Below are 52,450 nucleotides of genomic sequence, written 5' to 3' on the forward strand. Positions count from 1 at the left end.
TCCCCGGCCTGACCTGGCCCACCACCACGTTCAGCGACCGCATGACCATCTACCTCGGCAACCGGCGCGTCGACATCATGACGCTCGGGCGCGCCCACACCGCGGGCGACGCGGTGGTGTGGGTGCCCGACGACGAGGTGATGTTCACCGGCGACATCGTGGAATACCACTCGGCCTGCTATTGCGGCGACGGCCATTTCGAGGACTGGCCCGAGACGCTGGCCAATATCGCGGCGTTCGAGCCGCGCGCCATCGCGCCGGGGCGCGGCGACGCGCTGGTGGGCGAGAAGAGGGTGGGCGAGGCCATCGCCAACACCGCCGATTTCGTCCGCTCCACCTACAAGCCGGCCGAGCGCGTCGCCGCCAAGGGCGGCACGCTGAAGGAGGCGTGGGACGCGGTGCGCGCCGAGTGCGACCCGAAGTTCTCCGACTACGCGATCTACGAGCACTGCCTGCCCTTCAACGTGGCCCGCGCCTACGACGAGGCGCGCGGCATCGACACCCCCCGCATCTGGACCGCCGAGCGCGACCGCCGGATGTGGGAGGCGCTGCAGGGCTGAGACGCGGCCGGGAGAGAGACATGAACAAGGTCTTCGAGGTTCCGCTCTACGCCTACACCCGCTCGCCCGACCAGGAGGCGGCGGTGCCGGTGCGGCATGCGGCGATCGTGGTGGGCGCGGGGCCGGTGGGGCTGGCCGCCGCGATTGACCTTGCGCAACAGGGCGTCGAGGTCGTCGTGCTCGACGACAACGACAAGGTGTCCTCCGGCTCGCGGGCGATCTGCTTCGCCAAGCGCCCGCTCGAGATCCTCGACCGGCTGGGCTGCGGCCGCGAGACGGTCGAGAAGGGCGTGCAGTGGAACCTCGGCAAGGTGTTCTTCGACGCCCGCAAGGTGTTCGAGTTCGACCTGCTGCCCGAGGGCGGCCACGAGTTCCCCGCCTTCGTGAACCTCCAGCAATACCACCTCGAGGACTACCTCGTGCGCCGCGTCCGCCAGTTGCAGGCCGAAGGCGCCGAGATCGAGATCCGCGGCGGCAACCGGGTGACGGCGGTCGAGGAGAGGGGCGACCGCGTGGCCCTGACCGTCGACACGCCAGGGGGGCCGTATGCCGTCGAGGCCGACTGGCTGATCGCCTGCGACGGGGCGGGCTCGCCGATCCGCTCGATGATGGGGCTCGATTTCGTCGGCCGCGTGTTCGAGGACAACTTCCTGATCGCCGACGTGGTGATGGAGGCCGATTTCCCGACCGAGCGGTGGTTCTGGTTCGACCCGCCGTTCAACCGCGGCCAGTCGGCGCTGCTGCACAAGCAGCCCGACGGCGTGTGGCGGATCGACCTGCAGCTGGGCCGGGACATCGACAAGGACGAGGAGAAGAAGCCCGAGAACGTGATCCCGCGGCTCAACGCGATGCTGGGCGAGGACGTGGCGTTCGAGCTGGAATGGGTGTCGATCTACACCTTCCAGTGCCGGCGGATGGAGCGGTTCCGCCACGGGCGCGTGATCTTCGCGGGCGATGCGGCTCACCAGGTCAGCCCGTTCGGGGCGCGCGGGGCCAACGGCGGGTTGCAGGATGCCGACAACCTCGCCTGGAAGCTCGCGCTGGTGATGAAGGGGCAGGCGCCCGACACCCTGCTCGACAGCTACGACGACGAGCGCATCTTTGGCGCCGACGAGAACATTCTCAACTCCACGCGCTCGACCGACTTCATCACGCCGAAATCCGAGACGAGCCGCCTCTTCCGCGACGCGGTGCTCGATCTGGCCGAGCGCCACCCCTTCGCCCGGCCGCTGGTGAACTCGGGCCGGCTGTCGGTGCCCTGCACCTACGACGGCTCGCCCCTGAACGGCCCCGACGGGCTGCCCGGCGGGCCGGCTCGCACGCGGCCCGGGTCGCCCTGCCCAGACGCGCCCCTTGCTGGCGGCTATCTGCTGCGGCGGCTCGGAGACGGGTTCACCCTGCTGACCGTCAACGCCGAGGCCCCCGAGACGCTGGAGGAAGACGGGATCGTGGCGACGCGGCTGGCGCTGGCGGCGGCCGACGATCCCGAGGGCTATCTGCGCGAACGGTATCTGGGGGAGGCGGCGAGCGCCGTCTACCTGATCCGGCCCGACCAGCACGTGGCCGCGCGGTTCGAGACATTCGACGAGGCCGCGCTGCGGCGTGCCCTGCGCCGCGCCACCGGCAGGGAGGCCGCATGAGCCCGCTCACGCTGGAGCCGAACATCGACCGGCCCGACGATTTCTACGCCGATCTGCTGGCTGCCCACGAGGGGCTGGGCAAGGCGCAGTCGGACGCGCTGAATGCGCGGCTCGTGCTGATCCTCGCCAACCATGTCGGCGACAGAGAGGTGCTGCGGCAGGCGCTCGCCGCCGCGGCCGAGACCCATCCCAGGGAGGAGGACCCGAAATGACCCGACCCGTGACCACGCTGACAAGGCTGATGGCGACCGCCGCCATTGCCGCCGGCACGCTTGCCGGCACCGCGGCCCAGGCCGACGTGACCCTGGTCATGTCGTCGTGGCTGCCGCCGCGCCACCCCATCGTCGTCAACGCCATGAAGCCCTGGGCGCGCGAGATCGCCGACGTGACCGAGGGCCGCGTCGCCGTGCGCGTGCTGGCCAAGCCGCTGGGCGCCCCGCCCGCCCATTACGACATGGCGCGCGACGGGGTGGCCGACATCACCTACGGCCTGCATTCGTTCACCACCGACGACCGGTTCGAGCGCTCGCGCATCGGCCAGTTCTCGTTCATCGGCGACGACGCGGTGTCGGGCTCGACGGCATTCTGGAACGTCTACACAGGCATGCTCGACGCCGAGGCCGAGCACGAGGGCACGCAGCTTCTGGGCCTGTTCGTCCACGGCCCCGGCGTGTTGCACAACAACGTCCGCAAGATCGAGAGCGTCGAGGATATCGAGGGCCTCAAGATCCGCACGCCGGGCGGCTACATCGCCGACCTGATGGAAGACCTGGGCGCCACGACCCTCTTCATGTCGTCGGGCGAGGTGTATGAAAAGCTCTCGCGCGGGGTGATCGACGGCGTCACCTTCACCTACGAGGCGCTGACCGCCTTCAACCTGACCGACGACCTGCAATACACGATGCGGGTGCCGGGCGGCCTCTACAATACCACCTGGTTTCTCGTGATGAACGGCGACAAGTGGGCCGAGATCTCCGAAGTGGACCAGGAAGCGATCATGTCGATCTCCGGCGAGGCCTTCGCGACGCGCGTCGGCGAGGCGTGGAACGCCGCCGACGAGGCCGCGCTGGAAGAGATCCGCGAGGCCGGCATCGAGATCCACGACGCCCCGGCCCCACTCCTCGACCAGATCAGGAGCCGCGCGGCCACCTACGAGCAGCAATGGGCCGACATGATCGCCGAAGACGGCTTCGACGGCACCGCCGCGCTCGAGGCGATGCGCGGGCAGACGGGCGTGGCGTTCTGATCCATGGCCGACAGGCGTGACACCGGGGCCTCCCCTGCCAAGGGGGAGGCCTTTCTCGACATCCGCCCGCTCCTCGAGCGGTCGCTGGGCCTTGGCGCGGCGCTGATCCTGTTCGCGCTGGTGCTGATCACCTGCGTCGACGTGGTGGGGCGCTACTTCCTCGACGCGCCGCTCTCGGGCGCGTTCGAGCTGACCGAGGTGCTTCTGGCCGCGCTCGTCTTCGCCGCGCTGCCGCTGACGACAGAGCGGCGCGAGCATGTCGAGGTCGACCTCGTGACCGGCTTTCTCGGGCCGCGCGCGCGGCAGCTGCTGGCGGCCTTCGCCGGGTTGTTCTCGGCGGCGCTGCTGGCCACCTTCGCGTGGCGGCTTGCCACCCACGCAATGCGCTCGATGCAGGACGGGGCGGTGACCAACGCGCTCGAGATCCCGCTGGCGCCCTTCGGCTTTCTCGCCGCCTTCTCCTGCCTCGTCAGCGCCTTCATCGCCTTCCTGCGGGGCATCCAGCCGCCCGCGCCCTCGGACCATCATGGCGAGGAGGGCGCGCTTTGACAGAGTCGCTGATCGGCTTCGGCGTGCTGCTCGCGCTGATCCTCGCCCGCGTGCCCATCGCCTTCGCCATGGCCGCGGTGGGCGGGATCGGCTTCGCGCTCCTGCGCGGGTGGGAGCCGGCCTGGGCGATGACGGGGCAGGTGGCCTTCGACACCGCGCTCTCCTACTCGCTGTCGGTCATCCCGCTGTTCATCTTCATGGGGAACGTGCTGGCCGCCTCGGGCGTGGCGCACGGCCTGTTCGCGGGCGCCAACCGGCTGTTCGGGCGCACCAGGGGCGGGCTGGCGATGGCGTCGGTCTTTTCCTGCGGGGGGTTCTCGGCCGTCTGCGGCTCGTCGCTGGCCACGGCGGCGACGATGTCGAAGGTCGCCATGCCCTCGATGCGGCGCTTCGGCTACGACGACCGGATCGCCACCGGCTCGATCGCCGCCGGCGGCACGCTCGGCATCCTGATCCCGCCCTCGGTGATCCTGATCATCTACGGCCTGCTGACCGAGACGAACATCGCCAAGCTGTTCATCGCCGGGATCATCCCCGGCATCATCGGCGTGATCCTCTACCTCGTGGCGGTGAAGGTGGCGGTGGCGCTGAACCCCGGCCTCGCCCCCGACACCGAGGCGCAGGAGCCCATGACGCGGGCCGACCTGATCGGCGTGCTCTGCGTGCTGGGGCTGTTCGTCTTCATCATGGCGGGCATTTACGGCGGATTCTTCACCCCCACCGAGGCCGCCGGCATGGGCGCGGGCGCGGCGGTTCTGATCGCCGTCGCGCTGCGCACCATGACCTTGCGCGACTTCTTCGTCGCCACCTACGACTCGATCCGGGCAACGGCGATGATCTTCGCCGTCATCATCGGGGCGGAGCTGTTCACCAACTTCGTCAACTTCGCCGGGCTTCCCGATGCGCTGGCGGTGACTGTGGCGGAGTATCAGCTGCCCGTCTGGGCGGTGATGGCCTTCATCGTGGTGGTCTACCTGATCCTCGGCTGCGTGCTGGAGAGCCTGTCGATGATCCTGCTGACCGTGCCCGTCTTCTACCCGCTGATGTTCGAGCTGCCCTTCGCCAACGAGCTGCTGCTCGATCCCGAGAACGCGCTGATCTGGTTCGCCATCGTCGTCGTCGTGGCGACCGAGATCAGCCTCATCACGCCGCCCGTGGGCATGAACGTGTTCGTCCTCAAGGGCGTGCTGCGCGACGTCTCGCTCGGCACGATCTTTCGCGGCGTCCTGCCGTTCTGGATGGCCGACATCGTGCGGCTGACGCTCCTGATCCTTGTGCCGGGCCTGTCCCTCTGGCTGGTCGGGGCCATGTAAGGGGGGCAGGGGATGGTCACGGGCGCCGCGCGAGTGGCGCCCGCACAACCCCGCGGGCCGGGGCACTGGAACGCGCGTGGAGGGCACGCAAGCCACGCGCAGATCAGGAGGTTTCCGATGGGACCCTTCCCGCACGACGCACCCAAGGCGCGGATCGACGCGCGTAACGTGGCCGGTACCGACGGCTTCGAGTTCGTCGAGTTCGCGCATCCCGAGCCGGGCGTGCTCGACGACCTGTTCCGCAAGATGGGCTTCGCCGAGGTCGCCCGGCACAGGAGCAAGGACATCTCGCTCTACCGGCAGGGGCGGATCAACTACCTCGTCAACCGCGAGCCGGGCAGCCACGCCGCCGGGTTCGTGGCCGAGCACGGCCCCTGCGCGCCCGCTATGGCGTGGCGGACGGTCGATGCCGCCCACGCTCTGAAATGCGCGCTCGACTACGGCGCCGAGGAATACACCGGCCCCGGAAAGTCGATCGACGCGCCCGCCGTGATCGGGATCGGCGGCTCGCTGCTCTACTTCGTCGAGGACTACGACGCCGGCCGCACGCCCTACGACGGCGCGTTCGAGTGGCTGGGGGAGCGCGACCCCGAGCCAGAGGGCGCGGGCTTCTACTACATCGATCACCTCACCCACAACGTGATGCGCGGCAACATGGACACCTGGTATCGTTTCTATTCCGAGGCGTTCGGGTTCCGCGAGATCCGCTTCTTCGACATCCACGGCAAGATGACCGGGCTGACCAGCCGCGCGCTCACCTCGCCCTGCGGCAAGATCCGCATCCCGATCAACGAGAGCGCCGACGAGAACAGCCAGATCGAGGAATACCTCAAGGAATATGGCGGCGAGGGCATCCAGCACATCGCCGTGGGCACCGAGGACATCTACGCCGCGACCGACCGCATCGCCGAGGCCGGCATCGCCTTCATGCCGCCGCCGCCCGATACCTATTACGAGAAAAGCCACGAGCGGGTGCAGGGCCACGAGGAGCCGGTGGAGCGGATGAAGAGGCACGGCATCCTGATCGACGGCGAAGGCGTGGTCGGCGGCGGCGAGACCCGCATCCTGCTGCAGGTCTTCTCGAAGACGGTGATCGGGCCGATCTTCTTCGAGTTCATCCAGCGCAAGGGCGACGACGGCTTCGGCGAGGGCAATTTCCGCGCCCTGTTCGAGTCGATCGAGGAGGATCAGATTCGCCGTGGCGTGCTCAAGCCAGACCCGGCCGGGGCCTGATCGTGCGCTCCGGGGCCGGGCCGGGGCGGCCCCGGAGCGGCGCAGCCCGCGCAGGTGCGGGTCAGGTCACCGTCACCGTCAGGGGCGCGAGGCCGGCGATTGTCAGGTCCATCACGTCGCCGCGTGCCACCGGCCCGACGCCCGCCGGCGTGCCCGACAGGATGACGTCGCCTGCGGCAAGCTCGAAATACTCCGACAGATACGCGATCATCTCGGGCACCTTCCAGATCATCTGGGCCAGATCGCCCTGCTGCCGCATCTCGCCGTTCACCCTGAGCGCGATCTCGCCCTCGGAGGGGTGGCCGATGGCAGATACCGGGTGGACCGGGCCGACCGGGGCCGAGTGCTCGAACGCCTTGCCGATCTCCCACGGCCGGCCCGCACGCTTCATCTCGCCCTGCAGGTCGCGCCGCGTCATGTCGAGTGCGGCGGCGTAGCCGAAGACATGGTCGAGCGCCCGCTCCACCGGGATGTCGGTGCCGCCGGAGCGGAGAAACACCGCCAGTTCGGCCTCGTGGTGAACGTCCGCGCTGCGCGGCGGATAGGGGAAGCGGCCCGAGGCGTCGAGGTTCGAGGGGTTCTTCTGGAAGAAGAAGGGCGGCTCGCGGGTCGGGTCGTGGCCCATCTCGACGGCATGCGCGGCATAGTTGCGCCCGATGCAGTAGACGCGCCGCACCGGAAAGGCGCCGCCCCCGGATACGGGCACGGCCGGGGCGGGGTGCGGGTCGATCACGAATTCCGTCATGGATGGCTCCTCGGTGACACTCCTCCCCCTGCTAGACCGTCTTGCCGCCAGGATCGACGGTGCCTGTGGCGACACAGGCGCCAGCGCCGCGCGCCTTCCCCCTTGCGGCGCGGCGCGACTTCGCCATGATCAGATCGTTGCATGCGAAACGACAGGAGGTGCATGCCCCATGTCCGCCGCCGACCGCACCGGCCTCGACTCGTTCTTTCCCTACCGGCTCGCCGTCGCGGCCGAAGCGTTTTCGCGCAACCTCGCGGAAGTCTACGGCCGCGCCTACGGCCTCTCGCGAGAGGAATGGCGGCTCCTGTTCCTGCTCGCGGGCACGCCGAGCATGACCTCGGTCGAGATCGCCCGGCGCACCACGCTCGACAAGGTCCAGGTGAGCCGCGCCGCCCAGAGGCTGGAGGACAAGGGGCTGATCAGCCGCGCCATCTCGCCGGCCGACCGGCGCCTGCGGATCTATGCCTGCACCGAGGCGGGGCGCGCGGTCTTCTCCCGCGCGTTGCCCGAGGTCGAGACGCGCGCCAACGAGATGCTCGGCGCGATGGCGCCCGAGGATCGCGCGGCGCTCGCCCGCGGGCTCGACGCTCTGCTCGCCGCGATCGCGCCGGCCGGGTCGGGCGCGGGGCAGGGCATGCAGGACGGCCCCGCCCTGCCGCCTGACAACGCGGCGGGCGGGGGTGCCCCGTCGGCCCGTGCGGCGCAGCGCTGAGGCGGCGCCGTCCTCGAAACCGGCATGACGCAACTGCTTTAGGCTTAAAATTTCATACTTGAAGGACCCCCGCGCCTGTTCTAGCGTCAGACCATCGGGGCGCGCGACCCTCCGCCGCAGAGCCGGATTGACGGCGGCACGCTCCCCGGAACAGGCTCGTGCCAGGCCCGCCGGACAAGAAGCGGGGCGGCCGGGTCGGGGCTCCGAATGGGGCGAAGCACGGCGCGAGAGGGCGCCAACGGGGAGAGAGAAAATGACGAAGAAGGCACTCTTGACGGCGGCGAGCCTGCTCGCGCTCGGCCAGGCGGCGGCGGCCGAGGTGAAGGTCGGGATGCTGGTGACCCTGTCGGGTCCGCCGGCGGCGCTGGGCCAGCAGGCGGTCGACGGCTTCCAGCTGGCGCTCGACGAGCTGGGCGGCACGCTCGGCGGCGAGCCGGCCGAGCTGATCGTCGAGGACGACGAGCTCAAGCCCGACGTGGCGCTCACCAAGGCCAACGGACTGATCGAGGGCGAGAACGTCGACTTCGTCGTCGGCACGATCTTCTCCAACATGCTGCAGGCGATCTTCCGGCCGGTCACGGAGTCGGAGACCTTCCTGATCAGTCCCAATGCCGGGCCGTCGACCTTCGCCGGGCGCAACTGCAACCCCTATTTCTTCGTCACCTCCTACCAGAACAACCAGAACGCCGAGGTGATGGGCGCCTACGCCCAGCAGGCGGGTCTGTCGAACGTCTTCCTGATCGCGCCCAACTACCAGGCGGGCCGCGACAATCTCGAAGGCTTCCGCATGCACTACGAGGGCGAGATCGCCGGCGAGGTCTACGTGCCGCTCGACCACCAGGACTTTTCGGCCGAGATCGCGCGCATTGCCACGTCCGACGCCGATGCGGTCTTCGCCTTCACGCCGGGCGGTCTCGGCGTGCGCTTCGTGCGTCAGTTCGACGACGCCGGCCTGTCGGACCGCATCCAGTTCATGTCGGTCTTCACCACCGACGAGACGACTCTGCCCGCCCAGCAGGACGCGGCCGAGGGCTTTATCGCCGCCGGCAACTGGGCGCCCGACATGGAAAACGAGGCGAGCCAGGCCTTCGTGGCAGCTTTCGAGGAGCAATTCGGCTACGTGCCCGGCGGCTACGCGATGCAGGCCTACGACGCGGCCATGCTGATCGACAGCGCGGTGGCCGCGGTCGGTGGCGACCTGTCGGACAAGGACGCGCTGCGCGCGGCGCTCGAGGCGGCCGATTTCCAGTCGCTTCGGGGCGATTTCTCGTTCAACGCCAACCACTACCCGGTGCAGGACTTCTACCAGCTCTCGGTCGCGCAGCGCGACGACGGGGCATGGGTGACGTCGATGGGCGAGCTTGTGTTCGACGACTACGCCGACAGCTTCGCCGAAGAGTGCAGCATGTGATCCCGGCGGCGGGGCCGGCGCCGCGGCGCCCGGGCCCCGCCCCCCTGGCGCGACAGAGCGGGGCCCACGGCCGATGTCGACGACCCTCATCCTGATCCAGGTTCTCAACGGGCTGCAGCTCGGGGTGATCCTGTTCCTGATCGCCGCCGGCCTGACGCTCGTCTTCGGGGTGATGGGCTTCATCAACCTCGCCCACGGGGTGCAGTACATGCTGGGCGCCTATCTGGCGGTCTGGCTCTACGGCGCGACCGGCAGCTTCATCGCCGCCTTCCTGCTGGCGCTGCCTCTGGCGCTGCTGCTGGGGCTGGTGCTCGAATTCCTCGTCTTCCGACATCTCTACGCGCGCGACCATCTCAGCCAGGTGCTGGCGACCTTCGGGGTGATCCTGTTCCTCAACCAGGCGGTGAAGGTCATCTTCGGCCCCGCCGCGCTGACGGTCGAGGTGCCGCAGTTCCTCGACTGGTCGTTCGAGCTGGTGCCGGGGCTGCTCTACCCCGCCTACCGCGTCGCGCTGATCGTGGCGGGCCTGCTCGTGGCGGCGGCGCTGTGGTACGTCATCACCCGCACCCGCGTGGGCATGCTGATCCGCGCCGGCGCGACCAACCCCGAGATGGTCTCGGCGCTGGGCGTGAACGTGCGGCAGCTGTTCCTCGTCGTGTTCGGCTTCGGCGCGATGCTCGCGGGCCTTGCGGGCGTGCTCGCCGCCCCGGTCTTTTCGGTCGAGCCGGGCATGGGCGACGACCTGCTGATCGTGGCCTTCGTCGTCATCATCATCGGCGGCGCCGGCTCGATCCGGGGCGCCTTCGTCGCGGCGCTGCTCGTCGGCCTCGTCGACACGCTGGGGCGGACGCTGGTGACCGACGGGCTGCGGCTGGCGATGGATGCCTCGGCGGCCAACCAGATCGGCCCGGCCATCGCCTCGATGCTGATCTACGTGTTGATGGCGCTGGTGCTGTTCTGGCGACCCGAGGGCCTGTTCGCCGCGAAGGTGACACGATGAGCGACGAGGCCCTGACCGTCGCCCCGGCGCGCCCGCGCCTTCCCTTCGGACTGATCGTGGCGGTGGCGATCTTCGCCGCGCTCGCGCTCGTCCCGCTCGTCTCGGGCGTCTGGGGCGGGGGATGGCTGACCTCGCTCGCCATCCGGGCGATGATCTTCGCCATCGTGGCGATCTCGCTCGACCTCCTGCTGGGGCACGGGGGGCTCGTCAGCTTCGGCCACAGCGCGTTCGTGGCCATCGGCGCCTACGCAACGGGCATCATGATCACCGAGGGCGTCTACGAGATGGCGCTGATCCTGCCCGTCGCGATCGGCGCGGCCGCCCTCTTCGCCGTGGCGAGCGGGGCCATCGCGATGCGCACCTCGGGCGTGTCGTTCATCATGATCACGCTCGCCTTCGGGCAGATGGTCTATTTCGCGCTCGGCTCGCTGGCGCAGTATGGCGCCGACGACGGGCTGACGCTGTGGTCGGCGCCCGACTTCCTCGGCACCGGCTGGCTCGCCTCGGACACGGGCGTCTACATCACCGTGCTCGGCGTGCTCGTGGCAAGCTGGGCGCTGGTGCATGCCATCGTCGGCTCGCGCTTCGGCCGGGTGCTGCGGGCGGCCCGGCAGAACCCGACCCGCGTCGCCTCGATGGGCTATTCGGTGTTCCGCTACCGTCTCGTCGCCTACGTGATCGCGGGCGTCATCGCCGCGCTCGCGGGCGTGCTGTGGGCGGTGCATGCCGAGTTCGTCAGCCCCTCGCTCGGTGCGTGGCAGCGGTCGGGCGACCTGATCGTGATGGTGGTGCTGGGCGGCATGGCCACGCGCAACGGCGCCCTGATCGGCGCGCTGTTCTTCGTGCTGATCGAGGAGGCGCTGTCGTCGCTCACCCACGACTGGCGGCTGATCTTCGGCCCGATGCTGGTGCTGATCGCGCTGTTCGCACGCGGCGGCCTCGCCGGTCTGCTCGACCGGGTGCAGGGGCCGCGATGAGCGCGGTCGTCCTCCGGCTCGAGGGGCTGCGCAAGGCGTTCGGCGCGCTCGTCGTCACCGACGGGGTCGACCTCGACCTGCGCCGGGGAGAGTGCCACGCCCTGATCGGGCCGAACGGCGCGGGCAAGTCGACGCTGATCCACCAGATCTCGGGCGTGCTGCGCCCGGACGCGGGCCGCATCGCCTTCGAGGGGCGCGACGTGACGCATCTGAGCCAGGCCGAGCGCGCGGTGGCGGGGCTGGGCCGGTCGTTCCAGATCACCTCGATCCTGCCCGAGTTCACCGTGCTTGAGAACGTCGCCCTCGCCGCGCAGATGCGCGACGGCTCGAGCTTTCGCTTCTTCCGGCCGGCGGCACGGGAGGAGCGGCTGAACGCCCGCGCGATGGAGGCGCTCGGCGTGGTCGGCCTCGGCCCGCGCGCCGGCCTCGTCGCCAGCCACCTGTCGCATGGCGAGAAGCGGCTGCTCGAACTCGCCATCGCCATCGCCGGCGAGCCCCATGTGCTGCTGCTCGACGAGCCCATGGCGGGCATGGGCCGGGCCGAGAGCGCGACGCTGACCGAGACGCTGCGCGCGCTGAAGGCGACCTATCCGATCCTGCTGATCGAGCACGACATGGAGGCGGTATTCAGCCTCGCCGACCGGGTGTCGGTGCTCGTGTCGGGCGCCATCGTCGCCTCGGGCACGCCCGACGAGGTGCGCGTCGATGCCAACGCCCGCGCTGCCTATCTGGGCGAAGACCACGTGGGGGCGCCATGAGCCTGCTCTCGCTCCGCGGTGTGACGGCGGGCTACGGCTCGGCCCAGGTGCTGCACGGCATAGACCTCGACATCGGCGAGGGCGAGGTGGTGACGCTGCTCGGCCGCAACGGCATGGGCAAGACGACGACGGTCCGCGCGATCATGGGAATGATCCGGCCCTGGGGCGGCGCGGTGCGTATCGACGGCCGCGACATGACCGGCCGCCCCTCCTACGAGGTGGGGCGCGCGGGCGTGGGGCTGGTGCCCGAGGGGCGGCAGGTGTTCCCCACGCTGACGGTCGAGGAAAACCTGCTCGCCGCCGCCAAGACGCCCGAAGGGCGCAACCGCTGGACGCTGCCCGAGGTCTTCGCCTTCTTTCCCCGGCTCGAGGAGCGGCGGAGGAACCTCGGCGCGCAGTTGTCGGGGGGAGAGCAGCAGATGGTGGCCATCGGGCGGGCGCTGATGACCAACCCGCGCCTGATGATCCTCGACGAGGCGACCGAGGGCCTCGCGCCGCTGATCCGCGACGAGATCTGGGCGCGGCTCGAGGTGCTCAAGTCCGAGGGCGAGGCGATCCTGCTGATCGACAAGAACGTGGGGGCGCTCGCGGCCCTGGCCGACCGCCACTACGTCATCGAGAAGGGCGAGATCGTGGACACCGTGGCGGGCGAGGCGGGGTCGCCGGTGCCGGCGGCCGAGCTCGAGCGATACCTGCACCTCTAGTCACAGCAAGGGAGAACCGGGGACATGCAACTCGAAAAAGGGGTGACCAAGGCGGCCGACGCCTTCGGCGGCAAGGCGTGGAACGTGGTGGGGCACACCTACACGCCCAAGCTCCATTCCGACGACGCCTTCCTCTGGCACGCGGTCATCCCGGCCGACACCTTCGTGCCGCCGCACATCCACCCGTTCCAGGACGAGTGGATCTACATGCTCGAGGGCACCCTCGAGGTGGAATTCGGAGAGGAAAAGCACGGCGCGGGCCCCGGTGACCTGATCCGCATGCCCAAGGGGCTGGCGCACGGCATCTTCAACCGTTCGGGCGCGACGGCCACCTGCACCTTCGGCGTGGCGCCCTCGGGCAAGCTGTTCGACCTGTTCGGCCGGCTCGACGGGCTGACCGACCCGGCCGAACTGGTGCGCATCTCGGCCGAGCACGACGTCAACTTCCTGCCCCCGCCCGAGTGAGCCGGATCGCCTGAGCGCCGTGGCCGCGCGCCGCCCTCAGGCGCGCGCGCGGCCAAAGCCCGCCAGCGCCTCGTAGTCGCCCACGATGGCGCGCAACTCGTCCGCCGTCGCCACGTCGTGCACGTCGGCAAAGCCGCCCTCGGGCGCGCGCTCTTCCACGAAGTCGATCACCCGCTCCGGCCCGCCCGAGCGGTTGGCCTCGACGATGGCGGCGGTCGCCGGGCGGCGCGCGGCGTCGTAGGCCGCGAGCGCCACGACCGGGTCGCCCCCCTCGGCCAGCCGGTCGGCGACGTCGCGCGCGTCGAGGATCGCCTGGCTCGCCCCGTTCGACCCCACCGGGTACATCGGATGCGCCGCGTCGCCCATCAGCGTCACCCGACCGTGCGACCAGCGCGGCAGCCCGTCGCGGTCGCACATCGGGTAGACGAAGATCTCGTCCGTCGCCCGGATCAGCGCGAAGATGTCGGTCTCGGGGACGCCGAGGTGCCCCTCTGCCATTGCCAGCGCCTCGTCCGCCGGGGCCCGGCGCGACCAGTCCTCCCGCGCGGGTATGGGCGTTGAGGCGTCTCCAACCTTCGCACAGACCACCCAGTTGGTCAGCGCCTCTCCGGGCCGGGCGGGGTCGTGCGCGATGGGGTAGAGCACCAGCTTGCGGGCCATGCCGCCCGCCACGATCATGCTCTGACCGTCGAGGAAACGCGGCCACCACGCCGCGCCCCGCCACATCAGCACGCCCTGCCACGAGGGCGGTCCCTGGTCGGGGTAGAAGTGGCTGCGGATGGTCGAGTGGATGCCGTCGGCCCCGACCAGCACGTCGCCGCGCGCCTCGTGCCGTGCGCCCTCGCGGCTCTCGAATGTAGCCGTCACGCCGTCGCCCGCGTCCTCGAAGGCGACGAGCCGGCGGTCGGTCTGCACCGCGTCCGGGCCGAGCCTCTCCAGCACTGCGTCGTGGATGACCCGCTGCAGCCGGCCCCGATGGATCGAGAATTGCGGCGTGGCGAAGCCCGCCCACGTTCCGCGGGGCTGGGCCACGATGTCGTCGCCCCGGCCGGTCTTGTAGATCAGCCGCCGGGTGCGGAGCGCCACAAGGTCGAGCGCGGGCAGCAGGCCGAGGCCCTCGAGCTCGGCGATGGCGTGGGGCAGGGTGTTGATGCCCACGCCCAGCTCGCCCACCGAGCGTGCCTGCTCGAACACCTGCGCCGCGATTCCGCGCTCGTGCAGCATCAGCGCGAGCGTCAGCCCGCCGATACCGCCGCCTGCGATCAGCACCTTCATTGCGCGCGCTCCTCCCCGCTTGCTCTCGCTGTGCAGTCCCGGCCCGGCAGGATCTGCCCCCTTCCCCGGGTCAAAGCCGGCGTCCGGCCGCTGCGCTCCGCCCCGTCACCCATCGGGGAGACATCTGCGGCGCCGCGGAAGACCCGTGCGGGTCGTGCCTGTCGCCGTGAGCCGGAACGCCGTGGCTGCCGCGAGGCGGCTGAGGCCACCCCCGGTGATGGCCACCTTCCTGCGTCGTGCCATGTCGGCTCTCCCTCTCCCTGGCCACGGCACCCGCCGGTTCCTTCCGGCGGCCGTGGGGCGGTTCCGGCAGCCTCTTGCGGGGGCGGCCCGGCCCGTCGTGCACGGAAGGCTAGAAGCCTCCCCGACATGCTTCAAGCGTGAAGTTTCAACCTTGAAGCACCTGTGTCGCCCGTTCGTCTGACGCCCGCGTCCTTACCCGTCGCGCAGGCGGAAGCGCTGGATCTTGCCGGTCTGCGTCTTGGGCAGGGCTGCGGCGAATTTTACCGAACGCGGATACTTGTAGGGCGCGATCGTCTCCTTGACGAAGGTCTGGAGCGTCAGCGCCATCGCCTCGCCGGGCCGGTGCCCGTCGGCGAGCACGACATGCGCCTCGACGATGGCGCCGCGCTCGCCGTCGGGCACGCCGATTACGGCGCATTCGGCAACCGCCTCGTGCGCGAGCAGGGCCGCCTCCACCTCGGGCCCCGCGATGTTGTAGCCCGAGGAGACGATCATGTCGTCCGATCGCGCGGCGAAATGGAAGCGCCCGTCCTCGTCCTGCCAGAAGCTGTCGCCGGTCAGGTTCCAGCCGCCGCGCACGTAGTCCTTCTGGCGCGGGTCGGCCATGTAGCGGCACCCTGTCGGCCCGCGCACGGCGAGCCGGCCGACCTCGCCGCGCGGCACCTCGGCCATGTCTTCGCCCACGATGCGGGCCTCGTAGCCGGTCACGGGCCGGCCGGTGCTGGCGGGACGATGGTCGTCGAAGCGGTTGGAGATGAAGATGTGCAGCATCTCGGTCGCGCCGATCCCGTCGAGCATCGGCTTGCCGGTCTTGGCGATCCACTCGTCATAGACCGGCGCGGGCAGCGTCTCGCCCGCCGAGACGGCGGCGCGCAGGCTCGTCAGGTCCGCCCCCTCGTCCATCGCGCGCAGCATCGCGCGGTAGGCGGTGGGCGCGGTGAAACAGACGGTCGCGCCGTAACGCTCTATGATCTCGATGAGGTTCGGCGGCGAGGCGTTCTCGAGCAGCACCGCCGAGGCGCCGAAGCGCAGCGGGAACACGGCGAGGCCGCCGAGGCCGAAGGTGAAGGCCAGGGGCGGCGAGCCCACGAAGATATCCTCGGGCCGGACGCCCAGCACCTCGCGCGCGTAGCCGTCGGCGATGATGAGGATGTCGCGGTGAAAGTGCATCGTGGCCTTGGGCGTGCCCGTGGTGCCGCTCGTGAAGCCCAGAAGCGCCACGTCGTCGCGCCCGGTGCGGACGGCATCGAATACCACCGGCTTGTTCAGCGCGGCGCGGTCGAGCTCGGCGTCGTGGTTGGCGGTGCCGTCGAAGCCCACGACCGTCTTGAGGGTGCGGCTGTCCTTGGCGCAGGTCACCAGCTCGTCCATCAGCCGCGTGTCGCAGAGCGCGAGAGAGACCTGGGCCTTGTCGACGATCTTGGCCAGCTCCCCCGCCCGCAACATCGGCATGGTGTTGACCACGACCGCCCCGGCCTTGGTGGCCGCGAGCCAGCAGGCGACCATGGCGGGGTTGTTGGCCGAGCGGATCAGCACGCGGTGGCCGGGGCGCACGCCGTACTCGTCGACGAGCGCGGCGGCCAGCCGGTTCGTCCAGTCGGCAAGCTCCTTGTAGGTGCGCCGCCGTCCGTTGCCGATCAGCGCCGTGTAGTCGCCGAAGCCGCGCTCGACCATCCGGTCGGTCAGTTCGACGCCCGCGTTGAGCCAGTCCGGGTAGTCGAAGCCGTCGAGGGCGATCTCGGGCCAGTCGGCGAAATGCGGGAGGTTGTCCCGCGCGAACGTGTCGGAATGTCCCGTCGGCCCCAGCATCTTGTCGCCTCCCTTCACCCGCCCATCGCGGCGCGGGCGATGACAACCTTCTGCACGTCGCTCGCGCCCTCGTAGATCCTGAGCGCCCGGATCTCGCGGTAGAGCTGCTCGGTGATGTGCCCGGCCCGCACCCCGTCGCCGCCATGCAGCTGCACCGCCGCGTCGATCACCGTCTGCGCGGTCTCTGTGGCGTGCAGCTTGGCCATCGCGGCCTCGCGGCTGACGCGCCCGGCGCCCGTGTCCTTCGCCCAGGCGGCGCGGTAGACGAGCAGGGCCGACGCATCGACGCCGAGCGCCATGTCGGCCACGTGCCCCTGCACCATCTGCAAGTCGCCCATCGGGGCGCCGAACAGGTGCCGCGCGCGCACCCGTCCCAGCGTCTCGTCGAGCGCCCGGCGGGCGAAGCCGAGGGCGGCGGCGCCCACGGTGGAGCGGAACACGTCGAGCACCGACATCGCGATGCGGAAGCCCTTGCCCGCCTCGCCGATCAGCGCGTCGGCAGGCAGGCGAAGGCCGTCGAAGCGGAGGCGCGCGAGCGGGTGCGGCGCGGTCACCTCCAGCCGCTCGATCACCTCCAGCCCCGGCGTGTCGGCGGGGACGAGAAAGCACGACAGGCCCTTCGCGCCCGGCCCCTCTCCGCTGCGGGCGAAGACGGTGTAGACGTCGGCGATGCCGCCGTTCGAGATCCACGTCTTCTCGCCGTTCAGCACCCAGCCGTCGCCGTCAGCCCGCGCCTGCATGGCGATGTTCGCCACGTCGGAGCCGGAGGCCGGCTCGGTCAGCGCGAAGGCCGAGATGGCTGCGCCGCTGCGCGTCTTCTCCAGCCAGGCACGCTGCTCGGCCGTGCCGAACAGCGTGACCGGCCCCATCCCGAGGCCCTGCATGGCGAAGGCGAAATCGGCCAGCCCGTCGTGGCGGGCCAGCGTCTCGCGGATCAGGCACAGGGTGCGGACGTCCGGCGCGGTGCCGTCGCCGGTCGCGGTGTGGCGCAGGAAACGGGCCTCGCCCAGCTTCGCCACCAACCCGCGGCAGGCCGCGTCGACATCCCCATGGTCGGCGGGCAGGTTTGCGGCGCACCACGCCTCCAGCTCCTCGGCCAGCGCGCGGTGGCTGTCGTCGAAGAACGGCCAGTCGAGGAACGAGCGGTCGGACATGTCAGCGGCCCTCGAAAACGGGCTTTTCCTTCGCCACGAAGGCGCGATAGGCGGTCTCGAAGTCCTTGGTCTGCATGCAGATCGCCTGCGCCTGCGCCTCGGCCTCGATCGCCTGGTCGAGCCCCATGTTCCATTCCTGGTTGATCTGCGTCTTGGTGATGCCGTGGGCGAAGGTCGGACCTGCCACGATCCGCCCCGCGAGCTTCGCCGCCTCGGCGTCGAGCCGGTCGGCCGGATGCACCGCGTTCCAGAAGCCCCAGGCGTGGCCCTCGTCGGCGCCGAAGGAGCGCCCCGTGTAGAGCAGCTCCGCCGCGCGGCCCTGCCCGATGATGCGGGGCAGCATGGCGCAGGCGCCCATGTCGGCCCCCGCCAGCCCGACGCGGGTGAACAGGAATGCGCACTTCGCCTCGGGGCTGGCCAGCCGAAGGTCGGAGGCCATGGCCAGGATCGCGCCCGCGCCCACGCAGATGCCGTCGACCGCGGCGATCACCGGCTTCTGGCAATGCAGGATCGCCTTGACCAGATCGCCCGTCATCCGGGTGAAGGTGAGCAGGTCCTTCATGTCCATCGCCACGAGCGGGCCGATGATGTCGTGAACGTCGCCGCCCGAGCAGAAATTGCCGCCGTTCGAGGCGAGGATCACCGCGTCGACATCGCCCGCATAGGGCAGGGCGCGGAAGGTGTCGCGCAGCTCGGCGTAGCTGTCGAAGGTGAGCGGGTTCTTCCGCTCGGCCCCATGCAGGCGGATCGTGGCGACCCGCCCCTCCACCTGCCAGTCGAAGTGCCGCGGCGCGTGGCCGGTCATGTCGCTCATTGCTGACCCTCCTGTCCGATGCGCCCCAGCAGCCCGATCATCGTGTCGAGCTCGGCCTCGTCGAGATCGGCAAAGATCGAGTCGATCCACGCCTCGTGCTCGGCGGCCATGCGTGCGAAGCGCGCGCGCCCTGTCTCGGTCAGCCGCACCCGATGCGCGCGGCGGTCGCCCTCGACGCTCGCGCGCTCGGCCAGACCCTCTGCCACCAGCCGCTCGACGATGCCGGTGACGTTGCCGTTCGACACCTTCAGGTGCGTCGACAGTTCCGACATGCGCAGCCCGCCGGGATAGCGGTTGAGCGTGGCGAGCACGTCGAAGCGGGGCAGGGTGCTGTCGTGCCCTTTGCGCAGGCGCTCGCGCAGCTCGGCCTCGGTGGTGCGCGTGGCCCGCAGGAGGCGCAGCCAAAGCCGCAGCCGCTGCTTCGACAGCGGCGAGGGGGACGGCGCGGCGGGCTTCACCTCGCTCATGCCTCGCCCCCCGCGATGGCGATGGCCTGCCCCGTGATCCCCTCGGAACCCGGCCCGCAGAGCCAGAGCGCGGCGGCGGTGACTTCGGCGGGGCGGATCAGGCGCCGCTGGGGGCTCATCGCCTCGAGGCCGGCGCGCGCGTCCTCGGCGCTCATGCCGGTCTTTTCGGCGATGTTGGCGACGCTCCGTTCCGTCATCTCGGTATCGAGGAAGCCGGGGCAGAGCGCGTTCGCCGTGGCGCCGGTGCGGGCGAGTTCCAGCGCGGTGGAGCGGACGAGGCCGACCACGCCGTGCTTGGCGGCCGAATAGGCCGAAACGTAGGGGTAGCCCTTGAGCCCGGCGGTGGAGGCCACCGCGATCAGTCGCCCCCAGCCGGGCGTCTTGCCCAGCCGGCGCACGGCCTCGCGGAAGGTCAGGAACACGCCGGTGAGGTTGACCGACAGCATCCGCTCCCACGCTTCGAGGCCGGTGCGGGCAAGCGGCGCGCTCTCCGAGGCGCCGGCATTGGCGATCACGATCTCCGCTGCGCCGACCCGGTCGAACATGGCGGCCACGCTCGCCTCGTCGGTGACGTCGGCCACCACCGGGTGAATGCGCGGGGCGCTTTCGGCCACCTCCGAAAGCCGCGCCTCGGTGCGCCCGGCGATCCACACCTCGGCGCCCGCCGCGGCAAGGCCGCGGGCGAGATCGGCCCCGAGCCCCGTGCCGCCGCCGGTGACGAGCGCGCTCCTGCCCGCAAGCGCGCTCATACGCGGATCCCGATGCCCTCGCCCCGCTGCGCGAGGCGGCGGATCTGGTCTCGGCCGGGCAGGTAGGGGTCGGGCCATGCGGTGTCTTCGTCGCCGAGGGCGGCGGCGGCGTGCAGCGTCCAGTAAGGGTCGGCCAGGTGCGGGCGAGCGAGGCAGACGAGGTCGGCCCGCCCCGCCATCAGGATCGAGTTGACGTGGTCGGGCTCGTAGATGTTGCCCACCGCCATCGTCGGGATGCCCCGCTCGTTGCGGATGCGGTCGGAGAAGGGCGTCTGGAACATCCGCCCGTAGACGGGTCGCGCCTCGACGGAGGTCTGGCCCGCCGAGACGTCGACGATATCGACGCCTGCGTCGCGGAACATCTGGGCGATCTCGACGGCCTCCTCGCCGTCGATGCCGCGGTCGCCGGCCCAGTCGGTCGCCGAGATGCGCACGCTCATCGGCTTGTCCCCGGGCCAGGCCGCCCGCATCGCGGCGAACACCTCGAGCGGGTAGCGCATCCGGTTCTCGAGCGAGCCGCCGTAGTCGTCCTCGCGGATGTTCGACAACGGCGAGATGAACGACGAGATGAGGTAGCCGTGGGCGGCGTGCAGCTCGATCATGTCGAAGCCGGCGCGCTCTGCCATCTCGGTGGCGGCAACGAACTGGCCCTTCACCATGTCCATGTCTGCCCGGTCCATCGCCTTCGGCACCTGGTTGCGGCCCGACCAGGGGATGGCCGAGGCCGACAGAAGCGGCCAGTTCCCCGACTCCAGCGGCGCGTCCATCTCGTGCCAGCCGAGCTGGGTGGAGCCCTTGCGGCCCGCATGGCCGATCTGCATGCAGAGTTTCGCGTCGGTCTCGGCATGGACGAAATCGACGAGCCGCGCCCACGCCGCCTCGTGCGAAGGGTCATAGAGGCCGGGGCAGCCCGGCGTGATCCGGCCCTCGGGGCTGACGCACGTCATCTCGACATAGACCAGCCCCGCGCCACCCTTGGCGCGCTCGGCGTAGTGGGCGAAGTGCCAGTCGGTCGGGCAGCCGTCCACCGCCTTGTACTGCGCCATGGGCGAGACGACGACGCGGTTCTTCAGCCGCATGTCGCGCAAGGTGAAGGGGGCGAACATCGGCGCGCGGTGCACCCCGTTCGCGCCCGCCTGCGCCTGGAACCATTCCTCGGCCTCGCGCAGCCACGCCGCGTCGCGCAGGCGCAGGTTCTCGTGGCTGATCCGCTGCGAGCGGGTGAGCAGCGAATAGGTGAACTGCACCGGGTCGAGGTGGAGATACCGCTCCACGTCCTCGAACCACTCGGTGGAGTTGCGGGCGGCCGATTGCAGACGCAGCACGTCGAGGCGCCGATCCTCCTGGTATTTCCTGAAGGCACCTTCCAGGTTCGGCTCGGCGTTGACGAAATCCGCGAGCGCGATCGCGCTTTCGAGCGCGAGTTTCGTGCCCGACCCTATCGAGAAATGCGCGGTGGCCGAGGCGTCGCCCAGCAGCACGACGTTCTCGTGGTGCCACTTCTCGCAGAGCACCCGGTTGAAGTTGAGCCAGGCCGAGCCGCGCAGGTGCTTGGCGTTCGACATCATCGGGTGCCCGCCGAGATGGCGCGCGAAGATGCGCTCGCAGGCGGCAATGCTCTCGTCCTGCGTCATCTCGCCGAAGCCCCAGCGGCGCCAGGTGTCTTCCGAGCATTCCACGATGAACGTCGCGGTGTCGTCGTCGAACTGGTAGGCATGCGCCCAGACCCAGCCGTGCTCGGTCTCTTCGAAGACGAAGGTGAAGGCGTCGTCGAACTTGGCGTGGGTGCCCAGCCAGACGAACTTGCACGCGCGGCGGTCGATCTCGGGGCGGAAGCTCTCCTCGAAGCGGTGGCGCGTCCTCGAGTTGATGCCGTCGGCCGCCACGACGAGATCGTTCTCGGCCATCAGGTGCTCGATATCGTCGACTTCGGTCTCGAAGCGCAGGTCGACGCCCAGCTCTCGCGCCCGCTCCTGCAACAGCTCCAGGAGCTTCCGGCGCCCGATTCCGCAGAAGCCGTGCCCGGTCGAGACAGTGCGCACGCCCTTGTGGTGCACCGCGACATCGTCCCAGTAGGCGAAATGGGCGTGGATCATCTCGGCCGAGCGCGGATCGTTCCTGCCGAGGTTCTGCAGCGTCTCGTCCGACAGCACGACCCCCCAGCCGAACGTGTCGTCGGGGCGGTTGCGCTCGAGCACCGTCACCTCGTGGCCGGGGTCGCGGAGCTTCATCGAGATGGCGAAGTAGAGGCCGGCAGGCCCGCCGCCGAGACAGACGACTTTCATCGCGGTTCTCTCCCCGTGTGAGCGCCCGGATCGTCGGTCAGACTGGCAGCGGGCGCGATTCATTTCAAGCTTAAAACTTTATGCTTGAAATTTATGCCCCGAGCGGGACAATCAAGGGTGATGAGCGAGCACCTGATTTCCGAGCGTCGCGGCGCCGTCCTGCACCTGCGGCTCAACCGGCCCGACCGGCGCAACGCGCTCAACACCGCGCTGCTGGCCGACCTCGCGGCGGCGCTGGGCACGGCGGCCGAGGACGGCGGCGTGCGCGTCGCGTGCCTCGTGGGCGAGGGCGGGCACTTCGCCGCCGGCGCCGATATCGACGAGATCGCGGCCAAGGGCTCGGCCGAGGGCGCCGCCGATCCGCGCAAGGCGGCGTGGGCGTCGATCCGGTCGTTCCCCAAGCCGGTCGTGGCGGGGGTCGAGGGCTCCTGCCTCGGCGGCGGCTGCGAACTGATGCTGATGGCCGATCTCGTGGTCGCGGGGCAGGGCGCCACCTTCGGCCTGCCCGAGACGTCGCTGGGTCTGATCCCCGGCGCGGGCGGCACCCAGCGGTTGACCGCGCTGGTGGGTCGCGCCCGCGCGATGCGGATGATCCTGACCGGAGAACGGATCGACGCGCCGACCGCGCTCGACTGGGGTCTCGTGGCGTGGCTCGCCGAGAGCGGGGCCGACGAGGCGGCGGCGCTGGCCGAGCGGCTGGCGGGGCGCGCGCCGCTGGCGCTGGCGGCCGCCAAGCGCGCGGTGATCGACGCCGCCGAGGGGCCGCTGGCCGAGGGGCTCGTGGCCGAGCGGCTGGCCTTCGAGGCGCTGCTCGACAGCGCCGACAAGGCGGAGGGGATCGCCGCGTTCCGCGAAAAGCGCGCGCCCGTCTTCGAGGGGCATTGAGGTGGCGATGGAGCGCATCGGGGTCGTCGGCGCAGGCGCGATGGGGCGCGGCATCGCCCAGGTCGCCGCGCAGGCGGGCTGCGCCGTGACGCTGACCGACGTGTCGGAGCCCGCGCTGGAGGCGGCGCGCGACGCCATCGGCGCCAGCCTGTCGCGCGCCGTCCGAAAGGGCAAGCTGCCCGGGGAAGATGCCGCCGCGGCGCTGGGCCGGATCGTGACCGGCACCGAGCTCGCCTGCCATGCCGGGGCCGAGCTGGTGATCGAAGCGGCGGTGGAGCGGCTCGATGTCAAGGCCGCGATCTTCCGCGAACTCGCCCGGGCCGCGCCGGGGGCGGTGCGCGCCTCGAACACCTCGTCGCTGGCGATCCGCGAGATCGCCGGCGCGGCCGGCACACCGCTGATCGGCCTGCACTTTTTCAACCCGGCGCACGCGATGAAGCTGGTCGAGGTGATCCTGCCCGATGGGGCGGAGGGGCTGGCGCCCATGCTCGAGCAGACGTTGCGCGCCTGGGGCAAGACGCCCGTGCGCGCGCCCGACAGCCCCGGCTTCATCGTCAATCGCTGCGCACGGCCCTTCTACGGCGAGGCGCTGGCGATGCTCGAAGAGGGGGCCAAGCCCGCCGCCATCGACGCGGCGATGGTTGCCGCCGGCTACCGGATGGGCCCGTTCGCGCTCATCGACCTCGTGGGCGCCGACGTGAACCTCGCCGCTTCGGAGAGTGTGGCACGGGCCATGGGCGGGCACCCCCGCTACCACGTCTTCGACGCGCTGAGGCGGCAGGTCGTGGCGGGCCGGCTGGGCCGCAAGTCGGGCGAGGGTTTCGTGACGCCCGACCCCGGCGCGGCGGGGCCGGCGCCCGGCGCGGCCGAGCGGATCGAGGCGGCGCTGGTCAACGAGGCGGCGAGCCTGCTGGCCGAGGGTGTCGCGGAAGACGACATCGACACCGCCATGCGGCTCGGTCTCAACTTTCCTCGCGGCCCCTTCGAGATCGCCCGCGCGGCCGGGCCGGCTGCCATCGTGGCCCGGCTGGAGGCGCTCGAGGCCGCCGCGCCCGCGCATCTGAAGGGCCGCTATGCCCCCGCTGCCGCCCTGCGCGCGATGGAGTCCGCCTGATGCGCCCGGCCATCATCGCCCAGGGCCGCCGCACGCCCATCGGCCGCTACGGCGGCGCGCTCGCCCCCGTGAGGCCCGACGACATGGCGGCCCACGTCATCGACGCGCTGCTCGACACCGCTCCGGGGCTGGTGCCGTGCGAGGTGGCGATGGGCTGCGCCAACCAGGCTGGCGAGGACAACCGCAACGTCGCCCGCATGGCGGTGCTGCTCTCGCGCCTGCCGGAGACGGTGCCGGCGCTGACGCTCAACCGCCTCTGCGCCTCCGGCATGGACGCGGTGATCCACGGCGCGCGGGCGGTGGCGACGGGTGAGGCGGAAGTGGTGTTGGCGGGCGGCGTCGAGTCGATGTCGCGCGCCCCCTTCGTGATGCCCAAGGCCGACAGCGCCTTTTCCCGCGCGGCCGAGATCCACGACACGACGATCGGCTGGCGCTTCGTGCACAAGCGGATCGCGGCGGAGTTCGGCATCCACTCGATGCCCGAGACGGCGGAAAACCTCGCCGCCGAGCGCGGGATCGCCCGCGCCGACCAGGACGCCTGCGCCCTGCGCTCCCAGCAGCGCACCGCCGCCCATGCCGCCCGCCGGGCCGAGGACATCGCGCCGGTGACGATCCCGCAGCGCCGGGGAGAGCCGGTGGTCGTGGCCGACGACGAGCACCCGCGCGAGACGACGCTGGAAAAGCTGGGCCGCCTGCCCACCCCCTTCGCCGACCCCGGCACCGTCACCCCCGGCAACGCCTCGGGGGTCAACGACGGGGCGGCAGCGCTGATCGTCGCCTCGGAAGAGGCGGTCGCGCGCCACGGCCTGACGCCGCTCGCCCGCGTCACCGCCGCCGCCTCGGCCGGGGTGGCGCCGCGCATCATGGGGATCGGCCCGGTCGCCGCGATGGAGCGGCTGACCGAGCGCACCGGCCTGACCATCGCCGATTTCGACCGGATCGAGCTCAACGAGGCGTTCGCCGCGCAGGTGCTTGCCTGCACCCGCGCCTGGGGCCTGCCCGACGACGCGGCCCACCTCAACCCCGAGGGTGGCGCCATCGCGCTCGGCCACCCGCTCGGCATGTCGGGCGCCCGCATCGCCCATCTGGCCGCCGGCGCCGTCGGCCGGGGCGAGGTGCGCCGGGCGCTTGCCACGCTATGCGTCGGCGTCGGGCAGGGCGTGGCGCTGGCCCTCGAAGCCCTGCCGCGAGAGGTCTGACCATGACGACCGGCATCACCGCCGATGGGAGCACGCGCCGATGACGTTCCACTGGCAGCGCAAGGTGCGGTTCCGCGATTGCGACCCGGCGGGGATCGTCTTCTACCCGCGCTATTTCGAGATGATGAACGACCTCGTGGAGAGCTTCTTCGACGATGCGATCGGCTGGTCGTTCGGCGCGATGCATGTCGAGGATGGCGTCGGCGTGCCGATGGGACAGATCGAGGCGCGCTTCACCGCGCCCTCGCGGCTGGGCGACGTGCTCGACTGGCGGCTCACCCTCTCGCGGCTCGGCGGTGCGACGGCCGACCTCGTCATGGTGGCCGAGGGGGCGGGCGTGCGGCGGCTGCGGGCCACCGGCACCCTCGTCTGCGTCGACATCGCGGCGATGAAGTCGCGCCCCTGGCCCGACCGCATCCGCCCGCGCCTGACCGAATACCTTGAGGAGTCCGCGTCGTGAGCACCATCACCGTCCATCCCGAGGGTTGGAAGCCGGCCCGGGGCTATGCCAACGGCATGATCGCCGAGGGAAGGATGCTGTTCGTCGGCGGCCAGATCGGCTGGACCGCGGAGCAGGTCTTCGAGGCGCACGACTTCATCGGCCAGATGAGCCAGGCGCTGCGCAATATCCTCGCCGTGGTCGAGGCCGCGGGGGGGCGGGCCGAGCACATCGTACGGCTGACCTGGTACGTCACCGACAAGGCCGAGTATCTCGCCCACCAGAAGGAGGTCGGCCGCGCCTACCGCGAGATTATGGGCTACCACTTCCCCGCAATGACGATGGTCGTCGTCTCGGCGCTGGTCGAGGACGCGGCGAAGGTCGAGATCGAGGCGACCGCCGTTCTGCCGCCTGCCTGCTGAAGCGCTGGCGCCGCCCTGCCGCTTCAGGAGCGGAGGGTGAGCAAGAGCCGGTCGACCTCCGCCGCGCGCTCCTCCCGCGGCACAGCGAGCAGCCTCCGCACCCGCGCCGCGGCAGGGCGGCCCGCGCCGCGGCAGGGCGGCCCGCGTCCGACCATCCGCGAACCCGGAGCGCGCGCCACCGATGCGGCCCGCCTGCGCACCCGGTTCCTGGCCGTGAGGGGAGCCCGTGTCTACCTGCGCCGGCTGGCGGCCGGGCTTCGTCGGCCCGGCTTCCGGGCCCCTCAGTCGCGTCCGCGATAGGGCTCGACGTATTGCAGCGCCATGTCCCAGGGAAAGAAGATCCAGGTGTCCTGGCTGACCTCGGTGATGAAGGTGTCGACCATGCCGCGCCCCTTGGGCTTGGCGTAGATCGTGGCGAAATGCGCCCTCGGATAGAGCTCGCGCACCAGTTCCAGCGTCTTGCCCGTATCCACGAGGTCGTCGACGATCAGGATGCCCGTGCCGTCGCCCATCAGGTCGGCGTCCGGCGATTTCAGCACCTTCGCGGCGGTCTGGGTCTGGTGATCGTAGGATTTCACACTGATCGTGTCGACCGTGCGGATGTCGAGCTCGCGGCTGACGATCATCGCCGGCGCCATGCCACCCCGCGTGATCGCCACCACGCCGCGCCAGCCGCCCTCCGGCCCCGCGCTTTCCAGCCGCCAGGCGAGGGCGCGGGCGTCGCGGTGGAGCTGGTCCCAGCTGACGTGAAAGCCCTTCTCGTGGGGCAAACGGTCGGTCATGTCTCTCTCCCGGCTAGCGGTCGTCGCTGCGCACTTCCCGGTCCGCCGCTCAGGGCGCCCCCTCGGGCGAGCCGATGTCGGGCGCGTCGACCGCCTTCATGCCGACCGCGTGGTAGCCCGCGTCGACATGGTGCACCTCGCCCGTGACCGCCGCCCCGAGATCGGACAGCAGATAGAGCGCCGAGTTGCCCACGTCCTGCAGTGTCACCGTGCGCCGCAGCGGGGCGTTCAGCTCGTTCCATCTGAGGATATAGCGGAAGTCGCCGATGCCCGAGGCGGCGAGCGTCTTGATAGGGCCGGCGCTGATCGCGTTGACGCGCACCCCGTCCTTGCCGAGATCCTCGGCCATGTAGCGAACGGACGCCTCGAGCGCGGCCTTCGCCACGCCCATGACGTTGTAATGCGGCATGACCTTCTCGGCGCCGTAATAGGTCAGTGTCAGGCAGGCGCCGCCCTGCGGCATCATCGCCGCGGCCCGGCGCACGCATGACGTGAAGGAATAGACGGAGATGTCCATCGACATCAGGAAGTTGTCGCGGCTGGTGTCGACGTAGCGGCCGCGCAACTCCGACTTGTCGGAAAACCCGATCGCATGGACGTAGAAATCCAGGCTGCCCCAGGCCGTGCGCAACTGCTCGAAGCAGGCGTCGACCGACGCCTCGTCGGAGACGTCGCAGGGGGCGACCTGCGTCGCGCCCAGCTGCTCGGCCAGCGGCACGACGCGCTTCTTGAACTGCTCGCCCTGGTAGGTCAGAGCGAGTTCCGCGCCAGCCCCGGCAAGCGCCTGCGCAATGCCCCAGGCGATGGATTTGTCATTGGCGAGGCCCATGATAAGTCCCCGCTTGCCCGCCATCAGCTGCGCCGCCATCGCCCCGCCTCGTCCCGTCGTCACCTGTCTCCCTTTAGGCCGAGGGCGACGCAGGGTTCAAGGCGAACCGGCGGAGCGCGGGGCGCGGCGTGCAGGCGCGCATCGACGGCCCGGAACGGCCGAGTGAGAAGCAGGAGAGCGAGACGTGAGCGATCGGACGGGCCCCTTCGCCGGAGACGACCCTTTCAAGTTGGCGCGCGCATGGCTGCGCGAGGCCGAGGCGACCGAGCCGAACGACCCGACGGCCATCGCGCTCGCGACGGTCGACGCGGACGGCCTGCCCAATGCGCGCATGGTGCTCCTCAAGGAGATCGAGGCATACGGCGACGCCTCGGGCGCCTTCGTCTTCTACACCAACTACGAGTCGGCCAAGGCGCGCGAGATCGAGGCGACGGGCAAGGCCGCCTTCGTGCTGCACTGGAAGAGCCTGCGTCGGCAGATCCGGGTGCGCGGCATGACCGAGAAGGAGGAGGGCGAACAGGCCGACGCCTATTTCGCCACCCGCTCGCTGAAGTCGCGGCTCGGCGCATGGGCGTCGGCGCAGTCGCGACCGCTCGCCTCGCGCACCGCGCTGATGGCCGAGGTGGCGCGGATCACCGCCACCAAGGGGACCAATCCGCCGCGCCCGCCCTTCTGGGGCGGCATCCGCATCCGGCCCGTCGAGATCGAGTTCTGGGCCGACGGCGCCTATCGCCTGCATGACCGCTTCCGTTGGACGACGCGCGCGCCCGGCGGCGCGGGCGGCTGGGACGTCTTGCGCCTGAGCCCGTGATCCGGGCCGCCGTGCGCGACGATTCTGCGCCCAGGTGCCGTGCCTTGGCCTGCGCGGAGCGCTGAAAAACGGCGCTAGGGGCGGCCATCAGGCTTCCGCCCCTTTCGCCCGTGGAGAAAGTGAATTAGTCTCAGGCGCGTAGGCGGGGTCTGGCTTGAGAGTTCCGGTCGGAGCCGGCGATAACCGGCAGCACGGTAAGATTAACCCAAGGTTGTATTTCAGTCGGCGCGCCGGCCCAGTAATGGGGTGGGCCTGTCGTTCGCGAAATACTTGGAATTGCAGGTATCCGGGTCATCCGGGGTGCGTGTTGCGATAAGGTCCTGATCGAGACGGGGTGTCGACGGTGGTGACGGCGTGAGCGAGCGCGACGAGAGCGACAGGGCGGCCGAAGTCCGCCGCGTGGCGGGTCGGGTGAAGTGGTTCGATCCGGGCAAGGGCTTCGGCTTCGTTGTCGCCGACGAGGGCGGCCCCGATATCCTGCTTCATGCCAACGTCCTGCGGAATTTCGGGCAGAGTTCGGTCGCCGACGATGCTCGCGTCGAGGTGGGCGTGCAGCAGACGGCCCGCGGCAAGCAGGCCGTGCAGGTCTTCGCGATCACCCCGCCCGAGACCGGCGACGAGGCGCCGCTCGGCGATCTCGAGCACGTCACGCCGGAGGAGCGCGCGGCCCTGCCGCTGGAACCGGCCCGCGTGAAATGGTTCGACAAGTCGAAGGGCTTCGGCTTTGCAAACGTGTTCGGCCGCCCCGAGGACATCTTCGTGCATGTCGAGGTGCTGCGCCGGTCCGGCCTCGCCGACCTGCAGCCGGGCGAGGCGGTGGCGCTGCGCGTCGTGCAGGGCTCGCGCGGGCGGCTCGCCGTCGAGGTCGCGGCATGGGAGCGGGCGATCCATGATTGAGGCATTCAGGCGCGGGGCCGTCGTCGCGCTTTTCGCGCTCGTTGGCCTCGGCGCAGGCGCGACGGCAGCCTCGGCGGAGTGCGCCACCGACCGGGTCGACCTCCGCGGAGACTGGGGGCAGGCCAGTTTCACCGTCGAGATCGCCGACGATGATGCCGAACGCTCCCGCGGGCTGATGCATGTCGAGAGCATGCCCTCGGGCGCGGGCATGCTCTTCGTCTACGAGCGGGCCGGCGAGCCCAGGTTCTGGATGCGCAACACGCTGATCCCGCTCGACATGATCTTCGTGCGGCCCGATGGCGTCGTGCAGCATGTCCATGACCGCGCCATCCCGGGCGACGAGACGTCGATCTCGGGCGGCGACGGCGTGCTGGCGGTGCTCGAGATCAACGGCGGTCTGGCCGAGGCGCTGGGCATCGACCCTGGCACCGAGATGCGCCACCCCGCCTTCGGCGAAGGCGCTGCCTGGCCCTGCACCGACTGACGCGCGCTCTTTTCATCGCTGCGCGCAGCGTCTATCGAAGCGCTGTCGGGGCGTGGCGCAGCCTGGTAGCGCGACGGTTTTGGGTACCGTAGGTCGTAGGTTCGAATCCTGCCGCCCCGACCATCCCTTGGCCGGCTCAAACGACGCTCTCTTTGCAGCGGCTTGGGCGGGCCCGCTTGTCTCGCGGGGCGCTGACCGCATCGGCCAGGGCAACGTGTCGGTCTTCTTCATGACGCCGCTCGACATTGCCGGAACGGGTACGTCGGCTCGTCGTCCGGCAGCGGCGCCGCGGCTCAATGCCAGCGCGCGGTGCCGCACGCCGGACACGGCGTGGCACCGTTCCGACCCTTCGGAACCTCCGGCGCGCGCACCGTCACGGCCGCCAGGCTGATCCCTTGCCGCCGCGCCGGACACGGACAAGCGGCGCGGCGCGTCGCGGCGCACCGCGCGGGTGCCGGCCCCCGCCTAGCTGCGGAAGATCGCCTCGCCCTGCTCGTCGATCAGCGCCTTCGCCTTGGCGAGCGAAGCTTCGGCGGCGGCCTCCTCGCTCTGCAGCGTGTCGGCGCGGATCATCCGGTGGGTCTTCGTCTCGCCGCCCACCTCCCTCTCGATGCGGGCGGCGATGCGCCAGCTCGACCCGTCGCGCTGCGGCTCGGGCGTGATGCGGTAGCCGTCGTGCTCCTCGGCGGGGGCGGCCGGGCCGCCACCCTCGCTGCCCTCGCCGCCGCGCGAACCGAAGAGGCGCGAAAGGATCGACATCGTGCCTGCCTTACTGGTCGAGGAACGAGCGCAGCTTGCGCGAGCGGCTCGGGTGCTTGAGCTTGCGCAACGCTTTCGCCTCGATCTGGCGGATTCGCTCGCGGGTGACGCTGAACTGCTGGCCGACCTCCTCGAGCGTGTGGTCGGTGTTCATCCCGATGCCGAAGCGCATGCGCAGCACCCGCTCCTCGCGGGGCGTCAGCGACGAAAGCACCCGCGTCGTCGTCTCCTTGAGGTTCTCCTGGATCGCGCTGTCGAGCGGCAGCACGGCGTTCTTGTCCTCGATGAAGTCGCCGAGCTGGCTGTCCTCCTCGTCGCCGATGGGCGTCTCGAGGCTGATCGGCTCCTTGGCGATCTTCATCACCTTGCGAACCTTCTCGAGCGGCATCTGCAGCTTTTCGGCCAGCTCCTCGGGCGTCGGCTCGCGGCCGATCTCGTGCAGCATCTGCCGACCCGTGCGGACCAGCTTGTTGATCGTCTCTATCATGTGCACGGGGATGCGGATCGTGCGCGCCTGGTCGGCGATGCTCCGCGTGATCGCCTGCCGGATCCACCACGTGGCATAGGTCGAGAACTTGTAGCCGCGGCGGTATTCGAACTTGTCGACCGCCTTCATCAGGCCGATGTTGCCTTCCTGGATCAGGTCGAGAAACTGCAAGCCGCGGTTGGTGTATTTCTTGGCGATCGAGATCACGAGGCGCAGATTGGCCTCGACCATCTCCTTCTTGGCCTGCCGCGCCTCTTTCTCGCCTTTCTGCACCTGCTGGACGATGCGGCGGAACTCGGAGATGTCGACGCCGACATACTGGCCCACCTGCGCCATCTCGGAGCGCAGGTCGACCACCTTCTGGGCCGAGCGGTCCATCAGCGACGCCCAGCCGCGGCCGGGCCTCTCGCGCATCCGCTCGATCCATGTCGGGTCGAGCTCGGAGCCGCGATAGGCCTCGATGAACTCGCGCCGGTTGATCCGGGCCTGGTCGGCGAGCTTCACCATCGCGCTGTCGATCGACATGATCCGGCGATTGATGCCGTAGAGCTGGTCGATCAGCGCCTCGATGCGGTTGTTGTGGAGGTGCAGCTCCTTCACCAGTTGCACGATCTCGGAGCGGAGCTTCTGATAGCGCTCCTCGTCGCCGGTGCCGAACGAGCCATCCTCGTTGAGCGTGGCCGACATGCGCCGGTCCTGCATCTCCTCGAGCTGGGTGAAGTCGACGGCGATGCGATCGAGCGTCTCGAGCACCCGTGGCTTGAGCGCGGCCTCCATCGCGGCGAGCGACATGTTGGCCTGCTCGTCGTCGTCGTCCTCGTCGGCGTCCTTGGCGATGGGGTTGCCGTCTGCGTCGAGTTCCGGGCCCTCGTCCTTCTTCTGGTCGGAGCTGTCCTCCGCCGGGGCGGCGACGACAGGCTCCTCCTCTTCCTCCTCGCCGAGGCCGCGGCCGAAGGTGGCCTCGAGGTCGATCACGTCGCGCAGCAGGATCTCTTCCGACAGAAGCTCGTCGCGCCAGATCGTGATCGCCTGGAAGGTCAGCGGGCTCTCGCACAGCCCGGCGATCATGGTGTTGCGCCCGGCCTCGATGCGCTTGGCGATGGCGATCTCGCCCTCGCGCGACAAGAGTTCGACCGAGCCCATCTCGCGCAGATACATGCGCACCGGATCGTCGGTGCGGTCGAGCTTCTCGCTCTCGGTGGTGGACATGGCGACTTCGCGCGAGGTCGAGGTCTCGACCACTTCGGTCGACTTCTTCGATTCCTCGTCTTCGGCCTCTTCGTCCTCGATCACGTTGATGCCCATGTCCGAGAGCATCGACATGACGTCCTCGATCTGCTCCGACGACGTCTGGTCGGGCGGCAGGACGGCATTGAGCTGATCGTAGGTGATGTAGCCGCGTTCCTTGGCCTCGGCGATCATCTTCTTGACCGCGGCCTGGCTCATGTCGAGCGAGATCTCCGGCTCGGCCTCTTCCTGCTTGCGGTCGTCGGCGTCCTTAGCGGCCATGCAGCACTCCTGTCCGGGCGCGTGATTCGCGGAGGCGGGTCTCGCACGAATCATTAGTGCGGGAATCGCGCGGGTCCACCTCGGTTACGCAGCAAGATGCGGCTTGCCAACCGTTCAGCGGCTGAAGGGTCACGCGCGTCTCCCCTCGGTCTGTCGACGACCTTCGCGGCGCCATCGCCGTCCCCGGGCCCGTCCCGGTTCCCGGGCCCGTCCCGGTTCCCGGGTCCGTCCCGGCCGTCACTCCTTGCCGCCGGCTTCGTCGCCGGCGGCGCCATGGCCGATCTCGCGCAGGAGATCGGCAAAGGCGCTCTTCTCGCGCCGGTCGAGCCGCACCCCGTTGGGCGCCAGGTCGAATTCCGCGCGATCGCCGTCAGCGGTCCGCTCGGCCGCCGCGCGGGCACGCGCCGCCTCGGCCAGCCGCCAGGTCAGCGCATCGGGCGGCGCACCCTCCTCGTCCTCGTCGCCTTCGGCCCGGGGATCGAGCCGAGCCGCTCCCGCCGGCACGCGATCTTCGGCCCCGTCCGCGGCCGGCTGCCACGCGGCGGCCGCATCCGAGAGGCCGGGCATTGGCTCGGGCGCCCGCTCGGCACGACCCAGCCGTTCCATCGCCTCCGCCACCTCACGCGCGGCCCCCCGCGCGGCGGCGAGGCGTGCGAACTCTCCCGCGAGGCAGGCGCGCGCAACGTCCCGGTCATGGGCCCGCCGCACGCCCGGCGAGAGGGTGACATGGCGCGGCGCCATCAGCCTTTCAAGGGGCGCGCGGCCGAGCCGCGCCTCGAGGCCGGCGCGCACCTCGGCGGCCGTGCCCGCCACGTCGCAGGACAGCAGCGCCGCGGCGATCTCGGCGTGGCCCGCCCCGGTGAACTCCGTCTCCTCCAGCACGTGCGCGAAGTCCTCGATCAGCGCGGGGCAGGCGATCAGCGTGGCGAGGATCACCGCCTCGCGCAGGTGCTCGGGCGCCGTGCCCTCGGCGGCCCGTGCCGCGGCCCGCGTCGCTTGCATGGGCAGGACGGGCGGCGCGAACCGCCGCGCCCCGAAGCCGCGCTCCCTGCGCGCGCCGCCGCCGGGCTGCCAGCCCCGGCCCGGCTCGCCCCGCGCGGTGCCGGCCCGGTCGAAGCCGAAAAGCTCCGCGCGCCGGTCGCGCAGGGCGTGCGCGTAATGCGCCCGGATCGAGGGGTCGGCGATCCGCGACACCCGGCTGCGCAGAGCCCTGTCGAGCGCCGCGCGCCGCTCTGGGCTGTCGAGCGCGCGCCCCTCCGTCTCGCGTCGCCACATCAGTTCGACCATCGGCAGGGCACCGTCGAGCACCGCCTGCATCGCCTCGGCGCCGCCCTCGCGGATCACGTCGTCGGGGTCGCGCCCCTCCGGCAGAAGCGCGAATCGCAGGGACTGCCCGGCCTCCATCAGCGGCAGGGCGAGATCCATCACCCGTTCGCCCGCCCGCAGGCCCGCCCGGTCGCCGTCGAGCGCCACGATCGGCTCGTCGTGCATCTTCCACAGCATCCGCAGCTGCTGCTCGGTGACGGCCGTGCCGAGAGGCGCCACCGCCCCCTCGAAGCCCGCCCTGACCAGCGCGATCACGTCCATGTAGCCCTCGGCCACGATCAGCGCCGCGCCCTTCCCGCAGGCGCCCCGCGCCGGCCCGTGATTGTAGAGCGTGCGCGACTTGTCGAAGAGTTCGGTGTCGGGCGAGTTGAGATACTTGGCGCTGTCGCCCGGGTCCATCGCCCGCCCGCCGAAGGCGATGGCCCGCCCCCGCGCGTCGCGGATCGGAAACAGGATGCGGTCGCGGAACGTGTCGTAGGGCGCGCGCCCCTTGTCGGAGGGGCGCACGAGCCCGGCCGCCAGCATCCGCTCGACCTCGACGCCCTGTGCGGCGAGCGCCTCGCGCAGCCCCTCCCAGCCGGGCGGCGCGTAGCCGATCTCGAACCGCGCGAGCGTGGCCGCGTCGAGCCCGCGCTTCGCGAGATAGTCCCGCGCCTCCGCCGCCTTCGCCGAAGCGAGCTGCATGCGGTAATGGCGCACCGCCTGTTCCATCACGTCGGCCAGCGTCGCGCGCTTCTCCGCCTTCTCCGCGGCCTTCGGGTCGCGCGCCGGCATGTCCACGCCGGCCATCCGCGCCAGTTCCTCCACCGCCTCCATGAACGACAGGTTCTCGGCCTCGCGCAGGAAGGTGATGGCGTCGCCCTTGGCGTGGCAGCCGAAGCAGTAGTAGCGCCCTTCGCGGTCGAGCACGTGAAAGCTCGCCGTCTTTTCCTGGTGGAACGGGCAGGGCGCCCACCAGTCGCCCCGGCCCTGGTTCGATTTCCTGCGGTCCCACGTCACCTTGCGCCCCACGAGGTCGGCAAGCGACACGCGCGAGCGGAGATCGTCGAGGAAGGCGGGGGGCAGCGACATCGCCGCCAATATCGGCGCCCGTCTCCCCCCTGTCCAGCCGACTCCGCCCCGCCCGCGCCGCTGTCCCGCGATACCCGCCCAGGTTCCGCATCGCCCAGAGATCCGGGGCGCGGCGGCCGCACCCCGCACGCATCCGGGCCGCCGAGGCTCGGGGGGCCGGTCGGTCTGCTCCTGCCCGCTGCTTCTTCTTGCCGGAAAATATCCCGGGGGGAGGCGCCCGGCACGGGCGACGGGGGGCTGGCCCCCCTTCCGCGCTCTCCGTCCGGCGCGCCCGGCAGATCGGGGAAGCGCACACCCCCGCGGAGCGCGGCGCCCGCGGGCGCAAACGGGCGGCTCGCAGCGGCACCTCGCCCCGCTGCCGGCTCAGCCGTGGGCGGCGAGCAGCGCCTTCAGGTCGGCGAGCGTGTTCGCCTCCTCGGCCGGCTTGTCCTCGCGCCACCGCGCCATCCGCGGAAAGCGCAGGGCGATCCCCGACTTGTGGCGGCTGCTCTTCTGGATCCCCTCGAAATGGATCTCGAAGACGTGGACGGGCCGCACCGCGCGCACCGGCCCGTAGCGCTCCAGCGTGTTCCTGCGCACCCAGGCGGTGATCCGGCGGAACTCGGCGTCGGTGAGCCCGGAATAGGCCTTGGTGACGGGCACGAGCGCCCCCTCGCCCGGCGGGCCGTCCCACACCGCGAAGGTGAAGTCGGTGTAGAGGTTCGCCCGCCGCCCGTGGCCCGCCTGGGCGTAGACCATCACCGCGTCGACGGTCAGCGGGTCGACCTTCCACTTCCACCAGTCGCCCTTCTTTCGGCCGGCGAGGTAGGGCGAGGCCCATCTCTTGAGCATCAGCCCCTCGGCCTGCCTGCCCCGTGCCGTGGCCCGCGCCCCCGCCAGCTCCGCCCAGTCGTCGAAGTCCACCAGCGGCGACAGGCGCACCGGTGCCGCGTCGGGCAGGTGCGCCAGCGCCGCTTCGAGCTGCGCCCGCCGTTCGGCGAAGGGGCGCGCGCGCCAGTCCTCGCCCTGCCATTCGAGCAGGTCGTAGGCCCGCAGCACCACCGGCGCCTCGACGAGCAGCGTCTTCGGCACCGTCTTGCGCCCGATCCGCGCCTGCAGGGCGTTGAAGCTCTGCGGCGCGTCGGCGGCGTGATCCCAGGCAAGGATCTCCCCGTCGAGCACGATGCCCTCGGGCAGGAAATCCCGCGACGCGGCGAATTCCGGGAAGCGGTCGGTCATCAGCTCTTCGCCCCGCGACCAGACGAAGTGCTGTCCGTCGCGCAGGATGAGCTGGCCACGGATGCCGTCCCATTTCCACTCCGCCGCCCAGTCTGCGGGGTCGCCCAGGCTGTCGGGCGGATCGTCGAGCTGGTAGGCGAGGTAGAACGGGTAGGGCCGGCTCGCCGCCTCGCCCGGGTCCGGCGCCAGCACGAGCGATGCCCACGTCGCGCGGTCGGGCTGCCAGTCGCCCATCAGGCGGTGGGCCAGCTCGGGCTCGTCGATCCCGGTCGCCTGCGCCAGCGCCCGCGTCATGAGCTTCGCGTTCACCCCCATGCGGAAGCCGCCCGTCAGCAGCTTGTTGAACACGAAGCGCTCGGTCGGCGCCAGCCGCTCCCACGCGGCGAGCACGAGCGCCTTGCGCTCGGGCTCGTCGAGCTTGGGCAGGGCGCGCAGCCGGCCGATCCAGTCGGCGAGCGAGGCGTCCGACCGCCCCGCGCCCTCGGGCAGGATCAGCGCGATCGTCTCGGCCAGATCGCCCGCCACCGCGTAGCTCTCCTCGAACAGCCACAGCGGCAGGCCCGCCCGCTCGGCGGCCCAGTCGCGCAGCAGCGTCGAGGTGAGCATCCGCTTCGGCCGGCGGCCGGTGAGCAGCGCGATGCACCACACCCGGTCGGCTTCGGGCGCCTCTCGGAAATAGGCGGCGAGCGCGGCGACCTTGGCATTGGTCCGCGTCGTCTGGTCGAGCGCGGTGAACAACGCGACGAAGCGGGCGAAGCCGGCCCCTGCCGGCCCGCCTTCTATCCGACCGCCGTGCTCCCGCGCGGCGGGATCCTCCGGCGCACCCGTCCGTCTCTGTCCGTCCTGCCCTTCCATGCCCGGCAGTCTAGCGCGGGCGGGCGGCACGTCACATCGCGCGCCGAAGGCTCAGGTCGGGCTGTCTGCCACCGCCTCCGGGCTGTCGAGGCCCTCCCCCTCGAACTCTGTCTCGACCACCGCCGCGTCATAGCCCTGCGTCTCGAGCCAGGCGCGGAACGCCGACGTGTAGCCGTGGGTGACGAAGACCCGCTCGGCCCCCGTCTCGGCGATGGCGGCGTTGAGGCCCGCCCAGTCGGCATGGTCCGACATCACGAAGCCCCGGTCGGCGGCCCGCCGGCGCCGCACGCCCCTGAGCCGCATCCATCCGCTGGCGAAGCCGGTCGAGGCCGCGCCGAAGCGGCGCATCCACGGCGTGCCCAGCGCCGAAGGGGGCGCGACCACCAGCGCGCCGGGGTGGTCCTTGCCCTTGACCTCCGCGGTCACCGGCACCGTTTCGGGCAGCGCCACGCCCTGCGCCCGCAGCACCGCGTTCGTCGCCTCCACCGCGCCGTGGGTCAGGACCGGCCCGATCGAGGCGTCGACCGCGGCGATGATCCGCTGCGCCTTGCCCAGCGCGTAGGCCCCGATCACGCTCGCCCGGCCCGCGGCGGCGTTGGCGCGCCACCAGCCCTCGATCTGCGCCACGACGTCGGCCTGCGGCGCCCAGGCGAAGATCGGCAGCCCGAAGGTGCATTCGCTGACGAAGGCGTGACAGCGCACCGGCTCGAACGGCTCCGACAGCCCGTCGTCCTCGACCTTGTAGTCGCCCGACACGACCCAGACCTCGCCGCCCACCTCGACGCGGATCTGCGCCGAGCCCGGCACGTGGCCGGCGGGATGGAAGCTGACCGTCGCGCCCCCGATCCGCCGCGCCTCGCCGTAGCGGGCCGTCTCCAGCCGGATGTCGCCGAGCCGGTGCCGCATGACCGGTGCCGAGCCCTCGGTGGCAAGGTAGCGCGCATGGCCCCGGCGGGCGTGGTCGGCATGTCCGTGGGTGACGAGCGCCCGGTCGACCGGGCGCCAAGGATCGATGAAGAAGTCGCCCGCCGGGCAATAGATGCCCCGCTCGGTGAAGGTCAGGACCGACTCGCGCGCCATGCTGGCGAGCATAGCGCTCCCGCGCGCCCCGTCAGGCCCCGCACGCCCCGTCAGGCCCAGCTCTCCCCGTCAGGCCCCGCCGGGCGGCGAAGGGGCATGCTGGCTTCCCCGGGTCGCCCGCCTCGTGCCCGTGCGCCAGGCTCTTCCCGGCCCGTGACACGGCCGGGCGGGTCCGGGGCCGCCGGACGGCTAGGCCGCGTGGTCCGCCTCCCGCATCGTCCCCTGGCCCGATTCCCGAATCTGCCGGATCCTCCCCGGTCTCGCCAGCTCGGGGGAAGAGCCGCGCGCCCCGTCTTCTTCTTGCTCAAAGTATCCCGGGGGAGTCGCCGCGCAGGCGGCGACGGGGGCAGCGCCCCCGACCCGGCCGGCTGCAGGGCGCCAGGGCTCCGTGTCTGCCCGTCACGTCCGGTCGTCCCCGCGGGGGCGCCCTGAGGCGATGCCGTGGGGCGACTTCGTGGGGCGACGCGGGGCCGCTGCGGCCCGTTATTCGTCACGCAGGTAGTGCCCCGAGACGTAGCCGCGCAGACCACGCGATTCCGCCAGTTCCACCTCGCACCACGGCGTGCCGCCGACGCGGGAGCAGCCCCGGTTCACCACGACCGATCCCTCGGGCAGCCCCGCCACGATGCGAAAGCCCGTGCCAGGCCCCGCGCGCAGCTTGAGCATGTCGTCGGCGCCCACGCCCGTCACCACCGACCGGCCCGCGATGGGCGCCGCGATCGGCCCCGCGCAACCTGTCGCCCCGATCGCCAGCACCGCCACCAGCGCGGCCCTCCGCGCCCTCCGCTTCCGCATCCTGCCTGTCCCCCATTTCTGGCCTCGCGGGCAGGCTAGCGGCGCGGCGCCGCCCGCGCCACGGGCCGTGCTCGGCCGACGCATGGCGGGCCTCGGGCCGTTGCAGGAGCGCCGCGCGACAAGGGGTCGATCATTGCCGCCACGCCCACGGCCGCCCGGCCGCGGCGAGCCCACCGATCGGCAGCGCCCCGCCGCCGGGCAACGGGACCGGGGCCATCGGCTCCGGCGCCGGGCTGACGCGGGTGCAGACGGAGCGCGGGAGTGTCGGTATCGTCGGCCTTGCGCCGGAGGAGCACGCGCTCGGCAGCCACCGGCCAGCAAGTCGACCGCCTGATATCCCCAGACCTGGGTCCACCGTTGCAGGGCACCTCCGTGTTGCGGCTGCCGTCGTCGGAACATCCGACGGGGCGCGTCGGAGCCGTGTCGAGATCGCCGAGGCTCGCGGCCGGGAGCGCCTGGGCCGGCGCGGCCTGCGCTGGCGCCGATGCTCCGCTCCGGCTGCCGAGGGCGAAACCCGACGCGGTGTCACGGCCGCCGAACAGCCGCGGGCACGCCCCCGTGGACGAGCTCGACATCGTCGAGCCCGTCGCTCGCGACGACGCCCAGAGCGCCGATCGACCGGCCGCCGCTATCGACCTGACGGATCGCCGCCCCGGGCCGGCCTTCATGCGCCGGCCTTCAGACGCTGGCCTTCAGATGCTGGCCTTCAGATTCGGGCCCACAGAGCCGGGCCCACAGAGCCGGGCCTGCCGACAGGCACGCCGCGATCAGCGCAGGCGCCCCTCCAGCGAAGCATCCTTCGCCCGCGTGTAACTCCTGCCGTTCGGGGCCAACGCCAGCGGGCCCGGGCGGGCCTGGCCATCGCGGCGCATGGGAGACCGGGGCTCCGCGCGCCGCCGATGTCGCCCGCGTGACGCGCCGTGTCGCCGCGGGGCATGGACAATCCCGCGCCGTCTTGCTCCTGTGCGGCCGGTAGCGACCCGCCCAGCGGCCGTCGCGAACAGGGGAGCGGGATGCGCTACAACGCCCTACAGATCCTCCGAAAGGGGCTGGCCGGCAACCGCGGCTGGCGGCCGGCCTGGCGCAAGGCCGAGCCGCAGGCGGCCTACGACGTGGTGATCGTCGGCGGCGGCGGCCACGGGCTGTCGACCGCCTACTACCTGGCGAAGCGCCACGGCGTGCGGCGCGTCGCGGTGCTCGAGAAGGGCTGGATCGGCTCGGGCAACGTCGGGCGAAACACCACCATCGTGCGCGCCAATTACGGCCTGCCCGGCAATTCCGAGTTCTATTCCCATTCGCTCAAGCTCTGGGAGGGGCTGGAGCGGGACCTCAACTACAACGTGATGCACTCGCAGCGGGGCCTCATCAACCTGTTCCACTCCGACGGCCAGCGCGACGCCTACGCCCGGCGCGGCAACGCCATCCGCAACCAGGGCGACGACGCGATCCTGCTCGACGCAGAGGGGGTGCGGAAGATCCTGCCCTATCTCGACTTCGAGCAGACGCGCTTTCCGATCTACGGCGGTCTCTACCAGCCGCGCGGCGGCACCGCCCGGCACGACGCGGTGGCGTGGGGATACGCCCGCGGCGCCGACCGGCTGGGCGTCGATCTGATCGAGAACTGCGAGGTGACGGGGATCGAGACGGAGGGCGGCCGCGTGACCGGCGTGCAGACGTCGCGCGGACGGATTGCGGCCGGGACGGTCGGCCTCGCCGTGGCGGGGCGCTCGAGCCAGGTCGCCGCGCTCGCCGGCCTGAGGCTGCCGATCGAGAGCCACGTCCTGCAGGCGTTCGTCACCGAGGGGCTGAAGCCGGTGATCGACCACGTCGTGACCTACGGCATGGGCCATTTCTACATCAGCCAGTCCGACAAGGGGGGGCTCGTGTTCGGCGGCGATCTCGATTTCTACCCGTCCTACGCCGCCCGCGGGAACCTGCCGATGGCCGAGCACGTGATCGAGGCGGGCGTCACTCTGATGCCGATGATCGGCAAGGCGCGCATGCTGCGCAGCTGGGGCGGGATCATGGACATGTCGCCCGACGGCTCGCCGATCATCGACCGCGCGCCCGTGGACGGGCTCTACCTCAACACCGGCTGGTGCTACGGTGGCTTCAAGGCGGTGCCCGGCTCGGGCGACTGCTTCGCCCGGCTGCTGGCGACGGGCGAGCCCCACCCGGCCGCCGCCCGCTTCCGCCTCGACCGGTTCGAGACCGGCCACGGCCTGATGGACGAGGAGGGCACCGGCGCCCAGCACAATCTTCACTAGGCTTTCGGCGCGCGTGCCGCCCGAACGCTCCCGCACCGAACGCGCCAGCACCGACGCGATACCGACACCCAACCGCCCGATACCGAGACCCGACATGCGCCTCGATTGCCCCCTCTGTGGCCCCCGCGACCTGCGCGAATTCACCCCAAGGGGTGCGGCCGTCCTCGCCCGTCGCCCCGAGGACGAGACGTGGTCGGAGGCGTGGCATGACCACTTGCACCTGCGCGACAATCCCGCCGGACGGTCGGATGAGCTGTGGTATCACGGAGCGGGATGCACCGCCTGGCTGGTCGTCGAGCGCGACACGGCCACCCACGAGGTCTTTTCGGTGCGCCTCGCCGCGGAGGGTGGCGCATGAGGGCGGCCGCCGCGGGGGGCGCTGCCCCCGTCGCCCGTTCCGGGCGACTCCCCCGGAGTATTTGGGCCAAGATGATGAGGGGGCGTGGGGCGCGCGTGCCGGGCTGCATGCGCTGGCCGGCGAATGGCGCCGGCGGCGGGGACACCCCTCTGGCGGCACGTCCGGCCCCACCGGCCGGCCAGGGTGCGCCGGTGCCGCGCGCGCTGCCGCGCCGGCGCCAGCCGGCGCCGGGCCCAACGGAGGGAGGGGCCGCGAGGCCCCGAGCGGAGGCGGGAGCGCCCCCGGCTTGCCTCCAGTGCGGGAGGGGCGTGGCATGAGGCTGCCGGGTTGGGGGCGCGTGGACCGGACGCAGTCGGTGCCGTTCCGCTTCGACGGACGGATGCTGACGGGGCATCCCGGCGATACGCTGGCCTCGGCGTTGATCGCGAACGGGGTGCGGCTGGTGGGACGGAGCTTCAAGTATCACCGCCCTCGGGGGATCCTCACCGCCGGGTCGGAGGAGCCGAACGCGCTCGTGGAGGTCGGAGAGGAGGCGGGGCGGATTCCGAACGTGCGCGCCACCGTGCAGGAGCTGCACGAGGGGCTCGTCGCCCACAGCCAGAACCGCTGGCCGAGCCTCGAGCGCGATCTCCTGGCGGCGAACGATCTTTTCGCGCCGTTCCTCGGCGCGGGCTTCTACTACAAGACGTTCATGTGGCCCGCCGCCTTCTGGGAGCGCGTCTACGAGCCGGCGATCCGGCGCGCGGCGGGCCTCGGCAGCTTCACCCGCGATCCCGACCCGCACCGGCACGAGAAGGCCTTCGCCTCGTGCGACCTGCTGGTGATCGGGGCGGGGCCGGCGGGCCTGATGGCCGCCCTCGCGGCCGGAGAGGCGGGGGCCGACGTGATCCTCGCCGAGGAGGCGGCGGAGGCCGGCGGCCGGTTGCTTGCCGAGGCCGAGGAGGTGGGCGGCCGGTCCGCGCATGACTGGGTCGCGGCGACAGTCGCGCGCCTCGCCGCGATGCCGAACGTCCGGATCATGACGCGCACCGCCGTCACCGGCGCCTACGATGGCGGCACGTTCGGCGCGCTCGAGCGGGTGACGGAGCACCTCGCCCACCCGGCGCCGGGCGCCCCGCGCGACTGCTTCTGGCGGATCGACGCGCGCGCCGCGGTGCTCGCCGCCGGCGCGCTGGAGCGCCCCGTCGCGTTTCCGGGCAACGACCGGCCCGGGGTGATGATGGCGAGCGCCCTGCGCGCCTACCTGCACCGCTGGGGCGTTGTGCCGGGCAAGCGCGTCGCCCTTTTCGCCGCTAACGACAATGCACGCCGCACCGCGCGCGACCTCGCCGCCGCCGGTGTGCAGATTGCCGCCGTGATCGACCCGCGCGCAGACGCCCCCCCGCCCGAGGGGATCGAGGCGCCCTATTTCGCCGGCGGGCAGGTGGTGGGCACCTCCGGCCGACAGGGGCTGACGGCGATCCGGGTGGCCTCAGGCGGCCGGGAGCGGCGCATCGCGGCGGACGTGCTGGCGATGTCGGGGGGGTGGAACCCGACGGTCCATCTCGCCTGCCACATGGGCGGGCGGCCCGAATGGGACGAGGGCCTCGGCACCTTCCTGCCGCCGAAGGAGGGCGCGAAGGGCGCCGTGCCGGGGCTGGTTCCGGCGGGCGCGGCGGCGGGCGTCTTCGACACCGCGGGTTGCCTCGCCTCGGGGCTCGCGGCGGCGGGGGAGGCGCTGCAACGCCTAGGGATGCGCGCGCCGCAGATCGCACCGCCCGAGGCGGAGGACGATCCGGGGCGATCCACCGCGGTCTTCCGGGTGAAGGGAAAGGGCCGCGCCTGGCTCGACTTCCAGAACGACGTGACGGTCAAGGACGTGGAGCTGTCGGCGCGCGAGGGCTTCGTCTCGGTCGAGCACATGAAGCGCTACACCACCCAGGGCATGGCGCCCGACCAGGGCAAGAACTCGAACGTCGCCGCGCTCGCCGTGCTCGCCGAGGCGACGGGGCGCAGCATACCCGGGACGGGCACGACCACGTTTCGCCCGCCTTACGTGCCCGTGCCGCTCGGCGCCATGGCGGCGGGGGCGCAGGGCAAGGGCTTCGCGCCCGAGCGGTTCACCACCTCGCACGACGCGAGCGTCGGCCGCGGCGCGCCGATGGTGGAGGCGGGGCTGTGGTACCGGCCGAGCTATTTTCCCGCGCCGGGCGAGACCACGTGGCGCGAGAGCTGCGACCGCGAGGTGGCGATGGTGCGCGGGGCGGTGGGCGTGGCCGACGTCTCGACGTTGGGCAAGATCGAGTTCCGCGGCCCCGATACCGGCGCCTTCCTCGATCTCGTCTACACCTCGCGCTTCTCTACGCTGAAGCCCGGCCGCGCGCGCTACGGGATCATGCTGCGCGAGGACGGCCACGTGATGGACGACGGCACCACCGCGCGGCTGTCCGACGACCATTGGGTGATGACCACCACGACCGCCGCGGCGGGCGGGGTGATGGCGCATCTCGAGATGGTCCAGCAATGCCACGCGCCCGACATGGCCACGCGCTTCACCTCCACCACCGACGGCTGGGCGCAGTTCGCCGTGGCCGGGCCGCGCGCGCCGGACCTGCTCGCGCAGCTCCTCGACGGCGGGCACGACCCGGGGGGCTTTGCCTTCATGGCCTGCGGCGCGGTGCGGGTGGCCGGCATCGCGGGGCGGCTCTTCCGCATCTCGTTCTCCGGCGAGCACGCCTACGAGCTTGCCGTGCCCGCCCGCCACGGCGCTGCGCTCTGGCGGCTGCTGCTGGCCTATGCCGAGGGTCTGGGCGGCGGGCCCTACGGCATGGAGGCGCTGAATGTCCTGCGGATCGAGAAGGGCTTTCCCACCCATGCCGAGCTGCACGGGCGGACCACCGCCTACGATCTGGGAATGCAGAGGATGCTCTCGCCCAAGAAGGACTTCATCGGCAAGGCGGCGGCCACGCGGCCGGGCCTGCTCGACCCCGGGCGCGAGCGGCTGGTCGGACTGCGGCCGGTGGAGAAGGACGGGCGGCTGCTCGCCGGGGCGCATCTGTTCAAGCGGGGGGCGCGGGCGACCCGCATCAACGATCAGGGCTATATGACCTCTGCCTGCCACTCGCCCACGCTCGGCCACGACATCGCGCTCGGTTTCGTCTCGGCTGGACCGGAGCGGATGGGGGAACGGCTGGTGATGGTCGACCATCTGCGCGGGGTGACGACGGAGGTGGAGATCTGTCCGCCCGTCTTCCTCGATCCCGACGGCGCCCGCGCAAGGAGCTGAGCCGATGCCCACGTTGCCCCCCGAGACCCTGCTCGCCGGCCGCACGGCCCGGCATGGCGCGGCCGAGCTTTCAGAGTTGCCGCTGGTGCCGCTGTGGTGGATCGCGCCGTATCCGGGGCGCGCGGCGGGGCTGTCGGAGGCGCTCGCGGCGGCCCACGGCGTGCCCTTTCCCGCCCCCGGTGAAACGGCGCGATCGGGCGACACCGAGATACGCTGGGCAGGCCGGGCGCAGGCGCTCCTGATCGGCCCCGAGGCGGCCGATCCGCATCTCGCCGATCACGCCGCGGTCACCGACGTCTCGGACGTTCATGCCCGCCTCGCGCTCGCCGGCCCTGACACCGCTGCCGTTCTTGCCCGTCTCGTGCCGCTCGACCTGCGGCCCGCGCGCTTCCCCGTCGGGCGGACGGCGCGCACTCTGCTGGGGCACATGACGGCACAGCTGACCGCGACGGGGGAGGGTATCGAGCTTCTCGTCATGCGCTCCTTCGCCCGCACCGCCTTCCACGAGATCGAGACGGCGATGCGCGGCCTCGCGGCGCGGCCGCGCCCGGCACCTGGTGGCGGCAGGGAGACGCAGGGGTGAACGACGCGCTCGCCATCGCGCTCGTGGCGGCGGCCATCGTCTTCGCGCTGATGGTGCTGGTTCCGGTTGCCTCGTTCCTGCTTCGGGCCGCGGTCGTGGCCGGGCTGGCGGGCCTCGCCGTCTACCTGGTGGCGCGGCTCCTGGGGCGCTGAGGTGCCACGGCCCTTCCGGGTCAGCCGTCGCGACAGTGCCGGGCGACCTCGCGGGTGCGCAGGCCCGTCTCGACCAGCAGGCAACGGTCGCGCGCCTCGTAGTAGTAGCCGCGTGCATACCACATGACCGCCTCGTCCATGTCGCCGTCCGAGACCATCCAGGCGCCGCGCAGGTATTTCACCGCGTAGTTGAGGTTGGTTTCGGCATCGAGCAGGTCGGCCGGCTGGCCCTGAAAGCCCATGCCGCGCGCCGTGGCGGGCAGGATCTGCATCATCCCCCAGTAGGGGCCGTTGCGGGCATGCGGGCGGTAGTCGGATTCGCGCTGGATCACCTTGTGCACGAGCGGGCGGGGCACGCCGTGAAGGTCGGCGTATTCGTCGATCAGCGCGCGCAGCTCGGGCGTCTCGCCGGGGTGGAGCGGCATCACCGCCTTGGTCGACAGATCCTCCCGCGGGGCGCCGCAGGCGGCGAGGGCGCCGAGGGCGGCGGTGGCGAGAAGGCGGGCGGCGAGGCGGATGGTCATCGTTTGCACGTCTCCGTGATGCGGCCGCGCTCAGTTGGCGCAGGGCCGCGCGGCTTGGCAACCCGGGCCGGACCGCGCCGGCAGGCCGGTGGCGGAAAGCCGCCTGCGCGGCATGCAGGCTCTCCGGGTTGCGCCTCGCCGCCCGAGCGCCCTAGATCGGAGAGAACCCCGACGGAGGATTCCATGCTGCCAAGTCTCGCCCGTGCGCCCCGCCCCGCCTTCGACGCCGCCGCCGAGGGAGGGGCGCGCAACCTGGGCGATCTGCCGGAATGGGACCTGACCGATCTCTACGCCTCGGAGGACGCGCCGGAGCTCGCCCGCGATCTCGACTGGCTCGCGGCCGAATGCGCCGCCTTCGCCGCCGATTACGAGGGCAGGCTGGCCGGCCTCGACGCGGCCGCCATGCTTGTCTGCGTGCAGCGCTACGAGAAGATCGACGAGGTGGCCGGCCGCATCATGTCGTTCGCCGGCCTGCGCTACTACCAGCAGACGACCGATGGCGGCCGCGCCAAGTTCCTTGGCGACACCCAGCAGAAGATCACCGACGACACGACGCCGCTCGTCTTCTTCTCGCTCGAGCTGAACCGGCTCGAGGACGACCACCTCGAGGGCCTTCTGGCCGCCAACGACGCGCTCGCCCGCTACCGCCCGATCTTCGAGCGGATGCGCGCGATGAAGCCCTACCAGCTGTCGGACGAGCTGGAGAAGTTCCTCCACGACCAGTCGGTCGTGGGGGCCGCCGCGTGGAACCGGCTGTTCGACGAGACGATCGCGGCGCTCGAATTCGAGGTGGACGGCGAGGTGCAGGGCCTCGAGGCCACCCTCAACCACCTGACCGACCAGGACCGCGCCAGCCGCGAGGCCGCCGCACGCGAGCTCGCCCGTGTCTTTTCGGAGAACGCCAAGCTCTTTGCCCGCGTCCACAACACGCTCGCCAAGGAAAAGGAGATCGAGGACCGCTGGCGCGGGATGCCCACGCCGCAGACGGGGCGTCATCTTGCCAACCACGTCGAGCCCGAGGTGGTCGAGGCGCTGCGCGATGCCGTGGTGCGTGCCTATCCGCGCCTCTCGCACCGCTACTACGAGCTCAAGCGCAAGTGGCTCGGCCTCGACACGCTGCAAGTGTGGGACCGCAACGCGCCCCTTCCGATGGAGGACGACCGCGTCGTCGGCTGGGACGAGGCGCGCGAGACGGTGATGAACGCCTATGCCGAGTTCGACCCGAAGATGGCCGAGCTGGCCGAGCCGTTCTTTCACAAGGGCTGGATCGACGCGGGCGTGAAGCCCGGCAAGGCGCCGGGCGCCTTCGCGCATCCCACGGTCGCGTCCGTCCATCCCTACGTGATGCTCAACTACCTCGGCAAGCCGCGCGACGTGATGACGCTCGCCCACGAGCTGGGCCACGGCGTGCACCAGCGGCTCGCGGCGGGGCAGGGCGAGCTTCTGTCGTCGACGCCCCTGACGCTGGCCGAGACGGCGAGCGTGTTCGGCGAGATGCTCACCTTCCGCCGGATGCTGCGCAACGCGGAAGACGACGCGCAGCGCAAGGTGATGCTGGCCGGCAAGGTCGAGGACATGATCAACACGGTCGTCCGCCAGATCGCTTTCTACGATTTCGAGTGCAAGCTGCACGCCGCCCGCCGCGAGGGCGAGCTGACTGTCGACGACATCAACGCGCTGTGGATGAGCGTGCAGGGCGAGAGCCTCGGGCCGGCCTTCGAGTTCATGGACGGCTACGAGGTGTTCTGGAGCTACATCCCGCACTTCGTGCACTCGCCCTTCTACGTCTATGCCTACGCCTTCGGCGACGGCCTCGTGAACGCGCTCTACGCCGTCTACGAAGAGGGCGATCCGGGCTTCCAGCAGAAGTATTTCGAGATGCTCGAGGCGGGCGGATCCAAGCACCACAAGCAGTTGCTCGCACCCTTCGGCCTCGACGCCTCCGACCCCGCCTTCTGGGACAAGGGGCTGGGGATGATCGAGCGATTCATCGACGATCTGGAAGCTCTCGAGAAGTGACGGGAAACCCTTCGCCCGAGCGAAGGGACGGCATTGTCAAGGCGCGTCATTTCGTCTTGGCAGGTCGAAAAAGGGGCCCGCACGCGACGAACAGAGCTGATTCGGCCGTGTCAAGGCATTGAAGTCGCCGGTCAGGCCCTTAGCCTCACGAACGTTCGAGGTCAGTAAGCGACACGAGGAGGTCGCAGGCAGACCTGTGCTGTCGCCTCGCCAGCGGAGACGCGGAATCGGCGGCAGACCGATGAAACGAAACACGAGGTTCTACATGACACGGCTTACGCTACTGGCGGGCGCCACGGCGCTGTCCGCTCCCTTCTTCGTCGCCCTGCCGGCCGCCGCGCAGCAGGAGTGCGGCGAGGTCTCGATCACCGAGATGAACTGGGCCTCGGCCCAGGTGGTCACAGCCACCGCCGCCTTCCTTATGGAAAACGGCTACGGCTGCGATGTTGCCGTCGTTCCGTCGGACACCGTTCCGGCCGTCACCTCGGTGTCCGAAAACGGCGAGCCCGACATCGTCACCGAGCTGTGGCTGAACTCGACCGGCGATGCCTACGAGCGCCTCGAGGAAGAGGGCCGCGTCGTGCGCGTCAACGAGGTGCTGGTGCCGGGCGGCGTCGAGGGCTGGTGGATCCCCACCTACCTCGCCGAGGAGCACCCCGAGCTGACCACGATCGAGGGCGTGATGAACAATCCCGACCTCGTCGGCACCTTCAACAACTGTCCCGACGGATGGGGCTGCCGCGTCGTCTCCGACAACCTGATCCGTGCCCTCGATCTCGAGGAGAGCGGCATCGAGGTGTTCAACCACGGCTCGGGCGAGACGCTGGCCACCTCGATGGCCTCGGCCTACCAGAACGAGGAGCCGTGGTTCGGCTATTACTGGGGCCCGACCGTGCCGCTCGGCCAGTACGACATGACCAAGGTCGACCTGGGCGAGGTCAAGCCCGACGTGCATGCCCGCAACCAGAACCCCGACACCGAGAATCCCGGCGTCTCCGACTTCCCCGCCGCGCCGATCCTGACCTCGGTCACGGCCGACCTGGCCGATCGCGAGCCTCAGGTGGTCGAGTTCCTGTCCAACATGGAGTGGGAGACGGCCACGATGTCCTCGCTCCTCGCCTGGATGGAAGAGAACAACGCCACCGCCGAGGAAACGGCCGTCTACTTCCTGCGCAACTACCCGGACACCTGGAGCGGCTGGCTGAACGACGCCGCGCGCGAGAACCTGTCGGCGCTGCTCCAGCAGGGCTGACACGGCAACGCCCGGCAGGACGGGGCCCGGATGGCCGGGCCCCGTCCTTTTCGTATCTGCACGGAGGGGACACGTGGCTACCTATGATTTCGTCTTCGACGCGCTCGGCCTCAGGGGCTGGTGCGGCGAGGCCAGCACCGACACCAACGCGCCCATGTCGATGGACGAGCTTCTGGCGCAAAGCGGCGGAGGCGATGCGCCGGCCGTTTCGCTCTGGGAGCTGCCGTTTCCCTCGATGGACGCGCTCAACGACGCCTGCGCGGCCTTCCCGCAATCGCGGGAACTGACGCAGGGGCTCGAGCGGGGCTTTCTCAATGTGAAGGACGCTATGTCCTTCGTGCTCGATCCCGTCACGCAGCCGCTGTCCTGGGCGCTGGAATCGTCGCTCTACGGCATCCTCAACACGCCGTGGTGGATCGTCATCCCGCTGCTGATGGCGATCACATGGTTCGTGTCGCGCTCCTGGGGCCTTCTCGCCTTCGTCACCCTGTCGATCGCCGGCCTCGCCTTCATCGACCATTACGACTACGCGATGCAGACGCTCGCGATCATCTTCGTGTGCGCCTTCATCTGCGTTCTGATCGGCGTGCCCATCGGAATCGCCATGTCACGATCGGACGGCTTCCAGAACGGGGCCATCCCCGTGCTCGACATGCTGCAGACGCTTCCGCCCTTCGTCTACCTTATCCCGCTGATCTTCCTGTTCAGCGTCACCGAGCCCAAGCTCTACGGCATCGCCATCATCCTCTACGCGATCGTGCCGGTGATCCGGCTGACCAATCTCGGCATCCGCATGGTCGACCCCTACGTGATGGAGGCGGCCGAGGCCTTCGGCATGACGAAGCGGCAGAAGCTCTACGGCGTGCAGATCCCGCTGGCGCTGCCCAACATCATGGCCGGCGTGAACCAGACGATCATGATGAGCCTCGCCATGGTGGTGATCGCCAGCCTCGTCTCGGCGCCGGGCCTCGGCGTGCTGGTTCTGCGGGGCATCCGCAATCTCGAGCTCGGCGTCGGGCTGGTGGCGGGCCTCGGCATCGTCATCCTCGCCGTGATCCTCGACCGCGTGACCAAGGCGTCGCTCGCGCGGATCAACGCGCAGCAGAAGAGCTGAGGGAAGGGACGCATGAGACAGAAGCGTGACGACAAGCGCACGACCGTCGAGATCCGCCATCTTTACAAGATCTTCGGTGACGACCCGAAGGGCGCGCTGGCCCATGTCGAGGCCGGCCTGTCCAAGGCCGAGATCCTCAAGGAGCACAATCACGTCGTCGGCCTCAACGACATCAACGTCGAGGTCAAGGAGGGCGACATCACCGTGATGATGGGTCTGTCGGGCTCGGGCAAGTCGACCCTCATTCGCCATCTCAACCGCCTCATCGAGCCTACCGCGGGAGAGGTGCTGGTCGACGGGGAGGACATCCTCTCCTACGGCGAGGAGGCGCTGCGGCGGCTGAGACGCGAGAAGATGTCGATGGTGTTCCAGAACTTCGCCCTTCTCCCCCACCGCACCGTGCTCGAGAACGCGGCGCTCGCCCCGGCGGTGCGCGGCGTGAAGCGGGCCGACTACGAGGGCGAAGCCCGCAAGTGGCTCGATCGGGTGGGCCTGGGCGGCAATGCCGACCAGTATCCCAGCGCGCTGTCGGGCGGCATGCAGCAGCGGGTGGGCCTTGCCCGCGCGCTCACCTCGAACGCGCCGATCATGCTGATGGACGAGGCGTTCTCCGCGCTCGACCCGCTCATCCGGACCGACATGCAGGATCTGCTGCTTGAGCTGCAGGAGGAATTGGCCAAGACCGTCGTCTTCATCTCGCACGACCTCGACGAGGCACTGAAACTCGCCGACCACCTGGTGATCCTGAAGGACGGCTACGTCGTGCAGCAGGACGAGCCGCAGGCGATCCTGATGAATCCCGGGGACGACTACATCGTCGACTTCATCTCCGACATCAACCGCGCCCGCGTCCTGCGCGTCCGCTCGGTGATGCGCCCCACCGCCCAGCCCCAGCCCAACGTGGCGGGGCAGGTCCACCCCGAGGACACGCTCGAGAAGGTCATCGCCATCTCCGGCGGCGAGACCGGCCTGCGCTATGCCGTGACCGACGACGAGGGACGGCAGGTCGGCATCCTCGAGATGGAGGAACTCGTGCGCGCCCTCGTGCCCACCGGTGCATCGGAAAGCGGCATGCGCGCCCGCGCCTCCGCGTGACCCGCGCCGCGCGCCGCCCGCCTACCTGCGTCGCGTCGGCCGGGCAGCCCCGCCGCCCCCGCTCCGTCAGCCTGGCCCAAATACTCCGGACCGATCACGGCGGTGGCGGTTGTCACGCCTTTGATGATGCCTCCCGCTTCCGCCGGTCGTCCGGCGCGGGCGCCTATCTCGGGCTGATGCCCGGACGCTAGGAGTGCGGAGAGATCAGCCGGAACGGGCGTGGGTCCAAGCGGGGAGACGCCTTCACCAGGAAGTGCCTGTTCGAAGCCGCGAACGTAATCGTCTGCCGAAACCTGGACGGGCCACGGCTGCGGGACTGGGCAAAGACGATCGCCGCGAGAACCGGACCGCGCAAGGCCAAGGTCGTGCTGGCCCGGAAACTGGCGGTCACCCTGCACGCCACGTGGCGCACGAACACGCCCTTCCGGGAGGCGGCAATGGCAGAGGTCCAGACAACGCGACCGGCGCTGATCTTCAGCAAACCGGAATGCGTCCAGCCGGGACGCGCGGCGAGGGTGAGATCGCTCCCTGGGCTGCGGCAACAACCGCGCACACCACTTCGATCCACCCGACCCTGAACCCGGCTTATTCATCCAAATCAGGGGTAATGGCTGGCGTGCCCACGAAAGCTCTGTAGAATCAAGTTGCTACACCAAGTCCGACAGCAGCCCTCGGAGCACGCCATGGGTGAAACGCTACAGCCGGTCGTCACGGGCTTCAACAAGTCCCTGCGGGTCGAGAGCCGCGCCG

At 70.8% G+C, this 52,450-nt stretch carries 48 protein-coding genes and 1 tRNA gene (1 of these 49 running past the window's edge); 32 read left to right on the plus strand and 17 right to left on the minus strand.

What is annotated here, in order from left to right:
* The 7 genes from DLJ49_RS13110 to hppD all read left to right on the plus strand — a co-directional run.
* On the plus strand, positions 1 to 560 hold the 3' portion of the coding sequence (locus DLJ49_RS13110; RefSeq protein ID WP_115394008.1) for an MBL fold metallo-hydrolase. It extends 391 nt beyond the left edge of the window; only the last 560 of its 951 coding nucleotides appear in the window; its start codon lies beyond the left edge, outside the window; the stop codon is at positions 558 to 560.
* Between the two features lie 20 nt (positions 561 to 580).
* Positions 581 to 2,200 (plus strand): FAD-dependent oxidoreductase, encoded by a 1,620-nt coding sequence (locus DLJ49_RS13115; RefSeq protein WP_115394009.1) that lies wholly within the window; start codon positions 581 to 583, stop codon positions 2,198 to 2,200.
* Positions 2,197 to 2,412, plus strand: coding sequence for a DUF2783 domain-containing protein (locus DLJ49_RS13120; protein WP_115394010.1), 216 nt, complete (start codon positions 2,197 to 2,199; stop codon positions 2,410 to 2,412). The genes DLJ49_RS13115 and DLJ49_RS13120 overlap by 4 nt, the downstream gene beginning before the upstream one ends.
* Complete coding sequence (locus tag DLJ49_RS13125; RefSeq protein ID WP_233489004.1) at positions 2,409 to 3,446, plus strand: TRAP transporter substrate-binding protein; 1,038 nt, start codon at positions 2,409 to 2,411, stop codon at positions 3,444 to 3,446. Before DLJ49_RS13120 ends, DLJ49_RS13125 begins: the two co-directional genes overlap by 4 nt.
* A gap of 3 nt (positions 3,447 to 3,449) precedes the next feature.
* Entirely contained in the window at positions 3,450 to 3,995 is a 546-nt protein-coding gene (locus DLJ49_RS13130) for a TRAP transporter small permease (RefSeq protein ID WP_115394011.1), read from the plus strand.
* Entirely contained in the window at positions 3,992 to 5,308 is a 1,317-nt protein-coding gene (locus DLJ49_RS13135; RefSeq protein WP_115394012.1) for a TRAP transporter large permease, read from the plus strand. The genes DLJ49_RS13130 and DLJ49_RS13135 overlap by 4 nt, the downstream gene beginning before the upstream one ends.
* Before the next feature lie 117 nt (positions 5,309 to 5,425).
* Positions 5,426 to 6,541, plus strand: a complete 1,116-nt coding sequence (gene hppD, locus DLJ49_RS13140) for a 4-hydroxyphenylpyruvate dioxygenase (protein ID WP_115394013.1) — start codon at positions 5,426 to 5,428, stop codon at positions 6,539 to 6,541.
* A 61-nt stretch (positions 6,542 to 6,602) separates the two neighbouring features.
* On the opposite strand, the gene DLJ49_RS13145 is transcribed toward hppD, so the two are convergent.
* Positions 6,603 to 7,286, minus strand: coding sequence for a fumarylacetoacetate hydrolase family protein (locus DLJ49_RS13145; protein WP_115394014.1), 684 nt, complete (start codon positions 7,284 to 7,286; stop codon positions 6,603 to 6,605).
* A gap of 169 nt (positions 7,287 to 7,455) precedes the next feature.
* Here DLJ49_RS13145 and DLJ49_RS13150 point away from each other — a divergent pair, with 169 nt between their 5' ends.
* The 7 genes from DLJ49_RS13150 (at position 7,456) to DLJ49_RS13180 (ending at position 13,313) form a co-directional block, all read left to right on the plus strand.
* A complete protein-coding gene (locus tag DLJ49_RS13150) occupies positions 7,456 to 7,998 on the plus strand; it encodes a MarR family winged helix-turn-helix transcriptional regulator (RefSeq protein ID WP_115394015.1) in 543 nt (180 codons plus the stop codon).
* Between the two features lie 253 nt (positions 7,999 to 8,251).
* Positions 8,252 to 9,409, plus strand: a complete 1,158-nt coding sequence (locus tag DLJ49_RS13155; protein ID WP_115394016.1) for an ABC transporter substrate-binding protein — start codon at positions 8,252 to 8,254, stop codon at positions 9,407 to 9,409.
* 73 nt (positions 9,410 to 9,482) lie between these two features.
* The gene (locus DLJ49_RS13160; RefSeq protein WP_115394017.1) at positions 9,483 to 10,409 is read left to right on the plus strand and encodes a branched-chain amino acid ABC transporter permease; all 927 of its coding nucleotides are present in this window, start codon (positions 9,483 to 9,485) and stop codon (positions 10,407 to 10,409) included.
* Positions 10,406 to 11,386, plus strand: coding sequence for a branched-chain amino acid ABC transporter permease (locus DLJ49_RS13165; protein ID WP_115394018.1), 981 nt, complete (start codon positions 10,406 to 10,408; stop codon positions 11,384 to 11,386). Before DLJ49_RS13160 ends, DLJ49_RS13165 begins: the two co-directional genes overlap by 4 nt.
* Positions 11,383 to 12,144, plus strand: coding sequence for an ABC transporter ATP-binding protein (locus tag DLJ49_RS13170; protein ID WP_115394019.1), 762 nt, complete (start codon positions 11,383 to 11,385; stop codon positions 12,142 to 12,144). The genes DLJ49_RS13165 and DLJ49_RS13170 overlap by 4 nt, the downstream gene beginning before the upstream one ends.
* Positions 12,141 to 12,848, plus strand: coding sequence for an ABC transporter ATP-binding protein (locus tag DLJ49_RS13175; protein ID WP_199533372.1), 708 nt, complete (start codon positions 12,141 to 12,143; stop codon positions 12,846 to 12,848). The genes DLJ49_RS13170 and DLJ49_RS13175 overlap by 4 nt, the downstream gene beginning before the upstream one ends.
* A gap of 24 nt (positions 12,849 to 12,872) precedes the next feature.
* Entirely contained in the window at positions 12,873 to 13,313 is a 441-nt protein-coding gene (locus DLJ49_RS13180; RefSeq protein WP_115394020.1) for a cupin domain-containing protein, read from the plus strand.
* Between the two features lie 36 nt (positions 13,314 to 13,349).
* Here the strand turns inward: DLJ49_RS13180 and DLJ49_RS13185 are convergent, their stop codons facing one another.
* From DLJ49_RS13185 to DLJ49_RS13215, 7 genes are all read right to left on the minus strand, one after another.
* Positions 13,350 to 14,588: a flavin-dependent oxidoreductase gene (locus DLJ49_RS13185; RefSeq protein WP_115394021.1), complete on the minus strand. Its 1,239-nt coding sequence runs from the start codon at positions 14,586 to 14,588 to the stop codon at positions 13,350 to 13,352.
* A gap of 435 nt (positions 14,589 to 15,023) precedes the next feature.
* Entirely contained in the window at positions 15,024 to 16,640 is a 1,617-nt protein-coding gene (locus DLJ49_RS13190) for an AMP-binding protein (RefSeq protein WP_115394022.1), read from the minus strand.
* Positions 16,641 to 16,654: 14 nt separating this feature from the next.
* Positions 16,655 to 17,794, minus strand: a complete 1,140-nt coding sequence (locus DLJ49_RS13195; protein WP_115394023.1) for an acyl-CoA dehydrogenase family protein — start codon at positions 17,792 to 17,794, stop codon at positions 16,655 to 16,657.
* A 1-nt stretch (position 17,795) separates the two neighbouring features.
* The gene (locus DLJ49_RS13200; RefSeq protein WP_115394024.1) at positions 17,796 to 18,608 is read right to left on the minus strand and encodes an enoyl-CoA hydratase family protein; all 813 of its coding nucleotides are present in this window, start codon (positions 18,606 to 18,608) and stop codon (positions 17,796 to 17,798) included.
* On the minus strand, positions 18,605 to 19,075 hold the full coding sequence (locus DLJ49_RS13205) for a MarR family winged helix-turn-helix transcriptional regulator (protein WP_115394025.1): 471 nt from the start codon (positions 19,073 to 19,075) through the stop codon (positions 18,605 to 18,607). The genes DLJ49_RS13200 and DLJ49_RS13205 overlap by 4 nt, the downstream gene beginning before the upstream one ends.
* Positions 19,072 to 19,824: an SDR family NAD(P)-dependent oxidoreductase gene (locus DLJ49_RS13210; RefSeq protein WP_115394026.1), complete on the minus strand. Its 753-nt coding sequence runs from the start codon at positions 19,822 to 19,824 to the stop codon at positions 19,072 to 19,074. The genes DLJ49_RS13205 and DLJ49_RS13210 overlap by 4 nt, the downstream gene beginning before the upstream one ends.
* Positions 19,821 to 22,109 (minus strand): bifunctional salicylyl-CoA 5-hydroxylase/oxidoreductase, encoded by a 2,289-nt coding sequence (locus DLJ49_RS13215; RefSeq protein WP_115394027.1) that lies wholly within the window; start codon positions 22,107 to 22,109, stop codon positions 19,821 to 19,823. The genes DLJ49_RS13210 and DLJ49_RS13215 overlap by 4 nt, the downstream gene beginning before the upstream one ends.
* A gap of 120 nt (positions 22,110 to 22,229) precedes the next feature.
* On the opposite strand from DLJ49_RS13215, the gene DLJ49_RS13220 reads away from it, so the two are divergent.
* Genes DLJ49_RS13220 through DLJ49_RS13240 form a run of 5 tightly spaced genes read left to right on the plus strand, consistent with a single transcriptional unit; the run spans position 22,230 to position 26,168 of the window.
* Positions 22,230 to 22,994: an enoyl-CoA hydratase/isomerase family protein gene (locus DLJ49_RS13220; RefSeq protein WP_115394028.1), complete on the plus strand. Its 765-nt coding sequence runs from the start codon at positions 22,230 to 22,232 to the stop codon at positions 22,992 to 22,994.
* Positions 22,995 to 23,001: 7 nt separating this feature from the next.
* Complete coding sequence (locus tag DLJ49_RS13225) at positions 23,002 to 24,108, plus strand: 3-hydroxyacyl-CoA dehydrogenase (protein ID WP_115394029.1); 1,107 nt, start codon at positions 23,002 to 23,004, stop codon at positions 24,106 to 24,108.
* The gene (locus DLJ49_RS13230; RefSeq protein WP_115394030.1) at positions 24,108 to 25,307 is read left to right on the plus strand and encodes an acetyl-CoA C-acyltransferase; all 1,200 of its coding nucleotides are present in this window, start codon (positions 24,108 to 24,110) and stop codon (positions 25,305 to 25,307) included. Before DLJ49_RS13225 ends, DLJ49_RS13230 begins: the two co-directional genes overlap by 1 nt.
* Positions 25,308 to 25,347: 40 nt before the next feature.
* The gene (locus DLJ49_RS13235) at positions 25,348 to 25,767 is read left to right on the plus strand and encodes an acyl-CoA thioesterase (protein WP_115394031.1); all 420 of its coding nucleotides are present in this window, start codon (positions 25,348 to 25,350) and stop codon (positions 25,765 to 25,767) included.
* Complete coding sequence (locus tag DLJ49_RS13240) at positions 25,764 to 26,168, plus strand: RidA family protein (RefSeq protein WP_115394032.1); 405 nt, start codon at positions 25,764 to 25,766, stop codon at positions 26,166 to 26,168. Before DLJ49_RS13235 ends, DLJ49_RS13240 begins: the two co-directional genes overlap by 4 nt.
* Positions 26,169 to 26,449: 281 nt before the next feature.
* Here DLJ49_RS13240 and gpt read toward each other — a convergent pair whose 3' ends face one another.
* Together gpt and fabI are read right to left on the minus strand one after the other, a co-directional pair.
* Positions 26,450 to 26,950, minus strand: a complete 501-nt coding sequence (gene gpt / locus DLJ49_RS13245; protein WP_115394033.1) for a xanthine phosphoribosyltransferase — start codon at positions 26,948 to 26,950, stop codon at positions 26,450 to 26,452.
* A gap of 49 nt (positions 26,951 to 26,999) precedes the next feature.
* Positions 27,000 to 27,818 carry an enoyl-ACP reductase FabI gene (gene fabI, locus DLJ49_RS13250; RefSeq protein ID WP_115394034.1) on the minus strand — a complete coding sequence of 273 codons (819 nt, stop codon included), beginning with the start codon at positions 27,816 to 27,818 and terminating at the stop codon, positions 27,000 to 27,002.
* A 145-nt stretch (positions 27,819 to 27,963) separates the two neighbouring features.
* On the opposite strand from fabI, the gene pdxH reads away from it, so the two are divergent.
* The 4 genes from pdxH to DLJ49_RS13270 all read left to right on the plus strand — a co-directional run bounded on the left by pdxH (position 27,964) and on the right by DLJ49_RS13270 (position 30,094).
* Positions 27,964 to 28,590 (plus strand): pyridoxamine 5'-phosphate oxidase, encoded by a 627-nt coding sequence (pdxH, locus tag DLJ49_RS13255; protein WP_115394035.1) that lies wholly within the window; start codon positions 27,964 to 27,966, stop codon positions 28,588 to 28,590.
* 354 nt (positions 28,591 to 28,944) lie between these two features.
* On the plus strand, positions 28,945 to 29,487 hold the full coding sequence (locus DLJ49_RS13260; protein WP_115394036.1) for a cold-shock protein: 543 nt from the start codon (positions 28,945 to 28,947) through the stop codon (positions 29,485 to 29,487).
* On the plus strand, positions 29,480 to 29,971 hold the full coding sequence (locus tag DLJ49_RS13265) for a DUF192 domain-containing protein (protein ID WP_115394037.1): 492 nt from the start codon (positions 29,480 to 29,482) through the stop codon (positions 29,969 to 29,971). Before DLJ49_RS13260 ends, DLJ49_RS13265 begins: the two co-directional genes overlap by 8 nt.
* Positions 29,972 to 30,017: 46 nt before the next feature.
* Positions 30,018 to 30,094: transfer RNA gene (locus tag DLJ49_RS13270), tRNA-Pro, on the plus strand.
* 342 nt (positions 30,095 to 30,436) lie between these two features.
* Here DLJ49_RS13270 and DLJ49_RS13275 read toward each other — a convergent pair.
* The 6 genes from DLJ49_RS13275 to DLJ49_RS13300 all read right to left on the minus strand — a co-directional run bounded on the left by DLJ49_RS13275 (position 30,437) and on the right by DLJ49_RS13300 (position 39,071).
* On the minus strand, positions 30,437 to 30,730 hold the full coding sequence (locus DLJ49_RS13275) for an HlyU family transcriptional regulator (protein WP_115394038.1): 294 nt from the start codon (positions 30,728 to 30,730) through the stop codon (positions 30,437 to 30,439).
* A gap of 10 nt (positions 30,731 to 30,740) precedes the next feature.
* Positions 30,741 to 32,726, minus strand: a complete 1,986-nt coding sequence (gene rpoD, locus DLJ49_RS13280; RefSeq protein WP_115394039.1) for an RNA polymerase sigma factor RpoD — start codon at positions 32,724 to 32,726, stop codon at positions 30,741 to 30,743.
* 237 nt (positions 32,727 to 32,963) lie between these two features.
* Positions 32,964 to 35,123 carry a DNA primase gene (gene dnaG / locus DLJ49_RS13285; protein ID WP_115394040.1) on the minus strand — a complete coding sequence of 720 codons (2,160 nt, stop codon included), beginning with the start codon at positions 35,121 to 35,123 and terminating at the stop codon, positions 32,964 to 32,966.
* Between the two features lie 363 nt (positions 35,124 to 35,486).
* On the minus strand, positions 35,487 to 37,196 hold the full coding sequence (locus DLJ49_RS13290) for an ATP-dependent DNA ligase (RefSeq protein ID WP_115394041.1): 1,710 nt from the start codon (positions 37,194 to 37,196) through the stop codon (positions 35,487 to 35,489).
* Between the two features lie 51 nt (positions 37,197 to 37,247).
* On the minus strand, positions 37,248 to 38,276 hold the full coding sequence (locus DLJ49_RS13295) for a ligase-associated DNA damage response exonuclease (protein ID WP_115394055.1): 1,029 nt from the start codon (positions 38,274 to 38,276) through the stop codon (positions 37,248 to 37,250).
* A 483-nt stretch (positions 38,277 to 38,759) separates the two neighbouring features.
* Positions 38,760 to 39,071: an SH3 domain-containing protein gene (locus tag DLJ49_RS13300; protein WP_115394042.1), complete on the minus strand. Its 312-nt coding sequence runs from the start codon at positions 39,069 to 39,071 to the stop codon at positions 38,760 to 38,762.
* 1,013 nt (positions 39,072 to 40,084) lie between these two features.
* Here DLJ49_RS13300 and DLJ49_RS13305 point away from each other — a divergent pair.
* The 5 genes from DLJ49_RS13305 to DLJ49_RS21785 all read left to right on the plus strand — a co-directional run bounded on the left by DLJ49_RS13305 (position 40,085) and on the right by DLJ49_RS21785 (position 45,696).
* Entirely contained in the window at positions 40,085 to 41,338 is a 1,254-nt protein-coding gene (locus DLJ49_RS13305; RefSeq protein WP_115394043.1) for a sarcosine oxidase subunit beta family protein, read from the plus strand.
* A 94-nt stretch (positions 41,339 to 41,432) separates the two neighbouring features.
* Entirely contained in the window at positions 41,433 to 41,696 is a 264-nt protein-coding gene (locus DLJ49_RS13310; RefSeq protein WP_115394044.1) for a sarcosine oxidase subunit delta, read from the plus strand.
* Positions 41,697 to 42,009: 313 nt separating this feature from the next.
* Positions 42,010 to 44,961 carry a sarcosine oxidase subunit alpha family protein gene (locus DLJ49_RS13315; RefSeq protein ID WP_115394045.1) on the plus strand — a complete coding sequence of 984 codons (2,952 nt, stop codon included), beginning with the start codon at positions 42,010 to 42,012 and terminating at the stop codon, positions 44,959 to 44,961.
* A 4-nt stretch (positions 44,962 to 44,965) separates the two neighbouring features.
* Complete coding sequence (locus DLJ49_RS13320) at positions 44,966 to 45,544, plus strand: sarcosine oxidase subunit gamma (protein ID WP_115394046.1); 579 nt, start codon at positions 44,966 to 44,968, stop codon at positions 45,542 to 45,544.
* A complete protein-coding gene (locus DLJ49_RS21785) occupies positions 45,541 to 45,696 on the plus strand; it encodes a hypothetical protein (RefSeq protein ID WP_158547465.1) in 156 nt (51 codons plus the stop codon). The genes DLJ49_RS13320 and DLJ49_RS21785 overlap by 4 nt, the downstream gene beginning before the upstream one ends.
* 20 nt (positions 45,697 to 45,716) lie before the next feature.
* Here DLJ49_RS21785 and DLJ49_RS13325 read toward each other — a convergent pair whose 3' ends face one another.
* Positions 45,717 to 46,220 (minus strand): lytic transglycosylase domain-containing protein, encoded by a 504-nt coding sequence (locus DLJ49_RS13325; protein WP_115394047.1) that lies wholly within the window; start codon positions 46,218 to 46,220, stop codon positions 45,717 to 45,719.
* Between the two features lie 183 nt (positions 46,221 to 46,403).
* Between DLJ49_RS13325 and DLJ49_RS13330 the strand changes: the two genes are divergently transcribed.
* The 4 genes from DLJ49_RS13330 (at position 46,404) to DLJ49_RS13345 (ending at position 51,700) form a co-directional block, all read left to right on the plus strand.
* On the plus strand, positions 46,404 to 48,239 hold the full coding sequence (locus tag DLJ49_RS13330; protein WP_115394048.1) for a M3 family oligoendopeptidase: 1,836 nt from the start codon (positions 46,404 to 46,406) through the stop codon (positions 48,237 to 48,239).
* Between the two features lie 265 nt (positions 48,240 to 48,504).
* Positions 48,505 to 49,491: an ABC transporter substrate-binding protein gene (locus DLJ49_RS13335; protein ID WP_115394056.1), complete on the plus strand. Its 987-nt coding sequence runs from the start codon at positions 48,505 to 48,507 to the stop codon at positions 49,489 to 49,491.
* Positions 49,492 to 49,564: 73 nt separating this feature from the next.
* The gene (locus tag DLJ49_RS13340) at positions 49,565 to 50,605 is read left to right on the plus strand and encodes an ABC transporter permease (RefSeq protein ID WP_115394049.1); all 1,041 of its coding nucleotides are present in this window, start codon (positions 49,565 to 49,567) and stop codon (positions 50,603 to 50,605) included.
* Positions 50,606 to 50,617: 12 nt separating this feature from the next.
* Positions 50,618 to 51,700: a quaternary amine ABC transporter ATP-binding protein gene (locus DLJ49_RS13345; RefSeq protein ID WP_115394050.1), complete on the plus strand. Its 1,083-nt coding sequence runs from the start codon at positions 50,618 to 50,620 to the stop codon at positions 51,698 to 51,700.
* Positions 51,701 to 52,450 lie beyond the last annotated feature (750 nt).

Source organism: Rhodovulum sp. 12E13 (assembly GCF_003340565.1).
In the GTDB taxonomy this organism is placed as follows: domain Bacteria; phylum Pseudomonadota; class Alphaproteobacteria; order Rhodobacterales; family Rhodobacteraceae; genus HLUCCA09.

Bases quoted from the DNA above. Each gene is read 5' to 3' on its own strand.
- DLJ49_RS13115 (WP_115394009.1), top strand. From the start codon at position 581: ATGAACAAGGTCTTCGAGGTTCCGCTCTACGCCTACACCCGCTCGCCC.
- DLJ49_RS13315 (WP_115394045.1), top strand. From the start codon at position 42,010: ATGAGGCTGCCGGGTTGGGGGCGCGTGGACCGGACGCAGTCGGTGCCG.
- DLJ49_RS13220 (WP_115394028.1), top strand. From the start codon at position 22,230: ATGAGCGAGCACCTGATTTCCGAGCGTCGCGGCGCCGTCCTGCACCTG.
- DLJ49_RS13145 (WP_115394014.1), bottom strand. From the start codon at position 7,286: ATGACGGAATTCGTGATCGACCCGCACCCCGCCCCGGCCGTGCCCGTA.
- DLJ49_RS13305 (WP_115394043.1), top strand. From the start codon at position 40,085: ATGCGCTACAACGCCCTACAGATCCTCCGAAAGGGGCTGGCCGGCAAC.
- DLJ49_RS13205 (WP_115394025.1), bottom strand. From the start codon at position 19,075: ATGAGCGAGGTGAAGCCCGCCGCGCCGTCCCCCTCGCCGCTGTCGAAG.
- DLJ49_RS13325 (WP_115394047.1), bottom strand. From the start codon at position 46,220: ATGACCATCCGCCTCGCCGCCCGCCTTCTCGCCACCGCCGCCCTCGGC.
- DLJ49_RS13265 (WP_115394037.1), top strand. From the start codon at position 29,480: ATGATTGAGGCATTCAGGCGCGGGGCCGTCGTCGCGCTTTTCGCGCTC.
- DLJ49_RS13235 (WP_115394031.1), top strand. From the start codon at position 25,348: ATGACGTTCCACTGGCAGCGCAAGGTGCGGTTCCGCGATTGCGACCCG.
- DLJ49_RS13155 (WP_115394016.1), top strand. From the start codon at position 8,252: ATGACGAAGAAGGCACTCTTGACGGCGGCGAGCCTGCTCGCGCTCGGC.
- DLJ49_RS13230 (WP_115394030.1), top strand. From the start codon at position 24,108: ATGCGCCCGGCCATCATCGCCCAGGGCCGCCGCACGCCCATCGGCCGC.
- hppD (WP_115394013.1), top strand. From the start codon at position 5,426: ATGGGACCCTTCCCGCACGACGCACCCAAGGCGCGGATCGACGCGCGT.
- DLJ49_RS13175 (WP_199533372.1), top strand. From the start codon at position 12,141: ATGAGCCTGCTCTCGCTCCGCGGTGTGACGGCGGGCTACGGCTCGGCC.
- DLJ49_RS13195 (WP_115394023.1), bottom strand. From the start codon at position 17,794: ATGTCCGACCGCTCGTTCCTCGACTGGCCGTTCTTCGACGACAGCCAC.
- DLJ49_RS13290 (WP_115394041.1), bottom strand. From the start codon at position 37,196: ATGGAAGGGCAGGACGGACAGAGACGGACGGGTGCGCCGGAGGATCCC.
- DLJ49_RS13160 (WP_115394017.1), top strand. From the start codon at position 9,483: ATGTCGACGACCCTCATCCTGATCCAGGTTCTCAACGGGCTGCAGCTC.
- DLJ49_RS13275 (WP_115394038.1), bottom strand. From the start codon at position 30,730: ATGTCGATCCTTTCGCGCCTCTTCGGTTCGCGCGGCGGCGAGGGCAGC.
- DLJ49_RS13165 (WP_115394018.1), top strand. From the start codon at position 10,406: ATGAGCGACGAGGCCCTGACCGTCGCCCCGGCGCGCCCGCGCCTTCCC.
- DLJ49_RS13185 (WP_115394021.1), bottom strand. From the start codon at position 14,588: ATGAAGGTGCTGATCGCAGGCGGCGGTATCGGCGGGCTGACGCTCGCG.
- DLJ49_RS13310 (WP_115394044.1), top strand. From the start codon at position 41,433: ATGCGCCTCGATTGCCCCCTCTGTGGCCCCCGCGACCTGCGCGAATTC.
- DLJ49_RS13335 (WP_115394056.1), top strand. From the start codon at position 48,505: ATGACACGGCTTACGCTACTGGCGGGCGCCACGGCGCTGTCCGCTCCC.
- DLJ49_RS13180 (WP_115394020.1), top strand. From the start codon at position 12,873: ATGCAACTCGAAAAAGGGGTGACCAAGGCGGCCGACGCCTTCGGCGGC.
- rpoD (WP_115394039.1), bottom strand. From the start codon at position 32,726: ATGGCCGCTAAGGACGCCGACGACCGCAAGCAGGAAGAGGCCGAGCCG.
- DLJ49_RS13215 (WP_115394027.1), bottom strand. From the start codon at position 22,109: ATGAAAGTCGTCTGTCTCGGCGGCGGGCCTGCCGGCCTCTACTTCGCC.
- fabI (WP_115394034.1), bottom strand. From the start codon at position 27,818: ATGGCGGCGCAGCTGATGGCGGGCAAGCGGGGACTTATCATGGGCCTC.
- dnaG (WP_115394040.1), bottom strand. From the start codon at position 35,123: ATGTCGCTGCCCCCCGCCTTCCTCGACGATCTCCGCTCGCGCGTGTCG.
- DLJ49_RS13120 (WP_115394010.1), top strand. From the start codon at position 2,197: ATGAGCCCGCTCACGCTGGAGCCGAACATCGACCGGCCCGACGATTTC.
- DLJ49_RS13200 (WP_115394024.1), bottom strand. From the start codon at position 18,608: ATGAGCGACATGACCGGCCACGCGCCGCGGCACTTCGACTGGCAGGTG.
- DLJ49_RS13210 (WP_115394026.1), bottom strand. From the start codon at position 19,824: ATGAGCGCGCTTGCGGGCAGGAGCGCGCTCGTCACCGGCGGCGGCACG.
- DLJ49_RS13300 (WP_115394042.1), bottom strand. From the start codon at position 39,071: ATGCGGAAGCGGAGGGCGCGGAGGGCCGCGCTGGTGGCGGTGCTGGCG.
- DLJ49_RS13170 (WP_115394019.1), top strand. From the start codon at position 11,383: ATGAGCGCGGTCGTCCTCCGGCTCGAGGGGCTGCGCAAGGCGTTCGGC.
- DLJ49_RS13125 (WP_233489004.1), top strand. From the start codon at position 2,409: ATGACCCGACCCGTGACCACGCTGACAAGGCTGATGGCGACCGCCGCC.
- DLJ49_RS13225 (WP_115394029.1), top strand. From the start codon at position 23,002: ATGGAGCGCATCGGGGTCGTCGGCGCAGGCGCGATGGGGCGCGGCATC.
- DLJ49_RS13150 (WP_115394015.1), top strand. From the start codon at position 7,456: ATGTCCGCCGCCGACCGCACCGGCCTCGACTCGTTCTTTCCCTACCGG.
- DLJ49_RS13130 (WP_115394011.1), top strand. From the start codon at position 3,450: ATGGCCGACAGGCGTGACACCGGGGCCTCCCCTGCCAAGGGGGAGGCC.
- DLJ49_RS13345 (WP_115394050.1), top strand. From the start codon at position 50,618: ATGAGACAGAAGCGTGACGACAAGCGCACGACCGTCGAGATCCGCCAT.
- DLJ49_RS13330 (WP_115394048.1), top strand. From the start codon at position 46,404: ATGCTGCCAAGTCTCGCCCGTGCGCCCCGCCCCGCCTTCGACGCCGCC.
- DLJ49_RS13190 (WP_115394022.1), bottom strand. From the start codon at position 16,640: ATGCTGGGGCCGACGGGACATTCCGACACGTTCGCGCGGGACAACCTC.
- gpt (WP_115394033.1), bottom strand. From the start codon at position 26,950: ATGACCGACCGTTTGCCCCACGAGAAGGGCTTTCACGTCAGCTGGGAC.
- DLJ49_RS13295 (WP_115394055.1), bottom strand. From the start codon at position 38,276: ATGGCGCGCGAGTCGGTCCTGACCTTCACCGAGCGGGGCATCTATTGC.
- DLJ49_RS13320 (WP_115394046.1), top strand. From the start codon at position 44,966: ATGCCCACGTTGCCCCCCGAGACCCTGCTCGCCGGCCGCACGGCCCGG.